This is a genomic window from Pseudomonas sp. XS1P51, from assembly GCF_054897845.1.
In genome coordinates, this window is sequence record NZ_CM142707.1 from 5,303,207 (window position 1) to 5,359,442 (window position 56,236).

Genomic DNA, 56,236 nt, shown 5'->3' on the forward strand with positions numbered 1-56,236 from the left:
GTCGAGCAAAACCGCCTGTACTTTGCGCGAGGCGTTCAGACCGTGGTGTTCGATGACTTCTTCGTAGGCGATGCCCAGCTTGCCGAGCAGCAGCCGAATAACAGACGGAGCATGCGGGGTTTCGGGGGCGAGGGCAGCTTCGGTCATGGTGTGTATCCGTTTTCGAAACAATTGCAGGAGTATAACCAGCTTGCTCGGAGCGATGGTCCAGAAACTGCGACGGTGCTCACACTTGGCCGTATTGCTGCCCGTGGCGCAGCCAGCGGTCGAGCAGCGGGCTGACGTGATCCGGCCAGCGCTCCAGCAATGCCTGGGCGGCGTCGCGTACGGCGGGCAGCAAATCGGCGTCGCGCATCAGGTCGGCGACCTTGAATTGAAGCAGACCGGTCTGCCGTGTGCCGAGCATTTCGCCAGGGCCACGCAGTTCAAGGTCCTTCTCGGCGATGACAAAACCGTCGTTGGTTTCGCGCATGATCCCCAGTCGCTGACGGCCGATTTGTGACAGCGGTGGATGGTACAAAAGCACGCAATGGCTGGCGGCACTGCCCCGACCGACGCGACCACGCAACTGGTGCAACTGTGCGAGGCCCAGGCGTTCGGGGTTTTCGATGATCATCAGGCTGGCGTTCGGGACGTCTACGCCGACTTCGATCACGGTGGTCGCGACCAGCAGTTGCAGGTTGCCGGCCTTGAACTCGGCCATGACCGCGGCTTTCTCGACAGGCTTCATGCGGCCGTGGATCAAGCCGACCTTCAGCTCGCCGAGTGCAGCGGTGAGGTCTTCGTACGTCGTTTCCGCCGCTTGGCAGGTCAGCTCTTCCGATTCTTCGATCAGCGTACACACCCAGTAGGCCTGACGCCCCTCGGCACAAGCGCCGCGCACCCGTTCGATGACTTCAACGCGTCGGGTGTCGGTGACCAGCACGGTGTTCACCGGGGTTCGACCGGGCGGCAGTTCGTCGAGGATCGAAGTATCCAGGTCGGCGTAGGCGCTCATGGCCAGCGTCCGTGGAATCGGCGTGGCGGTCATGATCAACTGGTGCGGACACATCCGCCCGCCAACGCCTTTTTGCCGTAGCGCCAGGCGCTGCTGCACGCCGAAGCGGTGTTGTTCGTCGATGATCACCAGCGCGAGGTTCTTGAACTGCACTTCGTCCTGGAACAGCGCGTGGGTGCCGACCACCATCGGTGTGCCGCTGGCGATCTGCTCCAGTGCGGCTACGCGGTTCTTGCCCTTGAGCTTGCCGGCCAGCCACGCGACTTCAATGCCCAACGGTTCGAGCCAGCGCTTGAAGGTGACGAAGTGCTGCTCGGCGAGGATTTCGGTAGGGGCCATCAATGCGACCTGATAACCCGCTTCCAATGCCTGCAACGCGGCGAGGGCGGCGACCACGGTTTTACCGGCGCCGACGTCACCCTGAATCAGCCGCAGCATGGGCTCGTGCTGACTGAGGTCGTAGGCGATTTCATTGCCGACCCGTTGCTGGGCGCCCGTGGGTGTAAAGCCCAGATTGGCCAAATACCTGGCCGGTAGCTGGGTGGCTTTCGGCATGGCTGGCGCGCGCAGGGAACGCATGCTTTCGCGTAGACGCTGCTGGGACAGTTGATGGGTCAGCAGTTCCTCGAAAGCCAAACGGTGCTGGGCCCAATGATGACCGAGGGCGAGTTCGTCGACATCGGCGTCGGCCGGCGGGTGATGCAGGTAGCGGATCGCGTCGGCCAGCGGCGCCAGTTGATAGTCCCGCGCCAGTTCGGTCGGCAGCCAGTCGGGCAGGCTGGTCGGGCCGAGCATCGTCAGGGTCTGCATGCACAACTGGCGCAATCGCTGTTGGGTCAGGCCTTCGGTGAGCGGGTAGACGGGGGTCAGGGTTTCGTCCACCGGCGGCGGCTCGTCGCCGGTGATGGCGCGATACTCCGGATGATAGATCTCCAAACCCGACGCGCCGGGCCGTGCTTCGCCGTAGCAGCGAATCCGCGTGCCGCGCTTGAGGCCTTCTTTCTGGGCGTTGCTGAAATGGTAGAAACGCAGGCTGAGTCCGCCGGTGCCGTCTTGCAGGCGTACAACGAGGCTGCGGCGTCGGCCCATGACCACGTCGGCGCCGCTGACGGTGCCTTCGATGACGGCGTCTTGCCCAGGGCGCAAATGACCGATCGGGACCACGCGAGTGCGGTCCTGATACCGCAGCGGCAGGTGGAACAGCACGTCCTGGAGATTCTCCAGGCCGACCTTGGCCAATTTTTCGGCCATGGCTTCGCCGACACCCTTGAGTGCCGTCACTGACACTTGCGACAACTCGGTCATGGCTGCGGCTTAACCTGCGGCCACTGGCACCGGCGGCTTGGCCACCGAGCACAGGCGAATGGAGTCAGCGAGGATTTCAATCGCCTTCGGCCGCGGGAAGCTCGCGCGCCAGGCGATGGCCACGGTGCGGAACGGTACCGGTGGCGTCAGTGGACGCACTTCGATCACGCCGGGGGCGTAGTGATGGCTGTCGACGGCCGAGAGCGGCAGGATCGAAATGCCGAGCCCGGACGCGACCATGTGGCGAATGGTTTCCAGAGAGCTGGATTCCACCGTGGTGTGCTTGGCGCCGTCGTTGCCTTTGGCCAGGGTCGGGCACGCTTCCAGCACTTGATCGCGGAAGCAGTGGCCTTCGCCGAGCAGCAGCAGGCTCTTGTCGTTGAGCAGGGCGGCGTCGATGGATTCTTTTTGCGTCCACGGGTGCTGGGCCGGCATCAGGACGTAGAACGGCTCGTCGTAGAGCTGCAGGGTCAGCACGTCGGCTTCGTTGAACGGCAGGGCGATGATGATCGCGTCCAGCTCGCCGTTGCGCAGTTTGTCGCGCAGCACGTGAGTGAAGTTTTCTTCGATGTACAACGGCATCTGCGGGGCGACCCGGTGCAGTTGCGGGATCAGGTGCGGGAACAGGTACGGGCCGACGGTGTAGATCGCGCCGACTTTCAGCGGGGCGGTCAGTTGGTTCTTGCCGGCCTGGGCCAGTTCGCGGATGCCTTGGGCCTGCTCCAGGACTTTCTGTGCCTGCGCCACGATGCCCTCGCCGACCGGGGTCAGGCGCACGGCGCTCTTGCTGCGCTCGAAAATCAGCACACCGAGTTCGTCTTCAAGCTTTTTCACGCCCACCGAAAGGGTCGGCTGACTGACGTGGCAACGCTCGGCCGCGTGGCCGAAGTGCTGCTCTTGGGCGAGGGTAACGATGTAGCGTAATTCTGTCAGAGTCATAGCGAGCGTCCATGAAGTTGCGGGCCAAGCATACCGGCTGCAATCGATAGACGCACGTTATCAGACTGAGTGTACTGAGTGACACCGGGCAATGCAGGTTTGCCGCTGGCGGATATGCAAAAGGCACCTTTCGGTGCCTTTTCTGGTTGTTACATGACCCTGTGGGAGCGAGCCTGCTCGCGAAGAGGCCATCACATTCAACCTCTTCGTTGACTGTTACACCGCATTCGCGAGCAGGCTCGCTCCCACATCGGGTCGGCGGTGTCTTAGCGCCGGCGTTTTTCCAGTGAGTAAACAAACGGTGCGACGATTTCGATGGAGCCGTTGTTCAGCATCTCGGCCGGTGGCTTGGGCAGCGGCTGGGCGCGTTTGATCATTTCCAGGGTGGCCCGGTCCAGATCGGCGTTGCCGGAGCGGCCCACCAGTTCGAACGACAACACGTTACCTTCGGCATCCACCACGAAGCGCAGACGGTTCAAACCTTCCTTGTTCCGCGCCTGAGCGCTGGCCGGGTACTTTTTGTACTTGGCCAGGTGAGCGAGCAGGGTGCCTTGCCAACTGGCCTTGGCCGCTTGCTGCGCCGGCGATGGGCCGGGTGCCGGTTGTGCGGATTTTTCCGTCGGTGCCTGGGTCGGTTGGGTGTCGGCCGGTTTTTCCTCGGAAGGTTTTTCCTTCGGCAGATCAGGCTTTTTCTCTACCGGCTTGGGCGGTTGCGGCTTCGGTTTGGGTTTGACCGGCTTGGGCACGGCAATTTCGGCCTTCGGTGCTTCAGCCAGTTTCGGGATCGGCAGTTCTTCCACCGGGGCAGGTGGCTGTGGCGGCGTTATCACCTTCGGCGGTGCCGGCGGTGGCGGGGCCGGAACCGGCGCCAACTCGACCATCATCGCCTGCGGCGGCAGCTCGATGGGTGGGCGCGACGTCCAGTTCAGCGCCAGCGCAATGGCCAGCGCATGGACGCCCAGCACCACGGCCAGGCTCCCGCTGTAACGCGTCAGCTTATGGCGCGTCGTGATCATTTCTTGACTGCCGTCTCGAGTCCGACCAGGCCAACCTTCAGGTAACCGGCGGAGCGCAGGTTATCCATCACGCTCATCAGGTCGCCGTAGTCCACGCCTTTATCGGCCTGGAAGAAGATTGTCGTGTCTTTCTTGCCCTGGGTCCTGGCGTCGAGCGTGGCGCCGAGTGCTTCGGCCTTCACTTCGTCCTCACCGAGGAACAGACGCTGGTCAGCTTTAACGCTGAGGAACACCGGTTTCTCTGGCCGCGGTGCCGGTTTGGCGGTGGAGGCAGGCAGATCGACCTTGATGTCCACGGTGGCCAACGGGGCGGCCACCATGAAGATGATCAACAGCACCAGCATCACGTCGATGAACGGCGTGACGTTGATTTCGTGGTTCTCGGCCAGATCGTCGTCTGCGCCTTCTTTCAAATGCAGGCCCATGGCCGATTACCCCACTTTCACCATGTGCGGTTGCGAGCTGCGCTCAGGCTGGTGGTCGAGGTCGCGGCTGACTAGCAGCAGGACTTCTGCCGATGCGTCGGACACTTGCGCCTTGTAACCGGCGATGGAGCGGGCGAACACGTTGTAGATCACAACCGCCGGAATCGCTGCAACCAGACCCAGCGCAGTCGCCAGCAGGGCTTCGGCGATGCCGGGAGCCACGACGGCGAGGTTGGTGGTCTGGGTTTTGGCGATGCCGATGAAGCTGTTCATGATGCCCCACACGGTACCGAACAGACCGACGAACGGCGCGGTGGAGCCGATGGTGGCGAGCACGCCGGTACCGCTGCTCATGTTGCGACCGCAGGCTGCAACCAGGCGTTCGAGGCGGAAGGCGACGCGTTCCTTGATGCCTTCTTTCTCGCGGCTGTTGGTCGACAGGTGCATTTCTTCCAGTGCGTCGTGCACCAGCAGGTTGGCGAGGGTGCCAGCCTTGGTGGCCGTCGCGCTGGCTTCTTTAAGGGTGGTGGCCTTTTTCAGGTGGACGATTTCATTGCGCAGACGACGCTTGGCGCCCATCAGCTCGAAACCCTTGGCGATCCAGATGGTCCAGGTGATGATCGACGCGATGGCCAGACCGATCATCACGATTTTCACGATGATGTCGGCGTTTTGGTACATGCCCCACGGCGACAGGTCGTGGGCCATGCCCAGGGTGTTGTCGGCTTCGAGGACTTCAGGAACGTCTTCGGCGGTGGTGTCTACGGCCTGGGCCGGGTCGGTCGCGGCCGGAGCTGCGGTAGCAGGGGCGGCGTGAGCTTCAGTGGCGGCCGGGGTGGCAGGCGCTTGTGCGTCAGCGAAAGCGGCGGTTGGCGCCAGCATCAGGCTGAGCAGCAGGGCGGCCACCGCGCTCCAGGCGCGAGGTCGTTTGGTTGGCGAAGCGGGGAATTGATTGCGTGTCATGCTGGCCGGACCTGAGAAAGAAAAACGGTAGATGCTCTTCCAGGCCTCGTAAGGCCGAGAGCAAAAGTGGCGGGCATTATTGCAAGTAATTCTTGTTAACAGAAGTAATAGAGTATCTTTTTTTCCTTGATTGCTAGCCGCTCGTCCCTTGCCGGCGCTAGGCTGTGCCTTTCTGATGGGAGTTTTCTGATGTCCGCGCCTTCTGTTTTGATCGCCGGTTGCGGTGATGTCGGCAGTCGTCTTGCCACGCAATTGCTGGCTTCCGGGTGGGAGGTTCATGGCCTGCGCCGTGATGTTTCACGCTTGCCGGACGGTGTTATTGGTGTATCCGGCGACTTGTTCAGTGAAGACTGTCCGGCGACCTGGCCGGTCGGTGCAGTGGATTACCTGGTGTATTGCGCGGCGGCCACCGATCACGATGAAGCCGGTTACCGCGCCGCTTATGTCCAGGGCTTGCAGCATGTGCTGGGCTGGCTGAACGACTACGGGCAGGTCCCCAATCGACTGCTGTTCGTTTCCAGCAGCAGTGTTTATGGCCAGCAGGGCGGCGAGTGGGTCGATGAAACGTCGCCGACCATCGCTGCCGGCTATTCGGGTCGACTGATGCTGGAGGCAGAGCAAATTGCGCTCCAGAGCGGTATCCCGGCGAGCATCGTGCGCTTGACCGGTATCTACGGCCCGGGCCGCGAATGGCTGCTGACCCAGGTTCGTCGCGGTTATCGCGTGGCAATCGATCCGCCGTTATACGGCAACCGCATTCATGCCGACGATGCGGCGGGGCTGATGGCGTTTTTGCTTGAAGCTGATCGGCGGGGTGTGGTGCTGGATGACGTCTATATCGGTGTCGATGATGCACCTGCACCGCTCGCGGAAGTGGTGGGTTGGTTGCGCGAATATCTGGGCGTGACCGAATGGGCAGAGGATGCGAGTGTGCGGCGCACTGGCAGTAAGCAGTGCAGTAATGCTCGGGCGAAGGCATTGGGCTGGACGCCGAAGTACCCCACCTATCGAGAAGGCTACGCCGCGATTCTCGAAGGCCGCAGCTGACTTCCATACACCCAAAACAACTGTGGGAGCGAGCTTGCTCGCGATGAGGCACTGACATTCAACATCATCGTTGTCTGTCAGGGCCTCATCGCGAGCAGGCCCGCTCCCACATTGGATCTTCGCTACAGCTGAGGTCGGGTTACTGCTTTTCCAGCAACCACTTGCGCTCACCCGGCGTGAACTGAGGCATTTCGTCCGCTTGCGCCGTGTTCACCGCCTGGAGAATTTCCAGCTCTTTGCCCTTGCGCGCAAAGATCCAGGTATTCCCCTGGCCGTTCAACTGCAGCCACATGTTGTCGTTACCGCCGCTCATCGAAGCGCAATCACCGGCCAGACACAGGGCATAGCGATCAGCGCCCGGCAGGCCGGCGACCTGACCATCAGCCTGGAATTGCACGGAATTGCCTTCACCGGGACCGCTGACGACTTTCCAGCTGCCACCCATGTAGGCCGAATATAGCGCGCGTTCGAAGCTGGCGCCCATCGGTGCGCCATCTGGCACGGGAATCTGGGCACGGTCGAAGACCTGTTCCGGTTCGTTGTCGAGGGCAGCCTGTTTCATTTGGCTGCCGTCACGTTTCAGTTCACTGCCGGAGCTGCCATAAAAGTCGACTTTCCAGGCGCCGGACTCTTCGCCCAGCAGCTTGCCTTCGACGTTTTCAAAACCGTTGGTGTAGCGGGCCTGACCGGCCTTGGTGTTGACGTCCCATTCCAGGTTCGGGCCATAGGCCTGGAGCGCTTCACGCAGGGGGGCGCCTTTGGAGGCAGCATCGATCGCCACCTGGTTGATCCAGGTGCCGCTGATGTCACGGTCGGCAGGGTTGCTGGCACATCCGCCCAAGAACAGGGCGACCAGCGAGAGAGCTAGCGCTTGGCGCATGGTGGAATCCTTTCAGAACAGAATCGGCGCAACCTGAAAAGGTTGCGCCGGACACATTACTCGATGACCAGAATGGCATCCATTTCAACCTGCGAACCCTTTGGCAGAGCCGCTACGCCGATGGCGGCGCGGGCAGGGTATGGCTGGTCAAAGTACTTGCCCATGATCTCGTTGACCTTGGCGAAGTGGCTCAGGTCGGTGAGGAAGATGTTCAGTTTGACGATGTCCTTGAACGAACCACCGGCGGCTTCGGCCACGGCTTTGAGGTTCTCGAACACCTGGATGGTCTGGGCTTCGAAGCCTTCAACCAGTTCCATGGTTTTTGGGTCCAGAGGAATTTGACCCGACATGTAAACGGTGTTGCCAGCCTTGATCGCCTGGGAGTAAGTGCCGATGGCGGCCGGGGCCTTGTCGCTGGTGATAACAGTCTTGGTCATGAATGACTCCTTGTAATAGTTGGCTTACGCACGCATGCGGGTGATGCGAATCACCCCGGTCAGGGCGCGCAATTTCTTGATCACGCGGGCCAGGTGCACGCGGTCGTGCACGCTGACCACCAGTTGGACCACGCTGATGCGACCATCGCGTTCGTCCATGCTGATTTTTTCGATATTGCCGTCGGCCGCGTTGACGCTGCTGGCCAGCAGCGCGATGAGACCGCGCTGGTGTTCCAGTTCGACACGCAGCTCGACGTTGAATTCGCCGGTGACATCCTTGGCCCACGAGAGCTGGATGCATTTTTCCGGATTGTGGCGGATTTCGCTGATGTTGCGGCAGTTGTCCAGGTGCACGACCATGCCTTTGCCCGCCGACAGGTGACCGACAATCGGGTCGCCCGGGATCGGCGTGCAGCACTTGGCGTAGCTGAGCACCAGGCCTTCGGTGCCGCGAATCGCCAATGGGCCTTCTGCGCTTGGCAGTTGTTCGCCTTCGCCGAGCAGGCGGCGGGCGACCACGTAAGCCATGCGATTGCCCAGGCCGATGTCTTCGAGCAGGTCTTCGATCAGTTCGAGGCGGTACTCGGTGAGCATCGCCTTGACGCGCTCGGCCGGGACTTTTTCCAGGGAGCTGTCGAAACCGTTGAGGACCTTGTTCAGCAGGCGTTCGCCGAGGCTGATGGACTCGGAGCGGCGTTGCAGTTTCAGCGCGTGGCGGATGTGGGTACGTGCTTTGCCGGTGACGACAAAGTTGAGCCACGCCGGATTCGGCCGTGCGCCGGGAGCGCTGACGATCTCGACCGTGGAGCCGCTTTGCAGCGGTTCGGACAGCGGTGCGAGTCGACGATTGATCCGACAGGCAATGCAGCTGTTGCCCACGTCGGTGTGCACCGCGTAAGCGAAGTCGACCGCCGTGGAGCCTTTGGGCAGCTCCATGATCCGGCCTTTGGGCGTGAACACGTAGACCTCGTCCGGGAACAGGTCGATCTTCACGCTTTCGATGAATTCCAGCGAGTTACCGGCCCGTTGCTGCATTTCCAGCACGCCTTTGACCCACTGGCGGGCGCGGGCGTGAGTGCCTTTGGGCTGCTCGTCGCCGCTGGATTTGTACAGCCAGTGAGCGGCAATGCCGTTGTTGGCCATCTCTTCCATTTCGCGGGTGCGAATCTGGATCTCGATCGGAACACCGTGCATGCCAAACAGCGTGGTGTGCAGCGACTGGTAGCCGTTGGCCTTGGGGATCGCGATGTAATCCTTGAAGCGCCCCGGCAACGGTTTGTACAAATTATGCACAGCACCCAGCACGCGGTAGCAGGTATCGACCTTGTCGACGATGATCCGGAACGCGTAGACGTCCATGATCTCGTTGAAGGCCCGACGCTTGCCGCGCATTTTCTTGTAGATGCCGTAGAGGTGTTTCTGACGACCGCTGACCTCGCCCTGAATGCCGTCGATGGCCAGGCAGTGGCTGAGAGACTCTTCGATCTTGTTGACGATTTCCTTGCGGTTGCCCCGGGCGCGTTTGACCGCCTGGTTGATCCGTGCGGAACGCATCGGGTGCATCGCCTTGAAGCCGAGGTCTTCGAATTCTATGCGGATGGCGTGCATGCCCAGCCGATTGGCGATGGGCGCATAGATTTCCAGGGTTTCCTTGGCGATCCGCCGGCGCTTTTCGCCGGACAGGACTTCCAGCGTGCGCATGTTGTGCAGGCGGTCAGCCAGTTTGACCAGGATCACGCGAATGTCGCGGGCCATGGCCATGGCCATTTTCTGGAAGTTTTCGGCCTGGGCTTCGGCTTTGGTTTCGAAGTTCATCTGGGTCAGTTTGCTGACCCCGTCGACCAGTTCGGCCACGGTTTCGCCGAACTGCGCTTGCAGCGCTTCCTTGGCAATACCGGTGTCTTCGATCACGTCATGCAGCATCGCAGCCATCAAGCTCTGATGGTCCATGTGCATGTCGGCAAGAATATTCGCCACTGCAAGAGGATGCGTGACGTACGCCTCACCGCTGCGGCGGCGTTGGCCGTCGTGGGCTTGTTCGGCGTAGAAGTACGCTCGGCGGACCAGGTTGACCTGGTCCTTGCCGAGGTAGGTCGATAAGCGATCGGCGAGGGCGTCTATGCTCGGCATGATAACTCCTGCCGTTCGCTGTGACCCCGCGCCGTGCTACGTCGACCAGGCATAGGCTTAGACTGCCTCGTTGGACTCGTCCTCGAACGCTGCGAACAGCGGTTCGTCTTCGACGATTTCAGCGTTGGCGATGAACTCGTAGCTCATCAGGCCTTCAGCGATTTCACGCAGGGCTACAACGGTAGGCTTGTCGTTTTCCCACTGAACCAAGGGCTCTTTGCCGCCGGTGGCCAGTTGACGGGCACGCTTGGTAGAGAGCATGACCAGCTCAAAGCGGTTTTCCACGTGTTCTAGGCAGTCTTCAACGGTTACGCGGGCCATGGTATTCCTCGGAGCGAATGCAAAATGCGCGCTGCCCGGTTGGGCGAGCGGACTCAACAGTTTAAAAAATCACCAGCGATTAGGGAAGCGCTGATTTTTTGACCAAGCCCTTCAACGCGCTGCAAGTACCAATGTAAAGCCCTTGCAGCGGTTTTGGGAAGAGCTGTTTAGCCGAGCAATTCAGCCAATAATTTACCGTGACGCTGCTGCTGACGCTTCTGATGCAGCTGATTGGCACGGAAAATCGCCTGCAAATCGCGCAGCGCATGGGCGAAATCGTCGTTGATGATCAGGTAGTCGTAGTCGACGTAATGGCTCATCTCGCTGACGGCTTCACGCATGCGGCCGTCAATGATTTCGTCGCTGTCCTGGCCGCGATTGGTCAGGCGTTGGTGCAAGGCCTCCAGGGACGGCGGCAGAATGAAGATCGAACGGGCCTGGGGCATCAACTTGCGCACTTGCTCTGCACCCTGCCAATCGATTTCCAGAATCAGGTCGTGGCCTTCGTCCAAGGTCTGCTGCAGGTGGCTTTGCGACGTGCCGTAGAGATTGCCGAACACTTCGGCGCGCTCAAGGAAATCCCCATGTTCGATCATCTTCACGAACTCGCCGCGTTCGACGAAGTGATAGTTCACGCCGTTCACTTCACCGGGGCGCATGGCGCGGGTGGTGTGGGAAACCGAGACGCGGATCTCCGGATTCGCGTCGGTCAGGGCCTTGACCAGGCTGCTCTTGCCCGCACCTGAAGGTGCGGAAATGATGTACAGGGTGCCGGTGCTGTGGGTCATGTCGGGTTTGCCTTACTCAATATTCTGCACTTGTTCGCGCATCTGCTCGATCAACACCTTGAGGTTGACCGCCGCCTGGGTGCTGCGCGGGTCGAAGGCTTTGGAGCCCAGTGTGTTGGCTTCGCGGTTGAGTTCCTGCATCAGGAAGTCCAGGCGCCGACCGGCAGCGCCACCGGATTTGAGTACCCGGCGAACTTCGATGATGTGAGTGCTCAGGCGATCCAGTTCTTCGGCGACATCGCTCTTCTGAGCGAGCATGACCATTTCCTGTTCCAGTCGCTGCGGGTCCATCTCGGCTTTCATGTCGGCAAAGCGGTCGAGGACTTTCTGGCGCTGGGTGGCGAGCATCTGCGGGACCAGTTCACGCAGGGTCACCACGTCTTCTTCAATGGACGTCAGGCGATCGTTGATCAGCCGCGCCAGCTCCGCACCTTCGCGCTCGCGGCCGGCCTTGAGTTCTTTGAGGCCTTCGTTGAACAGCGCCAGGGCTTCGGCATTCAAGGCTTGCGGGTCGGTAGCATCGCCCACCAGCACGCCGGGCCAGGCCAGGACTTCCAGCGGGTTCAGCGCCGCCGGATTTTTGATCAGGCCGGCGATGGTCTCGGCGGCGGCGACCAATTGGGCGGCGCGCTCGCGGTCCACTTGCAGGGGTTTGTCGGTGTTTTCTTCGGTGAAGCGCAGGGTGCATTCGAGCTTGCCCCGGGAGATTCCCTGGCGCAGCGCTTCGCGGACCGCGCCTTCGAGGTCGCGAAACGACTCCGGCAGACGCAGGTGGGGTTCCAGGTAGCGGCTGTTGACCGAGCGCAATTCCCAGCTCAGGGTGCCTTGGGCACCGGCTTTTTCAACGCGGGCGAAGGCGGTCATGCTGTGCACCATGGAGGTACCTCGCAATGCAGGTCGACGCTAACCCGAGGTTTCGCGGACCCGCTATCTGTGAATTAAAGCCGACAGGCAGCAAAGGCGCAGGATTGTAGCGCAGTGGGGCGGATGCGCCCAAACACACGGTGTGACAAAGAGCTGCAGGCCGTCGGCTATGCTCTATTACGGGCCTTCAGTCGTCGGGCGGATTTTTTAGAAGTGCCCAGTCGCGGCGCACGGCTCTATAATGCTCCGCAGTTTTCCGTCCCCGTACAGGTATTCCCTATGAAACGTCCAAGTGGTCGCGCTGCCGATCAGCTCCGCTCGATCCGCATTACCCGCAACTACACCAAACACGCCGAGGGATCTGTACTGGTCGAGTTCGGTGATACCAAGGTCATCTGCACCGTCAGCGTCGAAAACGGCGTGCCGCGTTTCCTCAAGGGGCAGGGCCAAGGCTGGTTAACCGCCGAGTACGGCATGCTGCCGCGCGCCACCGGCGAGCGTAACCAGCGTGAGGCGAGCCGCGGCAAGCAAGGCGGCCGCACCCTCGAAATCCAGCGTCTGATCGGTCGTTCCCTGCGTGCTTCGCTGGACATGTCCAAGCTGGGCGACGTCACCCTGTATGTCGACTGCGACGTGATCCAGGCTGACGGCGGCACCCGCACCGCGTCCATCACCGGCGCCATGGTTGCCCTGGTCGATGCCTTGAAAGTGATCAAGAAGCGTGGCGGCCTGAAAGGTGGCGACCCGCTCAAGCAAATGATCGCTGCCGTTTCGGTGGGCATGTATCAGGGCGAGCCTGTGCTCGACCTCGACTACCTGGAAGACTCGGCTGCCGAGACCGACCTGAATGTGGTGATGACCAGCACGGGCGGTTTCATCGAGGTTCAGGGCACGGCCGAAGGCGCACCGTTCCAGCCTGAAGAGCTGAACGCTATGCTTGAGTTGGCGAAGAAAGGCATGACCGAAATCTTCGAACTGCAAAAGGCTGCACTGGCCGACTGATCGGAACCGCTCCAGGCAAGGAGGACGTTATGAGTGACGAGCAACAGCTGCTTCCCACCCCGAGCAAAGAGGTTCGGCAGTGGGCGATGTTTTGTCACCTGTCCGCCTTGCTGGGGATCTGGATTCCGTTTGGTACGCTGATTGGCCCGCTTATTCTCTGGCAGATGAAGCGCGAGATGGACCCGTTTGTCGATGCGCAAGGCAAGGAAGCACTGAACTTCCAGATCACCGTCGCCATTGCCTCCGCCATCTGCTTCCTGCTGATGGTGGTGATCGTCGGGTTCTTCCTGTTGGGTCTGGTCGCGATCGGTGCGCTGGTGCTGACGATCATCGGTGGCGTGAAAGCCAATGAAGGGGTGCCTTACCGGTATCCGTTCACGTGGCGGTTGATCAAATAACGAGCATGCAAAAACCTTGTGGGAGCGAGCCTGCTCGCGATAACTGTCTGACAGTCACTGAGTGGGTGTCTGGCGTAACGTCATCGCGAGCAGGCTCGCTCCCGCACTAAGTAATCAGTGTGCATAAACATGTCGATAGCAATCTGGCTGTGTGCAAAACGCAATTCACCGCAACTTAAAAGCAATACCCGACTTGTAGGATTTTTCCTTTTTTAAGTTAGAAGTTTTCCCAGTCGTTTTATAATGGTCGCCATTTACAACATTCAGGCACCGTCGGTGCAGATCCTGCGTTTTAAAAGTTGAAAGCCAAACAGCCTCAGCCCCGCTCGAAGTTTTCACGTGCGCAAGTATAGTTATTACACTTTTAGTCACAACTGTAGTGCTTCAGCACAGCCTATGTGCTTGGCAATGAGACTTGGTGGTTGATAGAGTTGCCCCAAGTAATATTTATCAAGAAATATTTCGATATATTCAGACCATTGAAGGTCCTTGAATCTAAAACCAATCAGTGTTGAGACAATCAATCTGTTCAAGAGCGTATCCAGGTAAAAAGTTCGCCCCTGAATATATATCCAAGAATAATCCCAATGGTTCAGCTCGATTTTTATGGAACACTTGTTGCCGCCTCTTTAGTACTTTTACTGGGACGCGGGCTTGTCACGCGTGTCGGTTTTTTACGTGCCTACAATATCCCTGAGCCTGTAGCAGGTGGCCTGGTGGTTGCTCTGGTTCTCTTGGCTTTGCGGCTCCTTGATATTGAAGTCCGATTTGATACTTCGCTGCAGACTCCCTTGATGTTGGCGTTTTTTGCCACCATTGGCTTGAGTGCAGACTTTGCCAGCCTGAAGAAAGGCGGGCGCGTCGTGGGGGTTTTTCTGCTGGCGGTCACCGGGCTTCTAGTGGTCCAGAACGCCATGGGCATCGGGCTCGCAAAGGCGTTGGGGCTCGATCCGTTGATGGGCCTGCTGACAGGCTCAATTACCTTGGCGGGCGGGCATGGTACAGGCGCGGCGTGGGGAGCGATGTTCAGTGAGAAGTTCGGGCTCGCTTCCGCCTCTGAGCTTGCAATGGCTTCTGCAACGTTTGGCTTGGTATTGGGCGGCCTGGTGGGTGGTCCGGTCGCTCGCCTGCTCATCAAACGTGTCCAGGCGCCCGGCCTCGAGCAAGAAATGCCACGGCTGCCAAAGGGCTTTGAGCAGCCGAACAAAGAGCGCGCGATCACGCCATTTTCGTTTATCGAGACACTCGCCCTGATCGCAGTCAGCTTGCTGGCAGGCTCTCTCCTGAACGGCCTGCTGCACGAAACCGCATTTGAGTTGCCGACATTCGTATGCGTCTTGTTCGTGGGTGTGGTTTTACGGAACGGACTTTCAGCGCTTGGCCTGTATCAAGTGTTTGAGCGTGAAGTCTCTGTGCTGGGGAATGTCAGCTTGTCGCTGTTTCTGGCGATCGCTCTGATGTCGCTCAAACTGTGGGATCTGGCTGCACTGGCTTTGCCGTTCTTCATTATTCTGGCTGCGCAAACGTTGCTCATGGCGCTGTTTGCGATTTTCGTGACGTTTAGAGTCATGGGCAGTAACTATGATGCGGCAGTACTGGCGGCGGGGCACTGCGGTTTTGGACTGGGTGCCACGCCAACCGCCATCGCTAACATGCAAGCGGTGACACAGCGCTTCGGACCTTCGCAGATGGCGTTCCTGGTGGTGCCAATGGTGGGGGCGTTCTTCATCGACATCATTAACGTCATCGTGATCAAGTTGTACCTTGCGCTACCGTTTTTCGCCGCCGCTTGACGGTCTGATCACGGCTAAAGCCCCATAAAAAAATGCCCATATCTTGCGATACGGGCATTTTTTTCATCCGGCCTTTCACATAGCCTGAGCAATGTCTGCTTCTGCGAAACGACGCTTAGATGGTCAACGTCCAGTCATAGTCCACGATCAGCGGTGCGTGCTGCGAGAACCGTGGCTGACGTGGCAAGCGTGCGCTGCGAACAAAGCGACGCAGGCCCGGGGTCAGCAGCTGATAGTCGAAGCGCCAACCGAGGTTGAGCATCTCTGCCTGTTCGTTGTCCGGCCACCAGCTGTACTGATCGCCTTCACGGCTGACTTCGCGCAGGGCATCGACATAACCCATGTTGCCGACAATCTCGTCCATCCAGGCACGTTCAGGTGCCAGGAAGCCCGGGGATTGCTGGCTGTCGCGCCAGTTCTTGATATCCAGCTTTTGTTGCGCCACGTACAGCGAGCCACAGTAAATGTACTCGCGACGTTTGCGCCGCTGTTTATCCAGATAACGGGCGAAGTCGTCCATTAGCTTGAACTTCTGGTTCAAGTCTTCATCGCCGTTCTGCCCCGAAGGGAGCAGCAAGGTCGCGATGCTGACCTTGTCGAAATCGGCTTGCAGGTAGCGCCCGTAGCGGTCGGCCGTCTCGAACCCGAGACCGCTGATGACTGCCTTCGGTTGCAGCCGCGAATACAAAGCCACGCCACCTTGGGCGGGAACTTCGGCTTCGCAGGCATAAAGGAAGTAGCCATCCAGTTGGAAGGCTGGATCGTCCAGTTCAAAGGCGGAGGCGCGGGTGTCCTGCAGGCAGATGACGTCGGCATTCTGTGCTTGCAGCCAACTGAGCAAACCTCGCTCCACTGCAGCCTGAATACCATTGACGTTCACACTGATGATCCGCATAAATGGCCCCAAAAATCGCGTGCGTGTATGATACACGGCGTCAACCTAATTAGCTAAATCCGTGGTATTTGGGGTTTTTTTCATGCAAGCGTATCAGCGCGATTTCATTCGTTTTGCCATCGATCGCGGCGTTTTGCGCTTCGGCGAGTTCACCCTGAAGTCCGGGCGCACCAGTCCTTACTTCTTCAATGCCGGGCTTTTCAACTCGGGTTCGGCCCTTGCGCAGTTGGGTCGTTTCTACGCGGAGGCCATCGTCGAGAGCGGCATTTCGTTCGACGTTCTGTTCGGCCCGGCCTACAAAGGCATCCCTTTGGCGGCGACCACGGCAGTAGCCCTGGTCGAACACCATGGCCGTGATCTTCCATGGTGCTTCAACCGCAAGGAAGCCAAGGCTCACGGCGAGGGCGGCAGTCTGGTCGGCGCACCGCTGACCGGCGAAGTGTTGATCATCGACGACGTGATCACTGCCGGCACTGCCATCCGTGAAGTGATGCAGATCATCGCTTCCCAGGACGGCGCCAAGGCCGCCGGTGTGCTGATTGCCCTGAATCGTCAGGAGCGTGGCAACGGCGAATTGTCGGCGATCCAGGAAGTGGAGCGTGACTTCGGCATTCCGGTGATCAGCATTGTTTCGCTGAACCAGGTGCTTGAATTCCTGGCGGACGATCCGCAGCTCAAGCAGCACTTGCCGGCGGTTGAGGCCTATCGCGCCCAATTCGGCGTCTGACACACCGACCCTGTAGGAGCGAGCTTGCTCGCGATGGACGTCAGAGCGCCGCGGGTTGTCAGGCACCCCGCGTTATCGTTGACGTTTTTCGCGAGCAAGCTCGCTCCTACAAGGGATCGCAGACAAAAAAAGACCCCGCTCAGCCTGGCTGAGCGGGGTCATTTTGTTTGTGTTGCTTAGGGACGCTTGCGATTGCTGATCAACGTACCCACACCCGTATCGGTGAAGATCTCCAGCAGAATCGCATTCGGCACCCGGCCATCGATGATCAGCGAGCTGCCCACGCCGCCCTGTACCGCTTCCAGTGCGCAACGGATTTTCGGCAGCATGCCGCCGTAGATGGTGCCGTCGGCGATCAGATCGTCGACTTGTTGGGTGGTCAGGCCGGTCAGGACCGTGCCTTGCTTGTCCATCAGGCCGGCAATGTTGGTCAGCAGCATCAGCTTTTCAGCCTTCAGTGCTTCCGCGACTTTACCGGCTACCAAATCGGCGTTGATGTTGTACGACTCACCGTTGGCACCAACGCCAATCGGTGCGATCACCGGGATGAAGTCGCCTTTGACCAGTAGGTTCAGCAGGTCGGTGTTGATGCCGACCACTTCGCCGACGTGGCCGATGTCGATGATTTCCGGTTGAGTCATCTCCGGCGTCTGGCGGGTCACGGTGAGCTTTTTCGCGCGAATCAACTCCGCATCTTTACCGGTCAGGCCGATGGCGCTGCCGCCATGACGGTTGATCAGGTTGACGATGTCCTTGTTGACCTGACCGCCGAGAACCATCTCCACCACGTCCATGGTTTGCGCGTCAGTCACGCGCATGCCATCGATGAAGTGGCTCTCGATCGACAGACGCTTGAGCAGGTCGCCGATTTGCGGGCCGCCGCCGTGAACCACCACCGGGTTGATGCCCACGGCCTTCATCAGCACGATGTCGCGGGCGAAGCCGGTTTTCAGCTCCTCGCTTTCCATCGCGTTGCCGCCGTATTTGATCACCAGCGTCTTGCCGACATAGCGGCGAATGTAAGGCAGCGCTTCGGACAGGACCTTGGCGGTGTTGGCGGCGGCTTCGCGTTCGAGGGTCATTCAGGGCTCCGGGTGCTTCGTTAAATCAAAACGGTAATTGGAGATCAGGTGCAACACGCTTCAACTGGACTTTGAATACGTCCTTGATGCGCTGCAATTCAGCCTCGTCATCGGCCTCGAAGCGCAGCACCAGCACCGGTGTGGTGTTGGACGCGCGAACCAGGCCCCAGCCTTTGGCATAGTCGACTCGCACGCCGTCAATGGTGGTCAGGTCGGCGCCTTCGCCCCACTTCGCGTCGTGCAGTGCATCAATGATGCTGAATTTGCTCTCTTCGGTCACATGGATATTGATTTCCGGCGTAGAAATATCGTTCGGGAAGGTCGCAAACAGTTCCTCCGCGGTGGATTTTTCCTTGCTCAGTATCTCCAGCAGGCGCGCGGCGCTGTAAATGCCGTCGTCGAAACCGAACCAGCGTTCCTTGAAGAAGATGTGCCCGCTCATTTCGCCGGCCAACAGAGCGCCGGTTAGTTTCATTTTCTTTTTGATCAACGAGTGACCGGTCTTCCACATTAGCGGCCGACCGCCATATTCCTTGATCAGCGGGGTCAGGCGGCGGGTACATTTGACATCGAAGATGATCTCCGCATCGGCATTGCGCGCCAGCACGTCACGGGCGAACAGCATCAGCAGGCGGTCCGGGTAAACGATGCTGCCAGTGTTGGTCACCACGCCAACGCGATCGCCGTCGCCGTCGAAGGCCAGGCCGATGTCGGCGTTGGTTTCCTTGACCTTGGCGATCAGGTCTACGAGGTTTTCAGGCTTGCCCGGGTCCGGGTGGTGATTCGGGAAGTTGCCGTCGACGTCGCAGAACAGCGGGATGACTTCGCAGTTCAGCGCTTCGATCAATTGCGGGGCGATCACGCCGGCGGCGCCGTTACCGCAGTCGACCACGACTTTCAGGCGCCGAGCCAGTTTGATGTCCTCGACGATTTCAGTGTTGTAGCGGTCGAGGATCTCGACCTGGGTGATGCTGCCCTTGCCGCTGCTCAGGTTGTTGGTCTTGAGGCGGTCGTGCAAGGCCTGGATCTGTTCGTTGGCCAAGGTATCGCCAGCGATGACGATCTTGAAACCGTTGTAGTTCGACGGGTTGTGGCTGCCGGTCAGCATGACACCGGATTTGCCGGCCAGTACGTTGGCGGCGTAGTACAGCGCTGGCGTTGGCACCAGGCCGACGTCGCTGACGTGGCAACCGGCGTCGGCCAGGCCTTTGATCAGTTGCTCGACCAGTTCCGGACCTGACAGGCGACCGTCACGGCCAACGGATACGTTCGGTTCGTTCTGGGCCAGGCTCTGGGCACCGATGGCGCGACCGAGCCAATAAGCGGTTTCAGCGTTCAAGAATTCCGGGACGGTGCCGCGAATGTCGTAGGCGCGGAAGATGCTGTCGGGGAACTTGGGGGCGACTTGTGCTGGGGTGCTCATCTGTAGGAATGCTCCATCTCGAAAGTGGCTGGACCTGTCCGCGAAGAACTCGTCAACAGGCTCAAACTGAAGGGTATGACGGCGTTTTCCACAGAGAGTTCGTGGTGTGTAAAGGCCATGACCCCGACGTCAGCAAGAGAATAGTCGGTCAATGCCTTGATTTTGGGTGGTAAACCTTCCAGAGGGAGCTGCGCAAATTTTGTGGCAAGCGACCTTGCTTTCTGTAGGAGCTGCCGCAGGCTGCGATCTTTTGATTTTCGTCTTTAAGATCAAAAAATCGCAGCCTGCGGCAGCTCCTACAGGGATGTAACGTTATCAGTGGCTGCCGGAATGCCCGAAACCGCCAGCGCCGCGTTCGGTTTCAACGAATTCTTCGACCATCTCGAAGTGCGCTTGAACCACCGGCACCAGCACCAGCTGGGCCAAACGCTCGCCTACCACGATGTTGAAGTCGGTCTGGCCACGGTTCCAGCACGACACCATTAACGGGCCCTGGTAGTCGGAGTCGATCAGGCCGACCAGATTGCCCAGCACGATGCCGTGCTTATGGCCCAGGCCGGAGCGCGGCAGAATCAGCGCCGCCAAACCAGGGTCGCCAATGTAGACGGACAGGCCAGTCGGGATCAGCAGAGTTTCGCCCGGCTTGATGATGGTGTCTTTTTCCAGCATGGCGCGCAGGTCGAGGCCGGCGGAGCCAGGCGTGGCGTACTGCGGCAACGGAAATTCGGTACCGATGCGAGGGTCGAGGATCTTGGCTTGCAAAGCGTGCATGTAAATTAAACCTGGTTCAGACGTTCGGCAATAAAAGTGATCAGCTGGCGAGCAATCTTGCCCTTGCTGGTCTGGGCGAAAAGTGTGGCGTGTAGCTCACGGTCGATCACGCTGCAGGCGTTTTCTTCGCTGTTGAACCCAATGCTCGGGTTCGCGACGTCGTTGGCGACGATCAAATCGAGGTTCTTGTCTTTCAACTTGCGCGCAGCGTAGTCGAGCAGGTGTTCGGTTTCGGCGGCGAAACCGACACTGAACGGACGGTCGGGGCGAGTGGCGATGCTGGCCAGGATGTCCGGGTTGCGCACCATCTGTAGCAACAAGCCGTCGCCGTTCGTAGGGTCTTTCTTGAGTTTCTGTGGGGCGACGACTTCCGGGCGGTAGTCCGCGACCGCTGCCGAGGCGATAAACAGGTCGCAGGGGATCGCGGCTTCGCAGGCGGCGAGCATGTCGCGGGCGCTGACCACGTCGATGCGGGTGACGCGATCCGGGGTCGGCAGGTGCACCGGGCCGGTGATCAGGGTCACGCGGGCGCCGGCTTCCACCGCAGCTTCGGCCAGGGCGAAGCCCATTTTCCCGGAGCTGTGGTTGGTGATGTAGCGCACCGGGTCGATGTTTTCCTGGGTCGGGCCGGCGGTGATCAGTACGTGTTTGCCGGTCAGCGCCTGACGCTGGAAGCAGTCCGCCGCGCACTGGGCGAGTTCGGTGGCTTCGAGCATACGGCCCAGGCCGACATCACCGCAGGCCTGGCTGCCGGAGGCCGGGCCGAAGGCCTTGATGTCGCGGCTTTCGAGGGTTTGCAGGTTGGCCTGGGTCGCAGGATCGCGCCACATGGCCTGGTTCATTGCGGGCGCAACGGCAACCACGGCGTCGGTGGCCAGCACCAGTGTGGTCAGCAGGTCGTCGGCAATGCCTTGGGCCAGACGGGCGATCAAGTCCGCAGTGGCGGGGGCGATCAGCACCAGGTCAGCCCATTTTGCCAGCTCGATGTGGCCCATCGCGGCTTCGGCCGCAGGGTCCAGCAAATCGAGGTGGACAGGGTGCCCGGAGAGGGCCTGCATGGTCAGCGGGGTGATGAACTCGCTGCCGCCACGGGTCATGACCACGCGCACTTCGGCGCCCTGGTCGATCAGGCGGCGAACCAGGTCGGCGCTCTTGTAGGCAGCAATGCCACCGCCGACGCCCAGAACGATGCGTTTCCGATACAGCCGCTGCATAGGTCTGCCTTTCATTTCGTTGATGACTGCGTTGCGATACCCCCTCCCCAGGGATGAAATCGCCCGCAAAAAAGATGGGCTACGATATCACAGCGACCGCTACGGAACAGCGGCGCCCATATTCCAGGGAGGTGCTATGAGTATTCGTGATTGGCCGGCGGCGGAGCGGCCGCGGGAGAAGTTACTTGAGCAGGGTTCGGCGAGCCTTTCGGACGCCGAGCTGCTGGCTATCTTTTTACGGACAGGTGTATCCGGCAAAAGCGCGGTGGACCTGGCGAGACATCTGTTGAATCAGTTTGGCAGCCTGCGCAAGCTGCTGGAGGCGGATCTGCGGACCTTCAGCGGTGAGCTCGGACTTGGGCCGGCCAAGTTTGCGCAGTTGCAGGCAGTGCTGGAAATGGCCCGACGACATCTGGCTGAGCGCCTACGGCACAACTCGGTGCTGGAGAATCCACTGGCTGTGCGCGACTACCTGAAGTCGATGCTGCGTCACGAGCCGCATGAGGTATTTGGCTGCCTGTTTCTGGACTCAAAACACCGAGTGCTGGCCTTTGAGTCGCTGTTTCGCGGCTCCATCGATAGCACCAGCGTCTATCCGCGACAGGTGGTCAAACGTGCTCTGGCTCATAACGCTGCGGCGCTGATCCTGTGCCATAACCACCCGTCGGGCAATCCCGACCCCAGTCAGGCCGACCGAAAACTGACCAAGCGCCTGCAAGAGGCGCTGGACCTGATCGATGTGCGGGTGCTCGACCATTTCATCATCGGCGACGGCGATCCGCTGTCGATGGCTGAGTATGGGTGGATGTAGCGGGGGGGGGAACACAAAACCCCTGTGGGAGCGAGCTTGCTCGCGATGGCGGTGTATCAGTCAACAGTGATGTTGAATGTAATGGCCCCATCGCGAGCAGGCTCGCTCCCACAGGTTTTGTGGTGATGCTATTACTTGAGGCTGACCTTGGAGTAATCCTGACGGCCGAACGGGCTGACCGAATAACCCTCGACGTCTTTACGTGTCAGCGCGAAGGCGGTCGGGTGGGCCAGCGGCAGCCACAACGCCTGCTGCTGGATCTGCGCCTGGGCCTGTTCGTAGAGCTTGGTGCGCACACCTTGCTCGCCGGTGGTCTTGCCGGCGCTGATCAGCTTGTCCAGGTCCTGGTTGCAGTAGCGCGCGAAGTTGGTGCCGGACTTGACCGCAGCGCAGGAAAACTGTGGTGTGAGGAAGTTGTCCGGGTCACCGTTATCACCGGCCCAGCCCATGAACAATAGATCGTGCTCACCGGCCTTGGCGCGGCGGATCAGCTCGCCCCATTCAATCACCCGAATCTCGGCCTGAATGCCGATTTCCGCGAGGTCGGATTGCAGCAACTGAGCGCCGAGGCTTGGGTTGGGGTTCAGTGTGCTGCCGGAAGGGCGGGTCCAGATGGTGGTCTGGAAGCCGTCCTTGAACCCGGCCTTGGCCATTAATGCTTTGGCCTTTTCAACGTCATGCGGGTAGCCCGGCAAGCCTTTGGCGTAGCTCCAGGTGTTGGGTGGGTACGGGCCGTTGGCGGGCTCGGCGGTGTCTTCGAACACGGCCTTGACGTAGTTGGCCTTGTCGAACGCGAGATTGATCGCCTGGCGCACTTCAGGTTTGTCCAGCGGCGGATGCTGGCTGTTGATGCCGACGAACGCGGTCATGAAGGCGTCAGTTTTTTCGATTTTCAGGGTCGGTTCTTTCAGCGCTGCCTGGACGTCCAGAGGCTTGGGCGAGAGGGCGATCTGGCACTCGTTGCGACGCAATTTCTGCAAGCGCACGTTGGCGTCCGGGGTGATGGCGAAGATCAGCGGATCAACCGAAGGCTTGCCGCCGAAGTAATCAGCGTTGGCCTTGTAGCGAATCGAGGCATCTTTCTGAAAGCGCGTGAAGATGAACGGACCGCTGCCGATCGGCTGGCTGTTGAGCTTTTCGGGCGTGCCGGCCTTCAGCAGTTTGTCGGCATATTCAGCCGAATATATCGAGGCGAAGCCCATGCTCAGGGTTGCCAGGAAGGTCGAGTCCGGGTGATCGAGGGTGAAGCGCACGGTGAGCGGGTCGAGTGCGTCGATCTTTTTGATCAGCGCCGGCAATTGCATCGACTGGGCATGCGGGAAGCCGCTCTGGGCAACTTTGTGCCAAGGGTTTGCCGGGTCGAGCATGCGGTCGAAGCTGAACTTCACGTCTTCAGCGGTCAGATCGCGCGTCGGGCTGAAGTACTCGGTGCGGTGGAATTTCACCTGTGGGTGCAACTTGAACACGTAGGTCAGGCCGTCGGGCGTGACTTCCCAGCTGTCCGCGAGGCTGGCGACCACTTTGCCGCTGGCCGTATCGAAGTCCACCAGACGGTTCATCAGCACATCGGCCGAAGCATTGGTGGTGGTCAACGAATTGTATTGCACCACGTCGAACCCTTCGGGGCTGGCCTCGGTGCAGACGGTCAGACCGGCAGCATGGGCCAATGGGCTCAGCAGAAGCGGGGCGAGCAACAGCGGTAGGGCAGCGAGGCGCATGGTCGGATTCCTTTACAGATCGAAGGCCCATCTGCAAGTGCAGTCTGGAAAAGGCTTACCCTAGTGGGCTCTTTTGCAAATGACTATCCCCTTTTTCATTTTAAGGGGACTATGTGTGATCGTTTTCGGTGCGAGCTGGCAGAGAAAACTCCTGGATTGGCGTGTTGGCCGATTCTCTGCGACGAGCGGTCTTTATCGGCGATAGCCTTTATCCAAGGCGCTCGGCGCCCGAAAATTGGGGTTTTTATCAACTCAACGCACACGGAATGTTGTTGCTCTCTAGTCTTTCTGGTATAAAGCAGCGCTCTTTTCTAGGGGCCCGGTTCCTTCACTTGTAGGTGTAGCCGGTAAGACCTCTAAAGAAACGCGGCGCCTGGCGCCAAATGACTGAGAGATTAAGCGGCCAACCCATGCCGGGTTGGGCATGTGGTTTTAGAGGGCTGAGGCATGTCGAGAGTATGTCAAGTTACCGGTAAGGGTCCGGTGACTGGGAATAACATTTCCCACGCAAACAACAAAACCCGTCGTCGTTTCCTGCCGAACCTGCAGCATCACCGCTTCTGGGTTGAAGAAGAGAAACGTTTCGTGCGTCTGCGCGTATCTGCCAAAGGCATGCGTATCATCGACAAGCGTGGCATCACTGTCGTGCTGGCCGAAATCCGCAAAGCTGGCAAGATCTAAGGGAGCTAATCATGCGTGAATTGATTCGTTTGATTTCGAGCGCCGGTACTGGTCACTTCTACACTACCGACAAGAACAAGCGCACTACTCCGGACAAAATCGAGATCAAGAAATTTGATCCGGTTGTTCGCAAGCACGTGATCTACAAGGAAGGCAAAATCAAGTAATTGATTTTTCCCTCTTACGAAAAAGGCCCGTATCGCGAGATACGGGCCTTTTTTGTTGCCTTTTGTTGTGCCTGTCAGGGCCTCATCGCGGGCAAGCCCGCTCCCACAGGGATCTGTGCCGATCACAAAACCTGTGGGAGCGTGGCTTGCCCGCGATGGGACCGGCCCAAACAGCAAAAAACCTCAGGCCTTCTGTTCAAACACCACGTAAATCTTGCGGCACGGCTCCAGCACCTCCCAGGTGCCTTTGAACCCAGCCGGAATCACAAAGCGATCGCCTACGCGCAGGGTCTTGCCGTTGCCGTCGTTATCACGCAGCACTGAAACCCCCTGCACGATTTCGCAGTATTCATGCTCGGTGTAATTCACCAGCCACTGGCCGACCTCGCCCTCCCAGATCCCGGCACTCATCTGGCCGCAAGGGCTGTTGTAGTGGTTGTACACGGCTTGCTCAGGATCGCCTTTGAGGACTTTCGCCTGGTCCGGCCGATAGCGATCGGGCTGGGTAGTGGCTTGGCTGAAGTCGACGATGTCCTGGATGTTCATTGTTGTAATCCCCCGTGATTGCGACGCGAGTGGTTGGAAAGGTGCTGGAAAGCCCAAAGTCTATGTTTATTAAAATGAACACCGCAAGGCCGTTTGCCGGCCTTATGTCAAATATATTGAAACAACCCCGGCCACTGGTTTAGGGTGGCGGTTGCCTTGGGCCGAAATGCAGGCTGGCCGGGCAGAATTTCTGAGGACGCCCGCGAAGAACGCGGGGCGCTCGTATTCAAAAGAGGAGGACACTCGTATGACCACCCTGACTCGTGCCGATTGGGAACAACGGGCTCGCGATCTGAAGATCGAAGGTCGCGCCTACATCAATGGCGAATACACCGATGCCGTCTCCAGCGAGACCTTCGAGTGCATCAGCCCGGTCGATGGCCGTCTGCTCGGCAAGATTGCCAGCTGTGATGCCGCCGACGCCCAGCGCGCTGTTGAAAACGCCCGCGCCACCTTCAATTCCGGCGTCTGGTCGCGCCTGGCGCCAACCAAACGCAAAGCCACCATGATCCGTTTCGCCGGCCTGCTGAAACAGCACGCCGAAGAGCTGGCCCTGCTTGAAACCCTGGACATGGGCAAGCCGATCAGCGACTCCTTGTACATCGACGTTCCAGGCGCGGCGCAAGCCCTGAGCTGGAGCGGTGAAGCCATCGACAAGATCTACGACGAAGTCGCGGCCACTCCCCATGACCAACTGGGTCTGGTGACTCGCGAGCCGGTCGGCGTGGTCGGCGCCATCGTGCCGTGGAACTTCCCGTTGATGATGGCCTGCTGGAAACTCGGCCCGGCGCTGTCCACCGGTAACTCGGTGATCCTCAAACCGTCTGAAAAATCGCCGCTGACGGCTATTCGCATCGCGGCGCTGGCCGTTGAAGCCGGCATCCCGAAAGGCGTGCTGAACGTGCTGCCGGGTTACGGTCACACCGTCGGCAAGGCCCTGGCCCTGCACAACGATGTCGACACGCTGGTGTTCACCGGTTCGACCAAGATTGCCAAGCAATTGCTGATTTACTCCGGTGAATCGAACATGAAGCGCGTCTGGCTCGAAGCCGGTGGCAAGAGCCCGAACATCGTGTTCGCCGATGCGCCGGATCTGCAGGCCGCTGCTGAATCGGCTGCCGGCGCCATTGCCTTCAACCAGGGCGAAGTCTGCACCGCCGGCTCGCGTCTGCTGGTCGAGCGTTCGATCAAGGACACTTTCCTGCCGCTGGTGATCGAGGCGCTCAAAACCTGGAAACCGGGCAATCCACTGGACCCGGCGACCAACGTCGGTGCGCTGGTGGATACCCAGCAGATGAATACCGTGCTGTCCTACATCGAATCCGGCCACACCGACGGTGCCAAACTGGTGGCTGGCGGCAAGCGCATTCTTCAGGAAACCGGTGGCACCTACGTTGAGCCGACGATTTTCGACGGCGTCAGCAACGCAATGAAAATCGCTCAGGAAGAGATCTTCGGTCCAGTCCTGTCGGTGATCGCGTTTGATACCGCCGAGGAAGCCATCCAGATCGCCAACGACACGCCTTACGGTCTCGCCGCAGCGGTGTGGACCAAGGACATCTCGAAGGCTCACCTGACCGCCAAGGCACTGCGTGCCGGTAGCGTGTGGGTCAACCAGTACGACGGTGGCGACATGACCGCACCGTTTGGTGGCTTCAAACAGTCGGGCAACGGTCGCGACAAGTCGCTGCACGCGTTCGACAAGTACACCGAGCTGAAGGCGACCTGGATCAAGTTGTAAGCCGTTCAGGGAGCCTGCTCTAAACCAGGTTCCCCGAACGACGCAGATCCCCTGTGGGAGCAAGCCTGCTCGCGATAGCGGTATGACAGTCGACGTCAATGTTGAATGTTGCTCCGTCATCGCGAGCAGGCTCGCTCCCACAGTGCTTTGTGCTTCACATAAAAATATCCACAGGAGCGTGGAACATGCGTTGGGCGACTTATTTCGCCGTGTTGGCGTCTGTCTTGAGTGTCGGCCTGGCCCTGGGTGTCAGCATGCCGCTGGTGTCGTTTCGCCTGGAAAGCTGGGGTTACGGCTCGTTCGCCATCGGTGTGATGGCGGCGATGCCAGCCATTGGTGTGTTGCTGGGGGCGAAAATCTCCAGCCATCTGGCGGCGCGTCTGGGCACGGCCAATCTGATGCGCCTGTGCCTGTGGGCCGGAGCGTTGTCCATCGGCTTGCTGGCGCTGTTGCCCAGCTACCCGATTTGGCTGGTGCTGCGGCTGATGATCGGTGTGATCCTGACCCTCGTCTTCATCCTCGGGGAAAGCTGGATCAACCAACTGGTGGTCGAGCAATGGCGCGGGCGACTGGTGGCGCTGTATGGCAGCAGCTATGCGCTGAGTCAGCTGGCCGGACCGTTGTTGCTTGGCGTTCTGGGCACTGAGCAGGACTACGGTTTCTGGGTCGGCGTCGGTTTGCTGACGGCCGCACCGTTCCTGTTGTTGGGTCGCAGCGGCGCACCCTCCAGCGAAGCCTGCAGCGTGACCCTCGGCGACTTGCTGACCTTCTGCCGCAGCCTGCCGGCGATTGCCTGGGCGGTGTCGCTGTTCGCCGCGTTCGAGGCGATGATCCTGACCTTGTTGCCGGTCTACTGCCTGCGTCAGGGCTTCACGACGGAAATCGCCTTGGCGATGGTCAGCACCGTCGTGGTCGGTGATGCCTTGCTGCAGTTGCCGATTGGCGCGCTGGCGGATCGCTTGTCGCGGCGTACGCTGTTCACCGGCTGCGCGATGGTCTTGCTGGTGTCGAGTCTTGCGATCCCGTTGTTGATCGACACGTTGCTGATCTGGCCGCTGTGGGTGTTGTTCGGCGCCAGTGCGGGCGGCTTGTTCACCTTGTCACTGATTCTGATCGGCGAGCGCTATCGCGATGACGCGCTGGTCCGCGCCAATGCGCATATTGCGCAGTTGTGGGGTATTGGTTGTCTGGTCGGACCATTGGCGGCCGGTGCCGGCAGCCAGTGGATCAGCGGGCATGCGTTGCCGCTGCTGATGGCGGCAGGCGCGTTGGGGTTAGTGATTCTGGTGTCACGGCAAGGGGCGTTTGGCGCGGTGCAGCCGGCATAGATTGAAGATCAAAAGATCGCAGCCTCCGGCAGCTCCTACAGAGGATCGCATTTCAACTGTAGGAGCTGCCGGAGGCTGCGATCTTGGCGATTTAAGCTACAACATCCGCTCCAGGCCAACCGTGGTGCTGAACCAGGCATTAAAACGTCGCCACCAGCTCCCTGGCTCCTTGGTCAGGGTGTGCAGTTTGCCGTCATCTTCGGTGATCCAGACAATCTGCCCCTGTTCCAGTTTTGCCTCATAACTCAGCGGTGGCGCCATACCCTGCATTGCCAGTTCGCGGACGTAGGTAGCGAATTCAGGACTGTCCACCAACACGCCGACTTCGGTGTTCCACAGTACCGAGCGCGGGTCGAAGTTGAACGAGCCGATGAAGGATTTTTGCTGGTCGAAGATGATCGCCTTGCTGTGCAGGCTGGAATCGGAGCCACGGTAGGACCTGCTGTAAAAGATATGCGGTCCGCTGCCGCCACCTTCACCGGGCTGACGGCGCAATTCGAACAACTGCACGCCATGCTCCAGCAGCGCCTTGCGATACGGCGCGTAGCCACCATGCACCGCCGGTACATCGGTGGCCTCCAGTGAGTTGGTCAGCATGCTCACCGACACCCCGGCGTCGGCGCGACCGGTCAGGTACACCAGCCCCGGCTGGCCGGGGACGAAGTAGGCCGAGATCATGATCAGTTCTTTGCTGACTTTGTTGAGCTCGGGCGCCAATTGCGTGGTCAGCAGCAACTGCGGGTCGGGCTCGCCCTTGGCCAGCACTTTGCTCGGCGCATCCCACAGCGCCTGGCTCCAGGCCCAGATCAGTTCCTTGCGCCAGATGTCCAGGCGCGGCTCGGTGGTAAACGTCATCAGGCGCTGGTAGAGTGCGTGATTCTGTTTGCGCGTTTCCTCCAGGGATTCTTCCAGTCGGGTCCGAGTGTTTTCCAGGTCCTTGGCCGTCGGTTTGCTTGAGAGGAATTCGTCGATCGGCTTGCTCAGGGCGCTGTTCCAGTACTGGTCGAAACTGTGCCCCAGCTGTTCGGCGACGGGGCCGACGCCGAGCATGTCGATGTCGGTGAAATTCAGGTTGGGCTCGGCATCGAAATACTCATCCCCCAGATTGCGTCCGCCGACGATGGCCATGCTGTTGTCCGCCAGCCACAACTTGTTGTGCATGCGCCGGTGTTGCTGCGACACGTTGAACAGCCGGCCTATGGTCCGTGTCACGCCCGTGCTGCGACCCAGGTGCAGTGGGTTGAATACGCGGATCTGGATCTGCGGATGCGCCGCCAGGGTGGCGATGATCCGATCCAGGCCATCGCTGGTCATGTCGTCGAGCAGGATGCGCACGCGCACGCCACGGTCGGCAGCCTTGAGCAGTTCGTCCACTAGCATCCGCGTGCTGATGCCGTCGTGGACGATGTAGTACTGCAAGTCGAGGCTGCGCTGGGCGTTGCGGATCAGCTCGGCACGGGCCGTGAAGGCTTCGGTGCTGTTGGACAGCAGGCGAAAACCGGATTTTCCCTCATGGGGGGCGGCCTGGGCCTGGACCGAGCGGCCAAACGCCGAGTCGCTGGCGGGCAGCGCCTGGCTCGGCTCACGCGGAACGTCGAAGCTGGCGCAACTGCCCAGGAACGAGGCGAGTAGCAGAAGAGCGAGCAGGGGCTGTCTGACTCTCACGTGGGATCGTTCCGATTGGCGGCGGGTGTCGGCATATGGACGCTGAATTCCCGAGAAAGGTCAGTCGGTGTTGCTGTCAGTTTCCGCCAGCAGTTTGATTGCCGCGGCACCGACCTTGCGCACCGCTTCTTCGATCTGCGGTGTTGGCTTGGCAGCGTAGTTCATCCGCAGGCAATTGCGGTACTTGCCCGAGGCGGAAAAGATGCTGCCGACGGCAATCTGTACGCCCTGGTCGTGCAAGGCACGATTCAGTTTCAGGGTGTCGAAGCCTTCCGGCAGTTCGACCCAGAGCATGAAGCTGCCTTGCGGGCGACTTGCCCGGGTGCCGGCCGGAAAATAGCGGGTGACCCAATCGATCATCATGTCGCGATTGCGTTGGTATTGGGTGCGCACTCGCCGCAAATGGGGTTCGAAGTGCCCGGCTTTGAGGAATTCGGCAATGGCAATCTGCGGTTGCGGCGCGGTGCAGCCGGTGCTGATGTATTTCATGTGCAGCACCCGTTCCAGATAACGACCGGGTGCAACCCAGCCGATCCGCAGGCCCGGCGCCAGCGTCTTGGAAAATGAACTGCACAGCAGGACGCGGCCGTCCTCGTCGAAGGATTTGATCGTGCGTGGTCGCGGATAGGTGTAGGCCAGTTCGCCATACACATCGTCTTCGATGATCGCCACGTCGAAACGCTGTGCGAGCGTCAACAACGCGCGTTTGCGTGACTCCGGCATGATGTAGCCCAGCGGGTTGTTGCAGTTGGGAGTCAACTGTATGGCCTTGATCGGCCACTGCTCCAATGCCAGTTCCAGCGCATCCAGGCTGATCCCGGTGAGCGGGTCGGTAGGGATTTCCAGGGCTTTCATGCCCAGGCCCTTGAGGGTTTGCATGGCGCCATGAAAGCTTGGCGAGTCCACGGCAACGATGTCCCCTGGCTCGCAAACGGAGCGAATACTGGTGGACAGTGCTTCGTGGCAACCGGTGGTAACCACCAGGTCGCTGGCGCTTAGCTGGCAGCCGGAATCGAGCATCAGGCGAGCGATCTGTTCACGCAGTTCGAGGGTGCCGTGGATGTTGTCGTAATACAGACCGGGCATGTCCTGCCGCCGGCTGATTCGCGCAAGATTGCGTAGCAGCGGTTTCAGGGTCGGCGTGGTGATGTCCGGCATGCCGCGACCCAATTGCACCACATCCTTGCGCGGCACTGCGCGGATCAACTCCAGCACTTGTTCCCACTGGGAAATATCCACTGGTCGCTGGGCCGGCCGGCCAATCGCCGGGAGTTCCGGCAGTTCGCGACTGACCGGTACGAAATAGCCGGACTTGGGTTTGGGCATCGCCAGGCCGCTGTCTTCCAGCATTCGATAGGCCTGCTGCACCGTGCTCAAGCTGACCCCGTGTTCGACACTCAACGCCCGCACCGACGGCAGTCGGTCACCGGGGCGATAGAAGCCCTGTTCGATACGCGTGCCGAGCAATTCGGCGAGGTTGACGTAAAGGGTCATGGCGCAGTCTCAGTGTGGGTGATTCGGTTAACCAGTACAGATTAGACAAAAAATAGCGATTCAGTGGCTAAAACGGGAAATCTGTATGGAGTTAATACTGTCTCATTGAATCTGTAATGCTTTTCGCCGTCCACGCATCATGAAAGCTCTGGCTACCCAAGTAAACAGGAGCAATCAAAATGAACGGCTTGAGCGATGTGAGGCTGACGTTACACAGTCAGGAACTGGCGGCAGGGCAAATCAACGGCGCACGCGAGGCGGTCATGCGCAACGCACCGTCCGGCCTGGGTCGCTGGGGCCTGTTCTGGCATCGTCTGCACACGCGCAAGGCGTTGCTGGAGCTGACGCCCGAGCAGCTCAGGGATGTGGGGCTGAGTCGGGAGCAGGCGCGGGAGGAGGGGCTTAAGCCGTTCTGGCGGATCTGAGTGCCATGGCGCTCTTGCGGCCCAATCGCGAGCAGGCTCGCTCCCACAATTTGATCGCGGGTGTTCACAATAAGTGTGTTCACCGCTGGTCACACTGTGGGAGCGAGCCTGCTCGCGATGGCTTCGGTACAGGCACCGAAAATCTTTCAGACCAACTCTTTAAGCCGATGCCACAACATCCCCAACGCCAACAACGGCGAACGCAAATGCTTGCCGCCCGGAAAGGTGATGTGCGGCACCTTGGCAAACAGATCGAACCCATCGCTCTGCTGCCCGCTGATCGCTTCCGCCAGCAACTTGCCCGCCAGGTGCGTGGCATTCACACCATGACCGGAATAAGCCTGGGCGTAATACACATTCGGCTGATCCTTGAGCCGACCAATCTGCGGCAGCCGATTGGCGCCGATGCCGATCATCCCGCCCCATTGATAGTCGATCTTCACCCCGGCCAGTTGCGGGAAAACTTCCAGCATCTTCGGTCGCATATAGGCAGCGATGTCGTGTGGGTCGCGTCCTGAATAGTGACAGGCACCTCCGAACAGCAAGCGCCGGTCCGCCGAGAGCCTGTAGTAATCCAGCGCAACCCGCTGATCACAGACCGCCATGTTTTGCGGCAGCAAGGCGTGCGCCTGCTCTTCGCTCAAGGGTTCGGTGGCGATGATGTAGCTGCCGGCGGGTAGCACCTTGCCGCTGAGTTCGGGATTGAGTTCGTTCAGGTAGGCGTTGCAGCCGAGCACCAGTGTTTTGGCGCGGACCGAGCCCTGGGCCGTATGGACTTTGACCTCGGGGCCGTAATCGATGCGGGTCACCGCCGATTGCTCGAACAGTTTCGCTCCCAGTTGCTGCGCGGCGGCGGCTTCGCCCAAGGCCAGGTTCAGTGGATGCAAATGCCCCGAGCCCATATCGATCAGGCCGCCAACGTAGCGGTCGGAACCCACCACCGAGTGCATTTCATTGGCTTGCAGCAGACGGGTTTCGTAACGGTAACCGAGGCTGCGCAGTTCTTCGGCGTCTTCAGCGAAACCTTCCAGGTCACGGGGCTTGTTGGCGAGGTCGCAGTAGCCCCAGGTCAGGTCACAGGGGATCTGAAAACGCGCGACCCGCTGTCGGACGATTTCCACCGCTTCCAGGCCCATGAGTTTCATCTGACGCACGCCTTCCGCACCGATCACGTTGGCGAACTGATCGAGGCCATGGCCGACGCCGCGAATCAATTGCCCACCATTGCGACCGCTGGCGCCCCAGCCGATCTTGTGAGCTTCGAGCAGCACCACGCGGAGGCCGCGCTCGGCCAGCTCAAGCGCCGTGTTCAACCCGGAGAACCCGCCACCGACCACGCACACGTCGGCCACCAGGTCGCTTGTGAGCACCGGATGATCGGGCTGCGGCAGGCTGCTGGCGGCGTAATAAGAGGCAATGTGCTGGTGGTTCGGGACAGGTTGCCGAGCACGGGCATTCATGTGCGTGTTCCTGATTCTTGTGTATAGAAAATTTGACGGAGCATAAGCCGGACCTTCCGGCGTGGGCAACACTGGTCGGTTGTGACTGTCTGGATCGGGGTTTTTGCTTCAGAATCCCGGTCTATTCCGCTTTTGGTCACCGCTTCGATGAGCTGCAACAGTCAGAAAATTCGCACGCTACGGCAGCAGATTCCCTCGTTCGAGTGCGTGCCCGGCTGCCATGACTGCTGTGGGCCGGTGACGACCTCGCCGGAAGAAATGTCCCGCCTGCCGCGCAAAACCCGGGCCGAGCAGGAGGCGGCGATGGATGAGCTCAATTGCGTGCATCTGGGGCCGAATGGCTGCACGGTGTATGACGAGCGACCGCTGATTTGTCGGTTGTTTGGTACCACGAAAACTTTGCCGTGCCCCAATGGGCGGGGGCCGGTGGAGCTGATACATCCGCGGGTCGAGAAGCAGATTCATGAGTACATGGCTTCGACGCGGCAGGTCCTCGTCTAAGGGGAGACCGAGTCGCCTGCCTTCGCGAGCAGGCTCGCTCCCACAGTAGTTTTCCGGTGACCCCAGCTTTGGTATCGACCGCAGATCCCCTGTGGGAGCGAGCCTGCTCGCGATGGGGCCCGAACAGCCACCGCAAAATCTTCAATCCGGAATCGGCAGATTCAAACTCTCTTTCACCTCTTCCATCACGATATAGCTCTTCGATTCCCGCACATGCGGAAGCTTGAGCAGGATATCGCCCAGCAATTTGCGGTACGAGGCCATCTCGGAAATCCGCGCCTTCACCAGGTAGTCGAAATCCCCTGACACCAAATGGCATTCCAGTACGTGAGGCAATTTCAGCACCGCACGTCGGAACTCTTCGAAAGTATCGCCGGATTTGTAGTCGAGACTGATCTCGACGAACACCAGGAGACTACCCTTGAGGTGCTGCGGGTTGAGCCGGGCGTTGTAGCCCATGATGATCCCTTCGCGCTCCAGCCGTCGGACCCGCTCGGTGCACGGCGTGGTCGAGAGCCCGACCTTTTCCCCAAGCTCGGTGAAGGAGATGCGCCCGTCCGCTTGCAGGATCCGCAGGATGTTGCGGTCGATCTTGTCCAGCTCGCGTTTGGTCTGAGTGTTGGTACGCATAGGGGATGCGCCTCCGTGAAAAGCGTTTTTGCCGAGAATTGTCGCCAAATATAGGCACTTATATAGTGAAAAGCACTGGCTAATCTTTTTTAAACTGCCCACATCTTCGGTCTGAACAACAAACGTCAGCGGCACGCCGCGATGAGGGATATGAAAATGCGCGTTATGGTCTTGGGTAGCGGCGTCATCGGTACCACCAGTGCTTATTATCTGGCGCGTGCCGGGTTTGAAGTGGTGGTGGTGGACCGTCAGCCGGCCGCTGCCATGGAGACCAGTTTCGCCAACGCCGGGCAGGTTTCGCCAGGTTATGCCTCGCCGTGGGCCGCGCCGGGTGTGCCGCTCAAGGCGATCAAGTGGCTGTTGCAGCGCCACGCGCCGCTGGCGATCAAGGCCACCGCCGACATCGACCAATACCTGTGGATGGCGCAGATGCTGCGCAACTGCACCGCCAGCCGTTATGCGGTGAACAAGGAACGCATGGTCCGTCTGTCCGAATACAGCCGTGACTGCCTCGACGAACTGCGTGCTGAAACCGGCATTGCCTACGAAGGCCGCAGCCTCGGTACTACACAACTGTTCCGCACCCAGGCTCAGCTCGACGGCGCCGCGAAAGACATCGCCGTGCTGAAAGAGTCCGGCGTGCCGTTCGAATTGCTCGACCGCGCCGGCATTGCCCGCGTTGAGCCAGCGCTGGCCAGCGTCACCGACATCCTCGCCGGTGCCCTGCGCCTGCCGAACGACCAGACAGGCGACTGCCAGATCTTCACCACCCACCTGGCCGAAATGGCGATGAAACTCGGTGTGGAATTCCGCTTCGGCCAGGACATCCAGCGCCTCGACTACGCCGGTGAGCGCATCAACGGTGTATGGATCGATGGCAAGCTGGAAACTGCTGACCGCTACGTGCTGGCGCTGGGCAGCTACTCGCCGCAACTGCTCAAGCCGTTGGGCATCCGGGCGCCAGTGTATCCGCTCAAGGGTTACTCCCTGACCGTGCCGATCACCAACCCGGCGATGGCCCCGACTTCGACTATTCTCGACGAGACCTACAAGGTCGCGATCACCCGTTTCGACAACCGCATCCGCGTCGGCGGCATGGCTGAAATAGCCGGTTTTGACCTGTCGCTGAACCCGCGTCGACGCGAAACCCTGGAGATGATCGTCAACGACCTTTATCCTCAGGGCGGCGATCTGACCCAGGCCAGTTTCTGGACAGGTCTGCGTCCGACCACTCCGGACGGCACGCCGATCGTTGGCGCCACACCGTTCAAGAACCTGTTCCTGAACACCGGTCACGGCACACTTGGCTGGACCATGGCCTGTGGCTCCGGGCGTTTGCTCGCAGACTTGATGGCGAAGAAAACGCCGCAGATCAGCGCCGAAGGCCTCGATATTTCCCGTTATGGCAACAAACTTCAGGAGTCCGCAAAGCATGTCAATCCAGCGCCAGCTCACCAATGAGCGCATGAGCCAGATCGTGGTCCACAGCGGTACCGTCTATCTGGCAGGGCAAGTCGGCGACGATATGAACGCCGGGATTGAACAGCAGACCCGTGAAACCCTCGCCAACATCGAGCGTTTGCTGGATCTGGCCGGGACCGACAAGAGCCGTTTGCTGTCGGTGACGATCTACTTGAAAGACATTGATGCGCACTTCGAAGGCATGAATACGGTGTGGGACAAGTGGCTGCCAAAAGGCGTCGCACCGGCTCGCGCCACGGTTGAATCGAAGCTGTGCGAACCGGAAATCCTGGTCGAGCTGTCGGTTGTAGCCGCTCTACCGTAAGCCAGTCAGAAAGATCCCTCTCCCGGTGCTACTGGCGGTTCACGCCGTCAGCCAGCGCCGGTTTTTCTTCCAAACGACCGACCAGAAGTCTGCCGCCATGCGTCCTGCCCGTGCCCTGATCGACCTTCAAGCCCTGCGTCACAACTACCAAACCGCTCGTGAAGTCACGGGGGCCAAGGCCCTCGCGGTGATCAAGGCCGATGCCTATGGCCATGGCGCGGTGCGCTGCGCCCAGGCGCTGGAAGCCGAGGCGGACGGGTTTGCCGTGGCCTGCATCGAAGAGGCCCTGGAGCTGCGCGCCGCGGGGATTCGTGCGCCGGTGTTGTTGCTGGAAGGTTTTTTCGAGGCCGATGAGCTGTCGTTGATCGTCGAGCATGACTTCTGGTGTGTGGTGCATTCGCTGTGGCAGCTCGAAGCCATCGAGAAAGCCGCATTGAGCAAGCCGATCACGGTGTGGCTCAAGCTCGATTCGGGCATGCATCGGGTCGGCCTGCATCCAGCGGATTATCAGGCGGGCTATCAGCGACTGTTGGCCAGCGGCAAGGTCGCGAAGATTGTGCTGATGAGCCACTTCGCACGCGCCGATGAGCTGCACAGTCAAGCCAGTGCCGAGCAGGTCGCGGTGTTTGAAGCGGCGCGTCAGGGTTTGTCCGCCGAGGTCAGCCTGCGCAACTCGCCGGCGGTGCTGGGCTGGCCGCAGATTCCGAGCGACTGGGTTCGCCCGGGCATCATGCTCTACGGCGCAACGCCTTTCGAAGAAGCCAATGCCGTGGCGTCACGCCTGCAACCGGTGATGACTCTGGAATCGAAAGTGATTTGCGTGCGTGAACTGCCGGCCGGCGAGCCGATTGGTTACGGCGCGAAATTCATCACCCAGAAGCCGATGCGCGTTGGCGTGGTGGCTATGGGGTATGCCGACGGTTATCCGCGTCAGGCGCCGACCGGTACGCCGGTGATGGTTGCCGGGCAGCGCAGCCAACTGATCGGTCGGGTGTCGATGGACATGCTCTGCATCGATTTGACCGATGTGCCGCAAGCCGGTTTGGGATCTACCGTCGAGTTATGGGGCAAAAATATCCTCGCCAGCGACGTGGCTGCGGCTGCTGACACGATTCCTTACCAGATCTTCTGCAACCTGCGCCGGGTGCCGATGCTCTATTCCGGGGCTTAGCCCAAAGCGCTGCGGACCGGAAGTCGCCTCGCCAAACAGGATTCAGGCCCAAGTGTTGTAAATACTGAACGCTGTCGCCATGATAACGCTCAATATTCCTACAATCTGAATCCCTGGAGGCTCCAGCATTGGACGTCGGTGAACGACTGCAATCCATCCGTAAGCTCAAAGGTCTTTCCCAGCGTGAACTCGCCAAACGCGCGGGCGTCACCAACAGCACCATTTCGATGATCGAGAAGAACAGCGTCAGCCCCTCGATCAGTTCGCTGAGGAAAGTACTGGGCGGGATACCCATGTCCATGGTCGAGTTCTTTTCCGAAGAGATCCTGCAGGAGAAACCGACTCAGATCGTCTACAAGGCCAACGAGCTGATCGATATTTCCGATGGTGCCGTGACCATGAAACTGGTTGGCCGGGCTCACCCGAGCCGTGCCATCGCCTTCCTCAATGAAATCTATCCGCCAGGCGCCGACACCGGTGACGAGATGCTCACCCATGAGGGCGAGGAAACCGGGATTTTGCTCGAAGGGCGACTGGAGCTGGTGGTCGGGCTGGAAACTTTTGTGCTCGAAGCCGGCGACAGCTACTACTTTGAAAGTACCAAGCCACACCGTTTCCGTAATCCGTTCGATGCGCCGGCGCGACTAATCAGCGCAGCCACACCAGCGAACTTCTAAGAGAAGAGGCGTCCTGCCAGCATTGCGGAGGCGCCCGAGCTGTTTTACCGCCCACAACAAGACCCCTTCGACTTTAGGGTTGTTTCAGTGCGGCGGGCTTATCGTTATACTTGCGCCCGCCTGCGAACCGTGGCCGTGGGCGTGACTAGCCACCATTGAGGGTGAACGCGTGAACCTAATTATGAAAATGCTGGCTGCACCAGCAACCGTATTGGCCCTATGGGCTGTCAGCGCTCAAGCTGCGACCAACGACGATATTGCTAAACGCCTTGAGCCAGTCGGCCAGGTTTGTGTTCAGGGTCAAGAGTGCAAGGGGATGGAAGTCGCTGCTTCTGCGGGTGGTGGCGGTGGTGCCAAAGCGCCTAAGGATGTTATTGCCAAACATTGCAACGCTTGCCATGGCACCGGTCTGCTGGGTGCACCGAAAATCGGTGACAAGGCTGCCTGGGGCGAGCGCGCCAAGAAAGAGGGAAGCCTGGATGGCCTGCTTGCCAAGGCAATCTCCGGTATTAACGCGATGCCGCCTAAAGGCACCTGTGCCGATTGCTCCGACGACGAGCTGAAAGGCGCCATCAAAGAGATGTCCGGCCTGTAACACGCCAGCATCTTTCGCGAAAAAGCCGCTTTCGAGCGGCTTTTTTGTGCCTGTCGTCCCTGTAGGAGCTGCCGCAGGCTGCGATCTTTTGATCTTGTTTTTAAAAATCAACATCAAAAGATCGCAGCCTGCGGCAGCTCCTACAGAGGTTTTGGTGTCGGTCGATTGGCTTTTGAGGCTGTTCATTGCAGCAAAGACGCGGCAAGCTCGGTCCAACCCCAATTCACGGAATATAAGGGAGGATCAGATGGTGCAGCTGTGTTCTATCGAGCAGGCGGTCGATGATGTGTTGGCACGGCTGCCAGCGCATATCCACATGGGGCTGCCCCTGGGACTGGGCAAACCCAACCACTTCGTCAACGCACTGTTTCAACGCATCGAGCAACTGCCCGAACGACAACTGACGATCTATACCGCGTTGTGCCTGGGCCGTCCTGCATTGGGCGACGGTTTGCAAAAGCGCTTTCTCGAGCCCTTCATTGAACGGGTTTTCGGCGACTATCCGGAACTGGATTTCCTCGCCGATCTGCATCGCAACAGCCTGCCGTCCAACATCCATGTCCAGCAATTCTTCATGCAACCCGGCAGCCTGCTACACAGCACACAAGCCCAGCAGGATTACGTCAGCAGCAACTACAGCCATGCCGCCCGGGACATCAACGCCGCCGGTTTGAACCTGGTGGCGCAGCTGGTGGCCAGCCACAGCGAACATCCCGACTGCCTGAGTCTGAGCTGCAACCCGGACATCACCCTCGACCTGTTTCCAATGATCGCCAAGCGCCGGGCAGCGGGGGAGACGATCCTGCTGGTGGGTCAGGTGCATAACGACTTGCCCTACATGCCCGGCGACGCAGAAGTCGGCATCGATACCTTCGACCTGCTGATCGACGAGAAGGACAGCACCACGCTGTTCTCCACGCCGAACATGCCAGTGGGTTTCCAGGATCACTTCATCGGCCTGCACGCCAGCACGCTGGTGCGCGATGGCGGCACCTTGCAGATCGGCATCGGCGCCATGGGCGATGCCCTGACCGCGGCGTTGCTGGCGCGGCAGGCGGATAACGACGGATACAAGGCGTTGCTGGCGGATGTGAATCTCAGCCAGTGGGCGCAACTGATCGAGCGTGAAGGCGGGACCGAACCGTTCGCCAAAGGGCTTTACGGTTGCAGCGAAATGTTCGTCAACGGTTTGCTGGTGCTGGCCGATGCCGGGATCGTGCGGCGCAAGGTCTACCCGGACGTGCCGACGCAGCAACAGGCGAATGCCGGCACGCTGGACGAAGCCGCGCAGCCTGATGGCATCTCGGTGCATGGCGGATTTTTTCTCGGGCCGCGCAGTTTCTACAAGCGCCTGCGCGAGTTGCCGCACAGCAAGCGGCTCGAATTCAACATGACCCGCATCAGCTACATCAACGAGCTCTACGGTCAGGAACAACTCAAACGGCTGCAGCGCCTCGATGCGCGGTTCATCAACACCGTGTTTACCATGACCTTGCTCGGCGCCGGGGTGGCCGATCAACTGGAGGACGGGCGGGTGCTCAGCGGCGTTGGCGGGCAGTACAACTTCGTCGCCCAGGGCCATGCGCTAGAGGGCGCGCGTTCGGTGTTGCTGCTGCGCAGTTGGCGCGAGTCGGGCGGTGACGTCAGTTCGAACATTGTCTGGGAGTACGGCCATTGCACGATCCCGCGGCACCTGCGGGACATTGTGGTCACCGAGTACGGCATCGCCGACCTGCGGGGCAAGACTGATGCGGCAGTGATCGAGGCATTGCTGAACATCAGCGACTCACGTTTTCAGCCGGGGCTGATCGAGCAGGCGCAGAATGTTGGCAAACTGCCGAAAAATTTCCGTCTTGATCCGCGTTTTGCCGACAACAGTCCAGAGCGTTTACAGGCGATTCAGGCGCGGCATTCGCAGTTGTTCCCGGAGTATCCGCTGGGGTGTGATTTCACCGCGCAAGAGCGGGACCTGTTGCGGGCGCTGAACTGGCTGAAGAGCAAGTTCAAGCTCACCGAGATTCTGGAGTTGGGCAAGGCTGCGCTGGACGCGCCAGAGCCTTCATCATTTCCCGAGCATCTGGAACGAATGCAACTGACCAACCCGGAAGGGCTGAAGGAAGATTTGTTTCAGCGGTTACTACTCGCCGGCCTCAAGGCCACCGCGCAATAACAGCCACCCCAAAAACCACTGTGGGAGCGAGCCTGCTCGCGAATGCTGAGTATCAGTCGACATCACCGTTGACTGACCCAACGCTTTCGCGAGCAGGCTCGCTCCCACAGGGGATATGCGGTGTGGCTTTATTCGATGAAGGTCACGACGCCGCCAGCCAGGGATTGCACCCGCGCCAGGGATTCAACGCGATAACCCTGGGCATCCAGTTCCGCACGCCCACCTTGAAACGACTTCTCGATCACGATGCCCAAACCCGCCACGGTAGCGCCGGCCTGTTTGATGATCGAGATCAGCGCTTGCGACGCCTTACCGTTGGCCAGGAAGTCATCGATGATCAGCACGCGGTCGCTGCTGGTCAGGTGGCGCGGGGAGATCGCCACCGTACTTTCGGTCTGCTTGGTGAACGAGTAGACGGTCGCCGACAGCAGGTTTTCGGTCAGGGTCAGGGACTGATGCTTGCGCGCGAAAATCACCGGCACACCGAGGTTCAGGCCGGTCATGATCGCAGGCGCAATGCCCGACGCTTCGATGGTGACGATCTTGGTGATGCCCGAATCCTTGAACAGCGTGGCGAATTCGTCGCCGATCAGCTTCATCAAGGCCGGGTCGATCTGGTGGTTCAGAAAGGCGTCGACTTTCAGTACCTGGTCGGAAAGCACGATGCCTTCTTCGCGAATTTTCTTGTGCAGTGCTTCCATGAAGCTTTCCTCGTTGGGCGCCTTGTGCGCCTAAGCTCGTAAAAGTGTTCGGTTAAAAAGTAGGCAATTCTAGCGCTTTAACATCGCGCGTATATCGGCCAATGCGGTATTGCCGCGAACGGCTTTGACTTCGGTCGGGGTGTCGTCGTTGCCTTCCCAGGCCAGGTCGTCCGGCGGCAGCTCATCGAGGAAGCGGCTGGGTGCGCAGTCGATGATCTCGCCGTACTGCTTACGCTTGGCGGCGAAGGTGAACGCCAGCGTCTGACGCGCACGGGTAATCCCGACGTAGGCCAGGCGGCGTTCTTCTTCGATGGTGTCGGCTTCGATGCTGGAGCGGTGCGGCAGGATTTCCTCTTCCATGCCCATGATGAACACGTAAGGGAATTCCAGGCCCTTGGAGGCGTGCAAGGTCATCATCTGCACACCTTCGGCGCCGTCTTCCTCTTCCTGCTGACGTTCCAGCATGTCGCGCAGGACCAGTTTGCCGATGGCGTCTTCGACGGTCATCTCGCCGTCTTCGTCTTTCTCCAGGGTGTTCTTCAGCGCCTCGATCAGGAACCAGACGTTACCCATGCGGTAATCGGCGGCCTTGTCGCTGGAGCTGTTGGTGCGCAGCCAGTTCTCGTAGTCGATGTCCATGACCATGCTGCGCAGCGCCGAAATCGGGTCTTCGCCGGCACATTGCTCGCGGACCTTGTCCATGAAGCGCTTGAAGCGCGACAGGCGATCGGTGAAGCGCGCATCCAGGTGTTCGCCCAGACCGATTTCGTCGGTGGCGGCGTACATCGAGATTTTTCGCCCGGTGGCGTAGTTGCCAAGCTTTTCCAGGGTGGTCGAACCGATTTCCCGGCGTGGGACGTTGATCACCCGCAGGAAGGCGTTGTCGTCGTCCGGGTTCACGATCAGGCGGAAGTAGGCCATCAGGTCTTTCACTTCCTGACGTCCGAAAAAGCTGTTGCCGCCGGACAGTCGATAAGGCACCTGGTGATGCTGCAGCTTCAGCTCGATCAGCTTCGCCTGGTAGTTACCGCGATACAGGATCGCGAAATCGCTGTAGGGCCGGTCGGTGCGCAAGTGCAGGCTGAGGATTTCCACGGCCACGCGCTCGGCTTCGGCGTCCTCGTTGCGGCAGCGGATCACGCGGATCTCGTCGCCGTGGCCCATCTCACTCCACAGTTGCTTTTCGAACTCGTGCGGGTTGTTCGAGATCAGCACGTTGGCGCAACGCAGGATGCGGCTGGTGGAGCGATAGTTTTGCTCCAGCATCACCACTTTCAGGGACGGGTAGTCATCCTTGAGCAGCATCAGGTTTTCCGGCCGCGCACCGCGCCAGGCGTAGATCGACTGGTCATCGTCGCCAACCACGGTGAACTGGTTGCGGGTGCCGATCAGCAGCTTCACCAGCAAATACTGGCTGGCGTTGGTGTCCTGGTATTCGTCCACCAGCAGGTAGCGGACTTTGTTCTGCCATTTTTCGAGGATGTCGGCGTGTTCCTGGAACAGCTTTACCGGCAGCAGGATCAGGTCGTCGAAGTCCACTGCGTTGAACGCCTTGAGCGTGCGCTGATAGTGGGTGTAGACGATGGCGGCGGTCTGTTCCTTGGGGTTGCGCGCATTTTCCAGGGCTTCGGGCGGCAGGATCAGGTCGTTTTTCCAGGCGCCGATCATGTTCTTGATCTCGTCGACGCCGTCGTCGCCCGCGTATTCCTTCTGCATGATGTCGGTCATCAGGGCTTTGACGTCGGTCTCGTCAAAGATCGAGAAGCCCGGCTTGTAGCCCAGCCGTACATGTTCCTTGCGGATGATGTTCAGGCCCAGGTTGTGGAAGGTACACACCGTCAGGCCGCGGCCTTCACCTCCCTTGAGCAGGGTGCCGACCCGCTCCTTCATCTCGCGCGCGGCCTTGTTGGTAAAGGTCATGGCGACGATGTACTGGGCGCGAATGCCGCAGTTCTGGATCAAGTGGGCGATCTTGCGCGTGATCACGCTGGTCTTGCCGGAGCCCGCGCCGGCAAGCACCAAAAGAGGGCCGCCGACGTAGCTCACGGCTTCTTGCTGCCGGGGATTGAGTCGGGACATACGAAATCAGGGAGTCGTTTGCGAAATGGGCCGGCATTTTAACAGGCTCAGCGAATTGTGCTGCTCTCTCCGACTTGTGACGCAACGCGCTATCTATATTTGCCGGTTTTGTTACTTTCACGCAGGATGCGCGATGAATTTGCGTCTAATGTTCGTAATTCGAGATACAAAGGTCTCGTTTGATAACTGATGTCATTTGGTCAATGGTTATCGGCACGGCATAATGCCCGCCGCCTACATCATTGCAGAGTCTAGGGAGCTAGCTTGTCTACGCCTGTCGAACCCTTGCGTTTGCTGCTACTGGCCGAAGAGCCAGCGTGGGCAGCGTTGTTGCGCGAGTGTCTGGCTCCGATGGGGAGCTCGGCCGTGCTGATCAGTGCGCCGAGCTGGGAGTCGGTCAGCAGCCTGTTCGATGACAATCGCAATGCGGTGTTGTTGACGATCCCGGCTCTTCAGCCGATGCCTGGCCGTTGCAGCCTTCCGACGGTGTTGCTGCTCGAACATGAGCCGCTGTCGCCGCCCGATGGGGTGAGCGACTGGCTGGTGCGCGACCTGCTCGACCCGGGCATGTTGCGCCGTTGCCTGCGTCATGTGCGCGAACGCGGCGTGCTGGAAAACACCCTGCAACGCCTGGCCGAGCAAGACCCGCTGACCGGCATTGCCAACCGCCAGGGTTTCCAGACTTTGCTGGCGGCACGGTTGGCGGAAAACGAAGGCCGCGGCTTGGCCCTCGGTCACCTCGACCTCGACAACTTCCGTCACGCCAACGACGCGCTCGGCCATCAGGCCGGCGACCGGTTGATCCTGCAAGTGGTCGCGCGGCTCAAAAGCCAGCTTGAGGCCGGCGATCAGCTGGCGCGGCTGGGCAGCGACGAATTTGCCTTGCTGATCGACACCCGCCGCGCACCTCAACGGGCCGAGTGGATGGCCGAACGCATCACCGAAGCGCTGGCCGAGCCCTATTGGGTCGACGGCGAAAGCCTGTTGATCGGCTCCAGCCTGGGCATTGCCCACGCCCGGGCCCAGGCCGGTGCCGACCCGCTGATGTGGCACGCGCACATCGCCATGCAGCAGGCCAAGAGCACCCAGGGCTGCACCTTTCACATCTTCAATGAACGCATCAACCGCAATGCCCGCAGCATGGCGGACCTCGAAAGCGAGCTGCGCCGGGCATTGCGTCGCGATGAGCTGGAGCTGCATTACCAGCCCCGGCTGAACCTTGCGGACGGGCAGATCGTCGGCCTCGAAGCCCTGGTGCGCTGGCGTCACGCTGAGCGCGGCCTGCTGCCGCCGAGCGAATTCGTGCCGCTGGCCGAGCAGAGCGGTTTGATTGTGCCGCTCGGTTACTGGGTGATTTCCCGCGCGTTGCGGGACATGCAGGCGCTGCGCGAACGGGGTTTGCCGGCGCTGCACATGGCGATCAACCTGTCGTTCCGGCAGTTTCAGGACAGCCAGCTGCTCTCGACCCTGAGCCGGCTGATTGCCGAGCGCGGCGTCGAGGCGCAATGGCTGGAGTTCGAGCTGACCGAAACCGCCGTCATGCGTCGCAGCGATCTGGTGAAGCAAACCATGGATGCCCTCGGACGTTTGGGCGTGCGTTTCTCCCTGGACGATTTCGGCACCGGGTTCTCGTCCTTCGTGCACCTCAACAGCCTGCCGATTGCCTTGCTGAAGGTCGACAAGAGTTTCGTCGGCGGCATGGAGGAGCGCGAAGAGAATCGCAAACTGGTCCACGCAATGATCAACCTGGCGCACAACCTCAATCTTGAAGTCGTCGCCGAAGGTGTGGAAACCCCGGAGCAGCTGGATCTGTTGCGCGGGTTTGGTTGCGATCAGGTGCAAGGGTATCTGATCAGCAAGCCATTGCCGTTGGCGGAGCTGGTTGAGTATTTGACCTTTGGCAGCAATCAGCAGCCGATATTAGAGGTCGTGAGCTGACGACGAACGAATGTGGGAGCGAGCCTGCTCGCGATAGCGGATTATCAGTCGACATCAATGTTGACTGATAATCCGCTATCGCGAGCAGGCTCGCTCCCACAGGGACATCATTCGGTCTGAGCGGCCATGAAGCGCTGCGATGATGGTTCGCGTCTGATCATCCGCTTCATCTTCCACTCAAACGCCAGCGTCAGGCTCACCGCCGCGCACGCCAGCCCCAGTGCCAATCCCCACCAGACACCCGTCGGGCCCCAGTTCAAATGGAAGGCCATCCACCACGCGGCCGGTGCACCGATCAGCCAATAGCAGCCCAAACCTACCAGGAATGTGGTTTTGGCATCCTTGAGCCCGCGAATGCAGCCCATGGCGATGGTTTGCGTGCCATCGAACAACTCGAACCACGCCGCCACCGCCAGCAGGCTCACCGCCAGGTTGGCGACGTCGCGAAATGCCGGGTCGTTGTGGTCCAGGAACAGGCCGATCAACTGATTCGGCAGCAGCCAGAAGACCATGGCGAAGCCGAGCATCGCCGCCGCGCCGAAGGCGATCCCGACCCGGCCGGCCAGCCGTGCACCCAGCAACTGCCCGGCACCGTAATGCTGGCCGATACGCATGGTGATCGCATAGGAAAGCCCCGCCGGAATCATGAACGCCACCGAGACGATCTGCAGGGCGATCTGGTGCGCCGCCAGTTGCGTACTGCCCATGGTGCCCATGCACAACGCCGCAAACGCAAACAGCCCGACCTCCACCGCGTAGGTGCCGCCAATCGGCAGACCGAGGCGCCACAGCTCTTTCAGATACTGCCGGTTAGGCCGCGACAAACCCTGGCGCAAGGGATACGCGTCGTACGCCGGATGCCGCCGAATGTGCAGCGCCAACGCCAGCGCCATCAGGTTGGCAACAATCGCCGTCACCAGGCCGATACCCACCAGGCCCATTTTCGGCAGGCCGAACATCCCGGTAATCAACGCATAGTTGAGCAGGAAGTTGGCCACGGTGCCGCCGAGGCTGATGACCATCACCGGGGTCGCCCGGCCGATGGCGCTGGTGAAACCGCGCAGGGCCATGAAGCTCAGATAGCCGGGCAGGGCGAACGGCAGGAACACCAGGAATTGTCCGGCGGCCTGGACGTTGGTTTCGGTCTGGCCGAACAACAGCAGCACCGGTTTGAGGTTCCACAGCAGCAGGCCCGCCACCAACCCCATCAACCACGCCAGCCACAATCCCGCCTGGGTCAGTCGTGCGGCACCGATGATGTCGCCGGCACCCTGACGAATCGCCACCAGGGTGCCGACCGCCGCGATCACACCGATGCAGAAGATCGACACGAACGAATACGTCGCCGCACCGAGTCCACCACCGGCGAGTGCCTCGGGACTCAGGCGCGCCATCATCAACGTGTCGGTGAGGACCATCAACATGTGCGCCAACTGCGAGGCAATCAACGGCCCTGCCAGCCGCAGGATGGCCCAGAGTTCAATACGCGCTGGATGCTGCATGGTCATCACGCTCGGTCGTCAAAGAGAACAGGAGAGCGTTGATTCTCGGCGCTCTGCGGGGTTTGCACAAAGGGATAAAAAGGATGGGTGGCATGATTAAAACTCATGCTGTGGCGTTTCTGATAAGTTGATGGAATTACGCTATAGGAGCTTTCTTCATGTCTCGTCGTCTTCCTCCCTTGTATGCCCTGCGCGCATTCGAAGCGGCGGCGCGGCATGGCTCGTTTACCCGCGCCGCCGAAGAGTTGTCGATCACTCAAAGCGCGGTCAGCCGGCACATTCGCACCCTCGAAGAGCATTTCGCCTGTCGGCTGTTTCATCGCAGCGGGCGCAACCTGCAACTGACCGAATCGGCACGGCTGATCCTGCCGGGCATTCGCGAAGGCTTTACGGCGCTGGAGCGGGCCTGCAATACCTTGCGTGCCGAAGATGACATCCTGCGCATGAAGGCTCCCTCCACCCTGACTATGCGTTGGCTGCTGGCGCGGCTCAGTCGCTTTCGGCACCTGCAGCCGGGAAACGAGGTGCAATTAACCAGTGCCTGGATGGATATCGATACCGTGGACTTCAACCACGAACCCTTCGATTGCGCCGTCATACTCAGCAACGGAAATTTCCCTCCGGATTGGGAGACGACATTGCTGTTCCCGGAAGAGCTGATTCCGGTCGGCGCGCCGAATCTTCTGAAGGATCAACCGTGGGATGTCGCGCGTCTCGTCAATGCCGAACTGCTGCACCCGACGCCGGATCGTCGCGACTGGCGCAACTGGCTGGAGCACATGGGGCTGGCAGATCAGGTGTCGCTCAAGGGGGGGCAGGTCTTCGACACCCTGGAGTTGGGCATGATCGCCGCCGCTCGTGGCTACGGCGTGTCGATGGGTGACCTGCTGATGGTGGCCGAGGATGTGGCCCAGGGACGTCTGAGTTTGCCGTGGCCGACTGCCGTCGCCAGCGGTGAGAATTATTACCTCGTCTGGCCGAAAACGCGCCCCGGAGGTGAACGTTTGCGCCGTCTCAGCGATTTCCTGCAAGGCGAGGTCCGGGCCATGGAATTACCCGATGTAGAGCGCTTGCACTGAATCGATTGAGCCATCACAGTGATGGCCTTGAGCTATGTCCGGGTCAATCACTCAAGTATTCAGATTTGCCGCCGAAATCTGCAGATGGAACCTTCGTGCAGGTTCGACGTAATTCCCATTATTAGAAATTTTGCCGAGTGTGCGTCGGGATCCGTAATGATCCGGTCACTGGGCCAGGAGCTGTCATGTCTCAACCTCGTGCTCGGATCGCCTCACAGCTAGGTCTTGCGCTTGCCGTGATACTGGCGATTGTCATCAGCGGCAGTACCGTGTTTGCCCTGCGCTCGCTGGACACCGCCAACCTCGCTACCCGTGAGGAACACCTGGCCAGTGAGGCCCGGTTGCTGGCCGATCAGTTGAGTACTTTTCACGGCACGCTGCGTGAAAGTACCCAGCGCCTGGCCGGCCTGTTCGAGAAGCGCTTCAGCGCGGGTCTGAGCGTGCATCCGGATGAACCGGTCGTCGTGGCGGGCACTCAGACCCCTGGCTTGCACCTGGGCAGTGAGGTGTTGAACAACAACTTCAAGGAAGTGGACGAGTTCAAGCAAATGACGGCGGGTGTCGCGACGGTATTTGTGCGCAGCGGCGAAGATTTTATCCGGGTCAGCACGTCCTTGAGTAAACAGGACGGCAGCCGGGCTATCGGCACGCTGCTGGATCACGCTAACCCGGCCTATGCGCGCTTGATGGCGGGGCAGAGCTACGTCGGTCGCGCCTTGCTCTTCGAACGCTCCTACATGACTCAGTACACCCCCGTACGCGACAGCGGCGGTAAGGTGATTGCCGTGCTGTTCGTAGGATTCGATTACACCGACGCGCAGAACGCACAGTTCGCCAACCTCAAGCGCTTCCGCATCGGCCAGACCGGTTCCCTGGCGCTGCTGGATGAGCAAAACAAATGGCTGGTACCCATCGCGGGCGTGCAAGCGTTGGATCAAGCGGTCCCGACGATCAACGGCCTGGCCAAGACGCCGGGCAAGGGCGAGTTCTGGAGCGATAAATCCGAAGACTTCTACAGCATTGCCGTCCCGTTTGAAGGCGGGCCGTGGTCGGTGGTGGCGAGCATGCCTCAAACCGAAATCCGCGCGGTAACCTGGAGTGTCGGCATTCAGTTGGCGATTGGCAGTCTGCTGGCGATGTTGATCGCTGTGGGCGCGGCGGTCTGGCTGCTGCGCAGCAAACTCGCGCCGCTGGGTGATCTGGTCCGACAGGCCGAAGCCTTGGGTGCCGGTGATCTGAGCGTGCGCCTGAATGTGTCGAGCAATGACGAGATCGGTCAACTGGCCCGCGCCTTCAACCAGATGAGCCAGGCCCTGTCGAGCATGGTCGAGCACATCCGCAAGGCTTCCCAAGAGGTCAACAGCCGTGCCCAGGCGTTGTCCGGGCTGTCCGGCGGTGCCTATGAGGGGATGGAGCAGCAGTCGGGCGAAATCACCAGCATGGCCGGTGCCGTGGAAGAATTCAGCGCCACCTCGCTGAACATCGCTGACAACATGGGCAACACCCAGCGGCTGGCTCAGGAAAACGCACAGCAAACCCAGATCGGTCGTACGTCGATGGACGAAGCGTCCTCGTCCCTGGAGCAAATCGCTGGCGCGCTGAACAGCACCGCGACGGTGATCAACACCCTGGGCCAGCGCTCTCAGGAAATCGGCGGCATCGTCGGCGTGATTACTTCGATTGCCGAACAGACCAACTTGCTGGCGCTCAACGCCGCCATCGAAGCCGCCCGTGCCGGTGAGCAGGGGCGTGGTTTTGCGGTGGTGGCCGATGAGGTGCGCAACCTGGCTTCACGGACTCGCCAGGCCACGGACGAAATTTCCGGGATGATCCAGAGCATCCAGCAGGAAACCGGCAACGCCATCAGCACCATGGAGCAGGGCAATGTGCTGATGCAGGAAGGCCTCTCGCGCAACGCCAACGTCGCTTCGGCGCTGGCGCGGATTGATGAGCAGAGTCGTTCGGCGGGCGAGCAGTTCGCTGCGATCACTACGGCGACCCAGGAGCAGAGCAGTACGGCGACGTTGCTCAGCAGCAACCTGCAGAGCATCGCCCTGGCCAACAGTGAGCAACGCGAAGTGGTGTCGAACCTGGCGGTGACCGCCAAAGAGCTGGAGAAGCTCGCGGCGGACTTGCGGCAAGAGGTTGACCGGTTTCGTTGAGTTGCCCCTGAAATAGTCATCGCGAGCAGGCTCGCTCCCACAATTGATCTTGGTGTTCACAAATTCTGTGTTCACAACAAATCTAATGTGGGGGCGAGCCTGCTCGCGATTGCATCACCTCAATTTTGAGCTTTATCCCCAAGCTAGTCGCACTTGGCGTTGCTCGAAACTTCCTTGCTCGCCAGTTTCAGCTGCTTGCCCAGCTCAGCCGCATTGGTGCTGCTGTAGACCCGGCCACCGGTGTTTTCAGCGATGCAACGTGACGGGCCACCGGCACCGATTTTCACCACGTTGACCCGCAGGCGCGGTTGTTCCTTGGCGATTTGGCGGGAGACCGCGCAAACGTCTTTCTGGCAACCGTCCTCACCGTCGACAAACATCACGATCACGGCATCGTTATTGCGCCCGTCGACGGTGCTTGCCGCGTGGGCCAGGCTGTCGGCCAGCGGTGTGCCGTCGTTGGGAACCAGGCCTTGAATCCCGTTGATCAGCCGCTGGCGGTCGCCAAACCTGAACACGCCCTGGTCCGGTGTGCTGTTGCAGCCGGCAAAGGTGATGAGGCGCGTGTCGATCTTCGGGTCCAGCCCGTTGATCATGCCGGCCAGCGAGTCCTTGGCGACGTCCATGCGGCTGGGTTTGGCGAAGATCTGCATGGTGCGGTTCGCATCCAGGTACTTGTTGAGCTCATTGCCGAAGAACCAGTCCTCGTCGGCTTTTACTGACTTGATGTTCAAATCCATCGAGCCCGAGGTGTCGAGCACCACCACGAATTGCGGGATCTCTGCGTTTGGCGCTTTTTTGCGGCACGCGAAGTTGTCCAGCGTCGGTGCCGGTGGCGGGGCGACCACCACAGGTTTTGGCGGCGGGACCGGCTTGGGTTCTGGTTCTGGTTCTGGAACCGGTACGGGGTCCGGCTCCACTACAGGCTCGGGAACAGGTTCAACCGGTTTCTCGATCGGTGTCACCACCGGGGCTACCGGCTCGACCGGGACAACTTTTTCACGGTGCAGAAACCACCAGTAAGCCCAGAGCGCCAGAAGCAGCAACAGCAGCGCAAGCAATGCCGCTGCGATCCACCATCCACGGCGCGACGGCGGCACGACCGGCACCACTGGAACAACCGGCGGCACGATCGGTTTTGGCGGCCGCTGGTTCCAGCGCACCACCAGCGGCTCACCGTTGAGGCTGTAGAGTTTGTCCAGCTCCGGCGTGCCGAGCAGGCTGCGCAGGTCATCCGCTACCGTGGGCTGACCGCGCTTTTGCAGTTCGTCCGCCAGCTGTCCGAGGGACGTCTGACGCACTTCATAGGTTTCCAGCAAGCGTCGTTGCGCGTCCTCGTTGAGGTCGGCATAGGGTGTGGGTTGGCCACCCAGTTCGGTCCACCATTCCAGCACGTCGCCGCTGCCCATGCGCGGGATGGCGAAGAGGCTGGCGACGGTCGGCGGAAAGTGTTTCTGGATGAGGGCGACTTTGGCTTGCAGCGCACTCATTCCCTCCGGTGTGGCTTGCGCATCCCTGATGACCCGCTGCATGACGACGATTCCTGAAAAGGGTGCAGGCATCCGGCGGGATGCCTGCGGGGTGAAAAGTTACTCCTCGTAACCGAGGCTGAATTGCAACTGATTGACCTTCTTCTGCAACGCCTTCAGCTTCTCCTGCTTGGCGGCCAGCGCCGCGGGTGAGGCTTTGGCCGTTGGCGCAACCTGCGAGTCCTTGAGCTGCTGCTCAAGCCCGGCGATCTGCTTTTGCACCTGGCTTTCATTGCCATGCCGCGCCTTGAGTGACGTCAGCAACTTGCCCAGTGACTGGTTCAGTTCAGCCTGGGATCTCTGCTGGCTGGCCAGGTCGGTCTTGGTGCTGAGCTGCTGGGCCTGAATGCTCTCGTACACCTGACGGAACATCGCATTTTGCTGACGGGACTCGGTCAGGGCCTGCTCCTTCTGCTTGACCTGATCGCTGTAGCCACCGGAGTAGTCGCAGTTCATTTTGGTCAACATGCTGCTGTCGCGATTGGTCGCGTCGCATTCGCCCGGCTTCGTCGCGCAACCGCTCAGGGCCAGGACGGCGGTGAGGACCGCCAGCTGTCGTAGAGTCATGTGCTTAGCCCAGGGTAATCGCGGAGCGCTGGTTGTACAGACCGTCGACTTCCTTCTGCAGGGCGGCGACTTTCTCGTTCATTTTCAGGATGCTCACGTCCACCTGCTTCATCTCGGCGCTGGTGCCTTGCTGACGTTCAAGGTCGGCCACTTTGGTGTATTCGGTGACCTTGGTGCGCATGTTGCCGAGGTCCTTGCGCAGGCGCGCGATGTTTTGGTCGATCTCGGCGATTTCAGTCTGGGCCTTGGCCTTGTCGAGTTTCTTGCTGGCCATGTCCTGTTTGATCTGGGCGATGCGCGCCTGGTCATCCTTGATTACTTGCTGGGCGGTCGCCGTACGGGTGATGACGTTTTGCGTGTCTTGCTCGACGTCGCTGTTCATCTTCGCCAGACGGGTGGTGGTGTCGGAGTATTCGCTGCGACGTTGATCCAGATAGTAGTTCGCGCCCATGGCCACGCCACACGCGGTAATGCCGGCGGCAATGGCGCAGACGGCCTTGTTACTGCTGTTGGACAGTGCGCAACCGAGGATGCCGACGCCGGCACCAACGGCGCAGGCCTGGTAGCCGGACTTGCTGAAGAACTGCGCGTCATTGCCCTGAGTCAGACGCGGGTCGGCGCCGTCGCTGCCGCCGAGCATCGAACTGCCCGTGTTGGCGCAACCGGTCAGCAACAGGCTGCCGGCAACGACGAAAGCGATCTGTAGCTTGAAGCGAGTCCAAAGGCTGCGCGACATGGTGAGACTCCTTGATGACAGTGTTGGGCGTTGTTATTGAGTGACGGTCTTGCAACTGGTCAGCCAGGCTTCAGTGTCGATCTTCTGTTTTTGCAGGAAGGTCTTCTGATTGGCCCAGTGGGTGCGCAAGTAAGGTTTGAGTTCTTGCAGCTGTTTGTTGCGGGTGATGATTTCTTCCATCACCGGGACCTGCGCTTCAAGCAGCGGCTGACCGTACAGCGTCGCCGATTCCACCAGGCTGCTGGCGTAGTAGCGGCTGAGCTTGTGCAGGCGATCCTTCTGTTCGTCGAGCTTGCCTTTGCGCATGTCGCAACTGGCGTCTTTGTCCGCTGCTTCGCAATTGAGCTTGTAGTTCTTTTGCAGAAAGTCCACGTACTGGCCGTCATCGAGCATCTTGGTGCAGAGGAACGCACCCAGATTCAGGCTGGCGCGAATCGCCTGGTCACGGGTTTCTTCCTGCTGCTGGTTACTGGCGCGCAGCTGGTTTTCCAGGGCCTGGAGTTTTTCCTTGAGCGCCTTGTCTTCGACGCCCGAGGCCAGGGTGTTCAGGGACTGGACCGTGCCGTTGTCCGCCGATTCGGTTTCCTTGCTGCCGGTGCCGAGTTTCTTCCAGCTGCTTTCGATGCTGGCCACGCGCTCGCGGGAGGTCAGGGTCGGCGACACCAGCACCAGGCGCAGGCCGGTGGTTTTGTTTTTCACCTGGCCTTCGGCGTTGTAATACGGTTCTTCCTTGCGCAACCCGGTGCGCAGGTCGGCCTGGGCGGTCAGGTAATTGCCGCCACGGACCACGTAGCCGCCGGCCTGACCGTGCTGGCGGTCGAGTTTGTTCAGGCGAAACGGTTCGAACATCATCTCGTCGACGTTGCCGAGCATGTCGTGCAGACCCAGCGGATTGGGTTTTTGCAGGCCGGACAATTGCAGCTTGCCGTTGGACGATTGCGCCCCGGCGAACCACTCGTACGCATTGATCCCTTCGGGCATCGGGTAGCGCGTGTCGCGGAACTCGGCCGTACCGACTTCCAGGCCGCCGCGTGCTGCAAACTCCCATTCAACTTCAGTCGGCAGGCGCAGGAAGCCCAGTGCTCCGTCTTCCTTGGGCAGTTTGTTGGCTGCGTTCTTGCGCAGCCACAGGTTGTACTTGTCTGCCGCCTCTATGGCTTGCACCCAGCTCACGGCCACTTGCGGCAGGCGCATCTTGGTGGCGGCAGTGGGGCAGGTTTCTTCGGTCAGGGCGGCGTACTGCAGCTGACTCATCTCGTACTTGGCCATCAGGTAGTAACGGGATTTGTCGTTCTTGGCGCCGGTGAAGCTGCCGGCGATAAACGTCGGCCGGGTCTGTTCGACGTAGCCGTATTCCGCGCCGTCCTGCCCGATGTTGATCGGGTAGTCGTCGAGCGGCCCGGCGACGGGAATGAACACTTTGCGAAACACCATCGAGCCTTCACAGGGCATCGGCAGCACGACGTCGCTCGCCTCGGGCATCGGGTTGTAATACTTCTCTTCCCAGCCCGCAGCCGAGGCGTCGAGCAGGTAGCCCAGGCTCAGGGGCAACAGCAAGCTGAAACGTTTATAGCTCACGCAGACTCTCCGCAGGTTGGATGCTGATGGCTCGCACGGCGCCGATCACGGCCACCAGTGCAGCGACCAGAAAGGTCAGGAGCAGGGCGGCGAGGCCATGCCAAATGGTGATGTGGCAAACGAAGGTGCCGGTGGCCTGGCTGCTGCCGAGCAAGCGGTCGAACAGATGGCTGCCGACCGCGTAGAAACCCAGCCCGCCGAGGTAACCCGCCAGGCTCAGCAACAGCGCTTGCAGCACCACGAAACCGGCCACGGCCGTACGCTTGAACCCCAGCAGACGCAGCACCGCGAGGCTTTTGCGCTTGCGGTCGATGTTGGCCAGGAACGCGCCGACCATCGACGCCACACAGCCGATCAACGCGGCCAGGGCGATAACACCGAAGATCAGCCCCAGCACATGGTTGATGGCTTTGACGTTGTCGATGTCGGCCAGTCGGCTCGACGTTTCGATGTGTTGTTCGTTCAGCCAGCGCTCCAGCGGTGCGACTTGGTCGATGTCGCGCGCATAGAGGCGGGCACGGGCATACAGTGGTTGCAGATCGCCCTGAGGTTTGCCGGTGTCGATGCCGAACGCGCTGACCTGATAGCCATCGCGAAAGCGCTCCAGGCTCAGCAGCAGGGGCGGGGCGACAAACCCGGCCGCACGACCAAAACGTGCGCCGTCGAGAACGGCCAGCACGGTCAATGTCATTTCGCCGCGCTCATTCACGCCTTCCAGTCGGCGCAGCACGCGCATCTGCACGCTGTCGCCGACCTTGGCTTGCAAGCGTTGTGCGGCGCGGGCACTCAGGATCACTTGATGGCCGGTGGGGTTGAGTTGCGGCAGGTTCAGCTGCGGATCGCCGGGTTCGGTGGCGATGATTTCCGCACCTTCCACAAACCGTTGCATGCCGATCAGCAAATCCGCCTGAGTGTTGAGCGAGCGGGTCTGGCCAAGGGCGAAGCCGGTTTCGGGACGCTGACGCAAACGATCGATCCAGGCACCGTCGTAGTTGCCGTTGCTGAGCATCTTCACTTCAAGATTGCGCGGGTCGCGCAGCAGTTCGTCCTGCAACTGGCTGACCACCCCGTGCTTGAGGCCGAACAGCAGCAACAGCGGCGCGATCACCGCCACCAGCGAGGCGGCGATGCACAACGACACCTTGCGGTCGTGCCAGAGGTCTTGCAGTGCAAGCGTGCCCAGCAGGCGCAGTCGATCAGTCCATCGGTTCAAACCGTGTCTCTCCCTGACGGCTGACCGCACCGAGTCGCGGCAAGCCGAAATCCTTCAGCAAGGCCCAGTCATGGGACACCACCAGCGCGCTCAGGCGCATACTCGACACCAGGCTCAGCAACAACTCGAACAACCGCCGGGCGCTGTGAGGGTCGAGCGCTGCCGTCGG

At 60.3% G+C, this 56,236-nt stretch carries 52 protein-coding genes and 1 pseudogene (2 of these 53 cut by a window edge); 21 read left to right on the plus strand and 32 right to left on the minus strand.

Features of this window, described 5'->3' with window-relative positions:
• The 6 genes from ACYZUD_RS24580 to exbB all read right to left on the minus strand — a co-directional run.
• On the minus strand, positions 1-147 hold the 5' end (the start) of the coding sequence (locus tag ACYZUD_RS24580; RefSeq protein ID WP_462020545.1) for an aminoacyl-tRNA deacylase and HDOD domain-containing protein. It extends 1,254 nt beyond the left edge of the window; the window shows 147 of its 1,401 coding nt (coding positions 1-147); the start codon lies at positions 145-147; the stop codon falls past the left edge of the window.
• A gap of 79 nt (positions 148-226) precedes the next feature.
• Positions 227-2,302: an ATP-dependent DNA helicase RecG gene (recG, locus tag ACYZUD_RS24585; RefSeq protein ID WP_462020546.1), complete on the minus strand. Its 2,076-nt coding sequence runs from the start codon at positions 2,300-2,302 to the stop codon at positions 227-229.
• A 9-nt stretch (positions 2,303-2,311) separates the two neighbouring features.
• Entirely contained in the window at positions 2,312-3,241 is a 930-nt protein-coding gene (locus tag ACYZUD_RS24590) for a LysR substrate-binding domain-containing protein (protein ID WP_462020547.1), read from the minus strand.
• A gap of 266 nt (positions 3,242-3,507) precedes the next feature.
• Positions 3,508-4,257: a TonB family protein gene (locus ACYZUD_RS24595; protein WP_462020548.1), complete on the minus strand. Its 750-nt coding sequence runs from the start codon at positions 4,255-4,257 to the stop codon at positions 3,508-3,510.
• Positions 4,254-4,682, minus strand: a complete 429-nt coding sequence (exbD, locus tag ACYZUD_RS24600) for a TonB system transport protein ExbD (protein WP_462020549.1) — start codon at positions 4,680-4,682, stop codon at positions 4,254-4,256. The genes ACYZUD_RS24595 and exbD overlap by 4 nt, the downstream gene beginning before the upstream one ends.
• A 6-nt stretch (positions 4,683-4,688) precedes the next feature.
• Positions 4,689-5,645, minus strand: coding sequence for a tonB-system energizer ExbB (gene exbB / locus ACYZUD_RS24605; protein ID WP_462020550.1), 957 nt, complete (start codon positions 5,643-5,645; stop codon positions 4,689-4,691).
• A gap of 189 nt (positions 5,646-5,834) precedes the next feature.
• Between exbB and ACYZUD_RS24610 the strand changes: the two genes are divergently transcribed.
• Positions 5,835-6,692, plus strand: a complete 858-nt coding sequence (locus ACYZUD_RS24610) for an SDR family oxidoreductase (protein WP_462020551.1) — start codon at positions 5,835-5,837, stop codon at positions 6,690-6,692.
• A 139-nt stretch (positions 6,693-6,831) separates the two neighbouring features.
• Here ACYZUD_RS24610 and ACYZUD_RS24615 read toward each other — a convergent pair whose 3' ends face one another.
• From ACYZUD_RS24615 to ACYZUD_RS24640, 6 genes are all read right to left on the minus strand, one after another.
• On the minus strand, positions 6,832-7,572 hold the full coding sequence (locus ACYZUD_RS24615; RefSeq protein WP_462020552.1) for a hypothetical protein: 741 nt from the start codon (positions 7,570-7,572) through the stop codon (positions 6,832-6,834).
• 56 nt (positions 7,573-7,628) lie between these two features.
• The gene (locus tag ACYZUD_RS24620; RefSeq protein WP_015097371.1) at positions 7,629-8,009 is read right to left on the minus strand and encodes a RidA family protein; all 381 of its coding nucleotides are present in this window, start codon (positions 8,007-8,009) and stop codon (positions 7,629-7,631) included.
• 24 nt (positions 8,010-8,033) lie between these two features.
• Positions 8,034-10,139, minus strand: coding sequence for a bifunctional GTP diphosphokinase/guanosine-3',5'-bis pyrophosphate 3'-pyrophosphohydrolase (gene spoT / locus ACYZUD_RS24625; RefSeq protein ID WP_084317762.1), 2,106 nt, complete (start codon positions 10,137-10,139; stop codon positions 8,034-8,036).
• 57 nt (positions 10,140-10,196) lie between these two features.
• Positions 10,197-10,460, minus strand: coding sequence for a DNA-directed RNA polymerase subunit omega (gene rpoZ, locus ACYZUD_RS24630; protein WP_003177259.1), 264 nt, complete (start codon positions 10,458-10,460; stop codon positions 10,197-10,199).
• 167 nt (positions 10,461-10,627) lie between these two features.
• Complete coding sequence (gene gmk, locus ACYZUD_RS24635; RefSeq protein WP_462020553.1) at positions 10,628-11,248, minus strand: guanylate kinase; 621 nt, start codon at positions 11,246-11,248, stop codon at positions 10,628-10,630.
• Between the two features lie 12 nt (positions 11,249-11,260).
• A complete protein-coding gene (locus ACYZUD_RS24640; protein WP_008150145.1) occupies positions 11,261-12,124 on the minus strand; it encodes a YicC/YloC family endoribonuclease in 864 nt (287 codons plus the stop codon).
• Between the two features lie 267 nt (positions 12,125-12,391).
• Here ACYZUD_RS24640 and rph point away from each other — a divergent pair, with 267 nt between their 5' ends.
• From rph to gltS, 3 genes are all read left to right on the plus strand, one after another.
• A complete protein-coding gene (gene rph, locus ACYZUD_RS24645) occupies positions 12,392-13,114 on the plus strand; it encodes a ribonuclease PH (RefSeq protein ID WP_010465211.1) in 723 nt (240 codons plus the stop codon).
• A gap of 29 nt (positions 13,115-13,143) precedes the next feature.
• Complete coding sequence (locus ACYZUD_RS24650) at positions 13,144-13,512, plus strand: DUF4870 domain-containing protein (RefSeq protein ID WP_462020554.1); 369 nt, start codon at positions 13,144-13,146, stop codon at positions 13,510-13,512.
• A gap of 587 nt (positions 13,513-14,099) precedes the next feature.
• Complete coding sequence (gene gltS, locus ACYZUD_RS24655; RefSeq protein WP_462020555.1) at positions 14,100-15,305, plus strand: sodium/glutamate symporter; 1,206 nt, start codon at positions 14,100-14,102, stop codon at positions 15,303-15,305.
• A 115-nt stretch (positions 15,306-15,420) separates the two neighbouring features.
• On the opposite strand, the gene ACYZUD_RS24660 is transcribed toward gltS, so the two are convergent.
• Positions 15,421-16,200, minus strand: a complete 780-nt coding sequence (locus tag ACYZUD_RS24660) for an exodeoxyribonuclease III (protein ID WP_007934608.1) — start codon at positions 16,198-16,200, stop codon at positions 15,421-15,423.
• An 82-nt stretch (positions 16,201-16,282) separates the two neighbouring features.
• On the opposite strand from ACYZUD_RS24660, the gene pyrE reads away from it, so the two are divergent.
• Entirely contained in the window at positions 16,283-16,927 is a 645-nt protein-coding gene (gene pyrE, locus ACYZUD_RS24665) for an orotate phosphoribosyltransferase (RefSeq protein WP_462020556.1), read from the plus strand.
• Positions 16,928-17,103: 176 nt separating this feature from the next.
• Here the strand turns inward: pyrE and argB are convergent, their stop codons facing one another.
• The 4 genes and pseudogenes from argB to coaBC all read right to left on the minus strand — a co-directional run bounded on the left by argB (position 17,104) and on the right by coaBC (position 21,417).
• Positions 17,104-18,009, minus strand: a complete 906-nt coding sequence (argB, locus tag ACYZUD_RS24670) for an acetylglutamate kinase (RefSeq protein WP_462020557.1) — start codon at positions 18,007-18,009, stop codon at positions 17,104-17,106.
• A gap of 25 nt (positions 18,010-18,034) precedes the next feature.
• Positions 18,035-19,411 (minus strand): annotated as a pseudogene (locus ACYZUD_RS24675) (phosphomannomutase/phosphoglucomutase); the annotation flags it as partial.
• Positions 19,412-19,747: 336 nt separating this feature from the next.
• On the minus strand, positions 19,748-20,203 hold the full coding sequence (gene dut, locus ACYZUD_RS24680) for a dUTP diphosphatase (RefSeq protein WP_462020558.1): 456 nt from the start codon (positions 20,201-20,203) through the stop codon (positions 19,748-19,750).
• A 5-nt stretch (positions 20,204-20,208) separates the two neighbouring features.
• A complete protein-coding gene (coaBC, locus tag ACYZUD_RS24685; protein WP_462020559.1) occupies positions 20,209-21,417 on the minus strand; it encodes a bifunctional phosphopantothenoylcysteine decarboxylase/phosphopantothenate--cysteine ligase CoaBC in 1,209 nt (402 codons plus the stop codon).
• Between the two features lie 136 nt (positions 21,418-21,553).
• Here coaBC and radC point away from each other — a divergent pair, with 136 nt between their 5' ends.
• The gene (gene radC, locus ACYZUD_RS24690; protein ID WP_462020560.1) at positions 21,554-22,228 is read left to right on the plus strand and encodes a RadC family protein; all 675 of its coding nucleotides are present in this window, start codon (positions 21,554-21,556) and stop codon (positions 22,226-22,228) included.
• 131 nt (positions 22,229-22,359) lie between these two features.
• Here the strand turns inward: radC and ACYZUD_RS24695 are convergent, their stop codons facing one another.
• Positions 22,360-23,946, minus strand: a complete 1,587-nt coding sequence (locus ACYZUD_RS24695; RefSeq protein ID WP_462020561.1) for an ABC transporter substrate-binding protein — start codon at positions 23,944-23,946, stop codon at positions 22,360-22,362.
• Between the two features lie 447 nt (positions 23,947-24,393).
• Here ACYZUD_RS24695 and rpmB point away from each other — a divergent pair, with 447 nt between their 5' ends.
• The gene (gene rpmB / locus ACYZUD_RS24700) at positions 24,394-24,627 is read left to right on the plus strand and encodes a 50S ribosomal protein L28 (protein WP_007894701.1); all 234 of its coding nucleotides are present in this window, start codon (positions 24,394-24,396) and stop codon (positions 24,625-24,627) included.
• Between the two features lie 11 nt (positions 24,628-24,638).
• Positions 24,639-24,794 (plus strand): 50S ribosomal protein L33, encoded by a 156-nt coding sequence (rpmG, locus tag ACYZUD_RS24705; RefSeq protein ID WP_007894709.1) that lies wholly within the window; start codon positions 24,639-24,641, stop codon positions 24,792-24,794.
• A 183-nt stretch (positions 24,795-24,977) separates the two neighbouring features.
• On the opposite strand, the gene ACYZUD_RS24710 is transcribed toward rpmG, so the two are convergent.
• A complete protein-coding gene (locus ACYZUD_RS24710; protein WP_462020562.1) occupies positions 24,978-25,340 on the minus strand; it encodes a cupin domain-containing protein in 363 nt (120 codons plus the stop codon).
• A gap of 247 nt (positions 25,341-25,587) precedes the next feature.
• On the opposite strand from ACYZUD_RS24710, the gene ACYZUD_RS24715 reads away from it, so the two are divergent.
• Together ACYZUD_RS24715 and ACYZUD_RS24720 are read left to right on the plus strand one after the other, a co-directional pair.
• On the plus strand, positions 25,588-27,081 hold the full coding sequence (locus ACYZUD_RS24715) for an aldehyde dehydrogenase (RefSeq protein WP_462020563.1): 1,494 nt from the start codon (positions 25,588-25,590) through the stop codon (positions 27,079-27,081).
• Positions 27,082-27,266: 185 nt separating this feature from the next.
• Positions 27,267-28,409 carry an MFS transporter gene (locus tag ACYZUD_RS24720; protein WP_462020564.1) on the plus strand — a complete coding sequence of 381 codons (1,143 nt, stop codon included), beginning with the start codon at positions 27,267-27,269 and terminating at the stop codon, positions 28,407-28,409.
• Between the two features lie 96 nt (positions 28,410-28,505).
• Here the strand turns inward: ACYZUD_RS24720 and ACYZUD_RS24725 are convergent, their stop codons facing one another.
• Entirely contained in the window at positions 28,506-30,074 is a 1,569-nt protein-coding gene (locus tag ACYZUD_RS24725) for a phospholipase D family protein (protein ID WP_462020565.1), read from the minus strand.
• 60 nt (positions 30,075-30,134) lie between these two features.
• Positions 30,135-31,568, minus strand: a complete 1,434-nt coding sequence (locus ACYZUD_RS24730) for an aminotransferase-like domain-containing protein (protein ID WP_462020566.1) — start codon at positions 31,566-31,568, stop codon at positions 30,135-30,137.
• 179 nt (positions 31,569-31,747) lie between these two features.
• On the opposite strand from ACYZUD_RS24730, the gene ACYZUD_RS24735 reads away from it, so the two are divergent.
• Positions 31,748-31,993 carry a DUF1127 domain-containing protein gene (locus tag ACYZUD_RS24735; RefSeq protein WP_462020567.1) on the plus strand — a complete coding sequence of 82 codons (246 nt, stop codon included), beginning with the start codon at positions 31,748-31,750 and terminating at the stop codon, positions 31,991-31,993.
• A 146-nt stretch (positions 31,994-32,139) separates the two neighbouring features.
• Here ACYZUD_RS24735 and ACYZUD_RS24740 read toward each other — a convergent pair whose 3' ends face one another.
• On the minus strand, positions 32,140-33,453 hold the full coding sequence (locus tag ACYZUD_RS24740) for an NAD(P)/FAD-dependent oxidoreductase (RefSeq protein WP_462020568.1): 1,314 nt from the start codon (positions 33,451-33,453) through the stop codon (positions 32,140-32,142).
• 147 nt (positions 33,454-33,600) lie between these two features.
• On the opposite strand from ACYZUD_RS24740, the gene ACYZUD_RS24745 reads away from it, so the two are divergent.
• The gene (locus tag ACYZUD_RS24745; protein WP_462020569.1) at positions 33,601-33,954 is read left to right on the plus strand and encodes a YkgJ family cysteine cluster protein; all 354 of its coding nucleotides are present in this window, start codon (positions 33,601-33,603) and stop codon (positions 33,952-33,954) included.
• 141 nt (positions 33,955-34,095) lie between these two features.
• Here ACYZUD_RS24745 and ACYZUD_RS24750 read toward each other — a convergent pair whose 3' ends face one another.
• Entirely contained in the window at positions 34,096-34,584 is a 489-nt protein-coding gene (locus ACYZUD_RS24750) for an Lrp/AsnC ligand binding domain-containing protein (protein ID WP_003206849.1), read from the minus strand.
• A gap of 156 nt (positions 34,585-34,740) precedes the next feature.
• Here ACYZUD_RS24750 and dadA point away from each other — a divergent pair, with 156 nt between their 5' ends.
• The 6 genes from dadA (at position 34,741) to ACYZUD_RS24780 (ending at position 40,983) form a co-directional block, all read left to right on the plus strand.
• The gene (gene dadA, locus ACYZUD_RS24755) at positions 34,741-36,045 is read left to right on the plus strand and encodes a D-amino acid dehydrogenase (protein WP_462020570.1); all 1,305 of its coding nucleotides are present in this window, start codon (positions 34,741-34,743) and stop codon (positions 36,043-36,045) included.
• A complete protein-coding gene (locus tag ACYZUD_RS24760) occupies positions 36,017-36,370 on the plus strand; it encodes a RidA family protein (RefSeq protein ID WP_462020571.1) in 354 nt (117 codons plus the stop codon). The genes dadA and ACYZUD_RS24760 overlap by 29 nt, the downstream gene beginning before the upstream one ends.
• A gap of 97 nt (positions 36,371-36,467) precedes the next feature.
• Entirely contained in the window at positions 36,468-37,541 is a 1,074-nt protein-coding gene (gene alr, locus ACYZUD_RS24765) for an alanine racemase (RefSeq protein WP_462020572.1), read from the plus strand.
• Positions 37,542-37,669: 128 nt separating this feature from the next.
• Entirely contained in the window at positions 37,670-38,218 is a 549-nt protein-coding gene (locus ACYZUD_RS24770) for a cupin domain-containing protein (RefSeq protein WP_008150195.1), read from the plus strand.
• Between the two features lie 181 nt (positions 38,219-38,399).
• Complete coding sequence (locus ACYZUD_RS24775) at positions 38,400-38,813, plus strand: c-type cytochrome (protein WP_462025108.1); 414 nt, start codon at positions 38,400-38,402, stop codon at positions 38,811-38,813.
• A 247-nt stretch (positions 38,814-39,060) separates the two neighbouring features.
• The gene (locus tag ACYZUD_RS24780; RefSeq protein WP_462020573.1) at positions 39,061-40,983 is read left to right on the plus strand and encodes an acetyl-CoA hydrolase/transferase C-terminal domain-containing protein; all 1,923 of its coding nucleotides are present in this window, start codon (positions 39,061-39,063) and stop codon (positions 40,981-40,983) included.
• A gap of 128 nt (positions 40,984-41,111) precedes the next feature.
• On the opposite strand, the gene ACYZUD_RS24785 is transcribed toward ACYZUD_RS24780, so the two are convergent.
• Both ACYZUD_RS24785 and rep read right to left on the minus strand, forming a co-directional pair.
• Positions 41,112-41,684 (minus strand): xanthine phosphoribosyltransferase, encoded by a 573-nt coding sequence (locus ACYZUD_RS24785; RefSeq protein ID WP_020799401.1) that lies wholly within the window; start codon positions 41,682-41,684, stop codon positions 41,112-41,114.
• Between the two features lie 69 nt (positions 41,685-41,753).
• Complete coding sequence (gene rep / locus ACYZUD_RS24790) at positions 41,754-43,763, minus strand: DNA helicase Rep (RefSeq protein WP_462020574.1); 2,010 nt, start codon at positions 43,761-43,763, stop codon at positions 41,754-41,756.
• Positions 43,764-44,027: 264 nt separating this feature from the next.
• Here rep and ACYZUD_RS24795 point away from each other — a divergent pair, with 264 nt between their 5' ends.
• Complete coding sequence (locus ACYZUD_RS24795; RefSeq protein WP_462020575.1) at positions 44,028-45,701, plus strand: putative bifunctional diguanylate cyclase/phosphodiesterase; 1,674 nt, start codon at positions 44,028-44,030, stop codon at positions 45,699-45,701.
• 107 nt (positions 45,702-45,808) lie between these two features.
• Here the strand turns inward: ACYZUD_RS24795 and ACYZUD_RS24800 are convergent, their stop codons facing one another.
• Positions 45,809-47,203, minus strand: coding sequence for a NorM family multidrug efflux MATE transporter (locus tag ACYZUD_RS24800; protein ID WP_462025109.1), 1,395 nt, complete (start codon positions 47,201-47,203; stop codon positions 45,809-45,811).
• A 158-nt stretch (positions 47,204-47,361) separates the two neighbouring features.
• Here ACYZUD_RS24800 and ACYZUD_RS24805 point away from each other — a divergent pair, with 158 nt between their 5' ends.
• Both ACYZUD_RS24805 and ACYZUD_RS24810 read left to right on the plus strand, forming a co-directional pair.
• Complete coding sequence (locus tag ACYZUD_RS24805; RefSeq protein ID WP_462020576.1) at positions 47,362-48,282, plus strand: LysR substrate-binding domain-containing protein; 921 nt, start codon at positions 47,362-47,364, stop codon at positions 48,280-48,282.
• A 185-nt stretch (positions 48,283-48,467) separates the two neighbouring features.
• Positions 48,468-50,444: a methyl-accepting chemotaxis protein gene (locus ACYZUD_RS24810; RefSeq protein WP_462020577.1), complete on the plus strand. Its 1,977-nt coding sequence runs from the start codon at positions 48,468-48,470 to the stop codon at positions 50,442-50,444.
• Between the two features lie 143 nt (positions 50,445-50,587).
• On the opposite strand, the gene ACYZUD_RS24815 is transcribed toward ACYZUD_RS24810, so the two are convergent.
• The 6 genes in view from ACYZUD_RS24815 to ACYZUD_RS24840 are tightly spaced (at most 57 nt apart) and all read right to left on the minus strand, a layout consistent with a single transcriptional unit that may run on beyond the window.
• Entirely contained in the window at positions 50,588-51,976 is a 1,389-nt protein-coding gene (locus ACYZUD_RS24815) for a vWA domain-containing protein (protein WP_462020578.1), read from the minus strand.
• 57 nt (positions 51,977-52,033) lie between these two features.
• Entirely contained in the window at positions 52,034-52,540 is a 507-nt protein-coding gene (locus ACYZUD_RS24820) for a hypothetical protein (protein ID WP_462020579.1), read from the minus strand.
• Between the two features lie 4 nt (positions 52,541-52,544).
• Positions 52,545-53,276, minus strand: a complete 732-nt coding sequence (locus ACYZUD_RS24825) for a hypothetical protein (RefSeq protein ID WP_462020580.1) — start codon at positions 53,274-53,276, stop codon at positions 52,545-52,547.
• A gap of 33 nt (positions 53,277-53,309) precedes the next feature.
• Entirely contained in the window at positions 53,310-54,854 is a 1,545-nt protein-coding gene (locus ACYZUD_RS24830) for an SUMF1/EgtB/PvdO family nonheme iron enzyme (protein ID WP_462020581.1), read from the minus strand.
• Positions 54,844-56,067, minus strand: coding sequence for an ABC transporter permease (locus tag ACYZUD_RS24835; protein WP_462020582.1), 1,224 nt, complete (start codon positions 56,065-56,067; stop codon positions 54,844-54,846). The genes ACYZUD_RS24830 and ACYZUD_RS24835 overlap by 11 nt, the downstream gene beginning before the upstream one ends.
• Positions 56,051-56,236, minus strand: the 3' portion of a protein-coding gene (locus ACYZUD_RS24840; RefSeq protein WP_462020583.1) for an ABC transporter ATP-binding protein. Its footprint extends 537 nt past the window's final position; the window shows 186 of its 723 coding nt (coding positions 538-723); its start codon lies beyond the right edge, outside the window; the stop codon is at positions 56,051-56,053. Before ACYZUD_RS24840 ends, ACYZUD_RS24835 begins: the two co-directional genes overlap by 17 nt.

What these genes read in the sequence shown, in the direction of transcription:
- recG (WP_462020546.1), bottom strand. Translation starts at nt 2,302, where the DNA reads ATGACCGAGTTGTCGCAAGTGTCAGTGACGGCACTCAAGGGTGTCGGC.
- ACYZUD_RS24590 (WP_462020547.1), bottom strand. Translation starts at nt 3,241, where the DNA reads ATGACTCTGACAGAATTACGCTACATCGTTACCCTCGCCCAAGAGCAG.
- ACYZUD_RS24595 (WP_462020548.1), bottom strand. Translation starts at nt 4,257, where the DNA reads ATGATCACGACGCGCCATAAGCTGACGCGTTACAGCGGGAGCCTGGCC.
- exbD (WP_462020549.1), bottom strand. Translation starts at nt 4,682, where the DNA reads ATGGGCCTGCATTTGAAAGAAGGCGCAGACGACGATCTGGCCGAGAAC.
- exbB (WP_462020550.1), bottom strand. Translation starts at nt 5,645, where the DNA reads ATGACACGCAATCAATTCCCCGCTTCGCCAACCAAACGACCTCGCGCC.
- ACYZUD_RS24610 (WP_462020551.1), top strand. Translation starts at nt 5,835, where the DNA reads ATGTCCGCGCCTTCTGTTTTGATCGCCGGTTGCGGTGATGTCGGCAGT.
- ACYZUD_RS24615 (WP_462020552.1), bottom strand. Translation starts at nt 7,572, where the DNA reads ATGCGCCAAGCGCTAGCTCTCTCGCTGGTCGCCCTGTTCTTGGGCGGA.
- ACYZUD_RS24620 (WP_015097371.1), bottom strand. Translation starts at nt 8,009, where the DNA reads ATGACCAAGACTGTTATCACCAGCGACAAGGCCCCGGCCGCCATCGGC.
- spoT (WP_084317762.1), bottom strand. Translation starts at nt 10,139, where the DNA reads ATGCCGAGCATAGACGCCCTCGCCGATCGCTTATCGACCTACCTCGGC.
- rpoZ (WP_003177259.1), bottom strand. Translation starts at nt 10,460, where the DNA reads ATGGCCCGCGTAACCGTTGAAGACTGCCTAGAACACGTGGAAAACCGC.
- gmk (WP_462020553.1), bottom strand. Translation starts at nt 11,248, where the DNA reads ATGACCCACAGCACCGGCACCCTGTACATCATTTCCGCACCTTCAGGT.
- ACYZUD_RS24640 (WP_008150145.1), bottom strand. Translation starts at nt 12,124, where the DNA reads ATGGTGCACAGCATGACCGCCTTCGCCCGCGTTGAAAAAGCCGGTGCC.
- rph (WP_010465211.1), top strand. Translation starts at nt 12,392, where the DNA reads ATGAAACGTCCAAGTGGTCGCGCTGCCGATCAGCTCCGCTCGATCCGC.
- ACYZUD_RS24650 (WP_462020554.1), top strand. Translation starts at nt 13,144, where the DNA reads ATGAGTGACGAGCAACAGCTGCTTCCCACCCCGAGCAAAGAGGTTCGG.
- gltS (WP_462020555.1), top strand. Translation starts at nt 14,100, where the DNA reads ATGGTTCAGCTCGATTTTTATGGAACACTTGTTGCCGCCTCTTTAGTA.
- ACYZUD_RS24660 (WP_007934608.1), bottom strand. Translation starts at nt 16,200, where the DNA reads ATGCGGATCATCAGTGTGAACGTCAATGGTATTCAGGCTGCAGTGGAG.
- pyrE (WP_462020556.1), top strand. Translation starts at nt 16,283, where the DNA reads ATGCAAGCGTATCAGCGCGATTTCATTCGTTTTGCCATCGATCGCGGC.
- argB (WP_462020557.1), bottom strand. Translation starts at nt 18,009, where the DNA reads ATGACCCTCGAACGCGAAGCCGCCGCCAACACCGCCAAGGTCCTGTCC.
- dut (WP_462020558.1), bottom strand. Translation starts at nt 20,203, where the DNA reads ATGCACGCTTTGCAAGCCAAGATCCTCGACCCTCGCATCGGTACCGAA.
- coaBC (WP_462020559.1), bottom strand. Translation starts at nt 21,417, where the DNA reads ATGCAGCGGCTGTATCGGAAACGCATCGTTCTGGGCGTCGGCGGTGGC.
- radC (WP_462020560.1), top strand. Translation starts at nt 21,554, where the DNA reads ATGAGTATTCGTGATTGGCCGGCGGCGGAGCGGCCGCGGGAGAAGTTA.
- ACYZUD_RS24695 (WP_462020561.1), bottom strand. Translation starts at nt 23,946, where the DNA reads ATGCGCCTCGCTGCCCTACCGCTGTTGCTCGCCCCGCTTCTGCTGAGC.
- rpmB (WP_007894701.1), top strand. Translation starts at nt 24,394, where the DNA reads ATGTCGAGAGTATGTCAAGTTACCGGTAAGGGTCCGGTGACTGGGAAT.
- rpmG (WP_007894709.1), top strand. Translation starts at nt 24,639, where the DNA reads ATGCGTGAATTGATTCGTTTGATTTCGAGCGCCGGTACTGGTCACTTC.
- ACYZUD_RS24710 (WP_462020562.1), bottom strand. Translation starts at nt 25,340, where the DNA reads ATGAACATCCAGGACATCGTCGACTTCAGCCAAGCCACTACCCAGCCC.
- ACYZUD_RS24715 (WP_462020563.1), top strand. Translation starts at nt 25,588, where the DNA reads ATGACCACCCTGACTCGTGCCGATTGGGAACAACGGGCTCGCGATCTG.
- ACYZUD_RS24720 (WP_462020564.1), top strand. Translation starts at nt 27,267, where the DNA reads ATGCGTTGGGCGACTTATTTCGCCGTGTTGGCGTCTGTCTTGAGTGTC.
- ACYZUD_RS24730 (WP_462020566.1), bottom strand. Translation starts at nt 31,568, where the DNA reads ATGACCCTTTACGTCAACCTCGCCGAATTGCTCGGCACGCGTATCGAA.
- ACYZUD_RS24735 (WP_462020567.1), top strand. Translation starts at nt 31,748, where the DNA reads ATGAACGGCTTGAGCGATGTGAGGCTGACGTTACACAGTCAGGAACTG.
- ACYZUD_RS24740 (WP_462020568.1), bottom strand. Translation starts at nt 33,453, where the DNA reads ATGAATGCCCGTGCTCGGCAACCTGTCCCGAACCACCAGCACATTGCC.
- ACYZUD_RS24745 (WP_462020569.1), top strand. Translation starts at nt 33,601, where the DNA reads ATGAGCTGCAACAGTCAGAAAATTCGCACGCTACGGCAGCAGATTCCC.
- ACYZUD_RS24750 (WP_003206849.1), bottom strand. Translation starts at nt 34,584, where the DNA reads ATGCGTACCAACACTCAGACCAAACGCGAGCTGGACAAGATCGACCGC.
- dadA (WP_462020570.1), top strand. Translation starts at nt 34,741, where the DNA reads ATGCGCGTTATGGTCTTGGGTAGCGGCGTCATCGGTACCACCAGTGCT.
- ACYZUD_RS24760 (WP_462020571.1), top strand. Translation starts at nt 36,017, where the DNA reads ATGTCAATCCAGCGCCAGCTCACCAATGAGCGCATGAGCCAGATCGTG.
- alr (WP_462020572.1), top strand. Translation starts at nt 36,468, where the DNA reads ATGCGTCCTGCCCGTGCCCTGATCGACCTTCAAGCCCTGCGTCACAAC.
- ACYZUD_RS24775 (WP_462025108.1), top strand. Translation starts at nt 38,400, where the DNA reads ATGAAAATGCTGGCTGCACCAGCAACCGTATTGGCCCTATGGGCTGTC.
- ACYZUD_RS24780 (WP_462020573.1), top strand. Translation starts at nt 39,061, where the DNA reads ATGGTGCAGCTGTGTTCTATCGAGCAGGCGGTCGATGATGTGTTGGCA.
- ACYZUD_RS24785 (WP_020799401.1), bottom strand. Translation starts at nt 41,684, where the DNA reads ATGGAAGCACTGCACAAGAAAATTCGCGAAGAAGGCATCGTGCTTTCC.
- rep (WP_462020574.1), bottom strand. Translation starts at nt 43,763, where the DNA reads ATGTCCCGACTCAATCCCCGGCAGCAAGAAGCCGTGAGCTACGTCGGC.
- ACYZUD_RS24800 (WP_462025109.1), bottom strand. Translation starts at nt 47,203, where the DNA reads ATGCAGCATCCAGCGCGTATTGAACTCTGGGCCATCCTGCGGCTGGCA.
- ACYZUD_RS24805 (WP_462020576.1), top strand. Translation starts at nt 47,362, where the DNA reads ATGTCTCGTCGTCTTCCTCCCTTGTATGCCCTGCGCGCATTCGAAGCG.
- ACYZUD_RS24810 (WP_462020577.1), top strand. Translation starts at nt 48,468, where the DNA reads ATGTCTCAACCTCGTGCTCGGATCGCCTCACAGCTAGGTCTTGCGCTT.
- ACYZUD_RS24815 (WP_462020578.1), bottom strand. Translation starts at nt 51,976, where the DNA reads ATGCAGCGGGTCATCAGGGATGCGCAAGCCACACCGGAGGGAATGAGT.
- ACYZUD_RS24820 (WP_462020579.1), bottom strand. Translation starts at nt 52,540, where the DNA reads ATGACTCTACGACAGCTGGCGGTCCTCACCGCCGTCCTGGCCCTGAGC.
- ACYZUD_RS24825 (WP_462020580.1), bottom strand. Translation starts at nt 53,276, where the DNA reads ATGTCGCGCAGCCTTTGGACTCGCTTCAAGCTACAGATCGCTTTCGTC.